The organism is Bacillota bacterium (assembly GCA_029961055.1).
GTDB lineage: Bacteria > Bacillota > Sulfobacillia > JAIMAT01 > JAIMAT01 > JAIMAT01.
This window is the reverse complement of sequence record JASBVM010000012.1, coordinates 1-57,671: the sequence shown is the minus strand read 5'-3', so window position 1 is coordinate 57,671 and position 57,671 is coordinate 1. Positions and strand designations below refer to the sequence as shown.

At 73.1% G+C, this 57,671-nt stretch carries 49 protein-coding genes, 1 tRNA gene and 1 riboswitch (1 of these 51 running past the window's edge); of the genes, 39 read left to right on the top strand and 11 right to left on the bottom strand.

From position 1 onward, the window contains the following. From QJR14_04910 to acs, 3 genes are all read left to right on the top strand, one after another. Positions 1-706, top strand: partial view of an SDR family oxidoreductase gene (locus tag QJR14_04910; GenBank protein ID MDI3316938.1) — the 3' portion only. It extends 113 nt beyond the left edge of the window; only the last 706 of its 819 coding nucleotides appear in the window; the start codon falls outside the window, past its left edge; the stop codon is at positions 704-706. Positions 707-888: 182 nt separating this feature from the next. Continuing rightward, the gene (locus QJR14_04905) at positions 889-1,518 is read left to right on the top strand and encodes an acetate uptake transporter (GenBank protein ID MDI3316937.1); all 630 of its coding nucleotides are present in this window, start codon (positions 889-891) and stop codon (positions 1,516-1,518) included. Between the two features lie 175 nt (positions 1,519-1,693). Continuing rightward, the gene (gene acs, locus QJR14_04900; protein MDI3316936.1) at positions 1,694-3,688 is read left to right on the top strand and encodes an acetate--CoA ligase; all 1,995 of its coding nucleotides are present in this window, start codon (positions 1,694-1,696) and stop codon (positions 3,686-3,688) included. A 108-nt stretch (positions 3,689-3,796) separates the two neighbouring features. On the opposite strand, the gene QJR14_04895 is transcribed toward acs, so the two are convergent. The 3 genes from QJR14_04895 to tlp form a co-directional block, all read right to left on the bottom strand. Then, positions 3,797-5,554: a S8 family peptidase gene (locus QJR14_04895; protein MDI3316935.1), complete on the bottom strand. Its 1,758-nt coding sequence runs from the start codon at positions 5,552-5,554 to the stop codon at positions 3,797-3,799. Positions 5,555-5,610: 56 nt separating this feature from the next. Further along, the gene (locus QJR14_04890) at positions 5,611-6,432 is read right to left on the bottom strand and encodes an endonuclease/exonuclease/phosphatase family protein (protein ID MDI3316934.1); all 822 of its coding nucleotides are present in this window, start codon (positions 6,430-6,432) and stop codon (positions 5,611-5,613) included. Positions 6,433-6,585: 153 nt separating this feature from the next. Continuing rightward, complete coding sequence (gene tlp / locus QJR14_04885; protein MDI3316933.1) at positions 6,586-6,840, bottom strand: small acid-soluble spore protein Tlp; 255 nt, start codon at positions 6,838-6,840, stop codon at positions 6,586-6,588. A 189-nt stretch (positions 6,841-7,029) separates the two neighbouring features. Between tlp and QJR14_04880 the strand changes: the two genes are divergently transcribed. From QJR14_04880 to QJR14_04815, 14 genes are all read left to right on the top strand, one after another. Beyond that, a complete protein-coding gene (locus tag QJR14_04880) occupies positions 7,030-8,172 on the top strand; it encodes an NAD(P)/FAD-dependent oxidoreductase (GenBank protein ID MDI3316932.1) in 1,143 nt (380 codons plus the stop codon). Between the two features lie 141 nt (positions 8,173-8,313). Next, positions 8,314-9,042, top strand: a complete 729-nt coding sequence (locus tag QJR14_04875) for an MBL fold metallo-hydrolase (GenBank protein MDI3316931.1) — start codon at positions 8,314-8,316, stop codon at positions 9,040-9,042. Between the two features lie 7 nt (positions 9,043-9,049). Next, the gene (locus QJR14_04870; GenBank protein ID MDI3316930.1) at positions 9,050-9,949 is read left to right on the top strand and encodes a DUF6282 family protein; all 900 of its coding nucleotides are present in this window, start codon (positions 9,050-9,052) and stop codon (positions 9,947-9,949) included. An 88-nt stretch (positions 9,950-10,037) separates the two neighbouring features. Next, positions 10,038-11,255 (top strand): MFS transporter, encoded by a 1,218-nt coding sequence (locus tag QJR14_04865; GenBank protein MDI3316929.1) that lies wholly within the window; start codon positions 10,038-10,040, stop codon positions 11,253-11,255. Positions 11,256-11,307: 52 nt separating this feature from the next. Further along, on the top strand, positions 11,308-12,762 hold the full coding sequence (locus tag QJR14_04860; protein MDI3316928.1) for an FAD-linked oxidase C-terminal domain-containing protein: 1,455 nt from the start codon (positions 11,308-11,310) through the stop codon (positions 12,760-12,762). 4 nt (positions 12,763-12,766) lie between these two features. After that, positions 12,767-13,531: a 5-oxoprolinase subunit PxpA gene (locus QJR14_04855; GenBank protein ID MDI3316927.1), complete on the top strand. Its 765-nt coding sequence runs from the start codon at positions 12,767-12,769 to the stop codon at positions 13,529-13,531. Continuing rightward, positions 13,528-15,321 carry a 5-oxoprolinase subunit PxpB gene (pxpB, locus tag QJR14_04850; GenBank protein MDI3316926.1) on the top strand — a complete coding sequence of 598 codons (1,794 nt, stop codon included), beginning with the start codon at positions 13,528-13,530 and terminating at the stop codon, positions 15,319-15,321. The genes QJR14_04855 and pxpB overlap by 4 nt, the downstream gene beginning before the upstream one ends. Before the next feature lie 125 nt (positions 15,322-15,446). After that, a riboswitch (TPP riboswitch) is annotated at positions 15,447-15,580 on the top strand. Positions 15,581-15,670: 90 nt separating this feature from the next. Further along, positions 15,671-16,474: an ATP-binding cassette domain-containing protein gene (locus QJR14_04845; protein ID MDI3316925.1), complete on the top strand. Its 804-nt coding sequence runs from the start codon at positions 15,671-15,673 to the stop codon at positions 16,472-16,474. A gap of 7 nt (positions 16,475-16,481) precedes the next feature. Next, positions 16,482-17,240: an ABC transporter permease gene (locus tag QJR14_04840; GenBank protein MDI3316924.1), complete on the top strand. Its 759-nt coding sequence runs from the start codon at positions 16,482-16,484 to the stop codon at positions 17,238-17,240. Further along, complete coding sequence (locus tag QJR14_04835; protein MDI3316923.1) at positions 17,240-18,277, top strand: ABC transporter substrate-binding protein; 1,038 nt, start codon at positions 17,240-17,242, stop codon at positions 18,275-18,277. The genes QJR14_04840 and QJR14_04835 overlap by 1 nt, the downstream gene beginning before the upstream one ends. 2 nt (positions 18,278-18,279) lie before the next feature. Further along, positions 18,280-18,471 (top strand): hypothetical protein, encoded by a 192-nt coding sequence (locus QJR14_04830; GenBank protein ID MDI3316922.1) that lies wholly within the window; start codon positions 18,280-18,282, stop codon positions 18,469-18,471. A gap of 110 nt (positions 18,472-18,581) precedes the next feature. Next, complete coding sequence (locus QJR14_04825; protein MDI3316921.1) at positions 18,582-19,808, top strand: zinc-binding dehydrogenase; 1,227 nt, start codon at positions 18,582-18,584, stop codon at positions 19,806-19,808. 136 nt (positions 19,809-19,944) lie between these two features. Further along, on the top strand, positions 19,945-20,988 hold the full coding sequence (locus tag QJR14_04820) for a class II aldolase/adducin family protein (protein ID MDI3316920.1): 1,044 nt from the start codon (positions 19,945-19,947) through the stop codon (positions 20,986-20,988). 188 nt (positions 20,989-21,176) lie between these two features. Next, a complete protein-coding gene (locus QJR14_04815; GenBank protein MDI3316919.1) occupies positions 21,177-22,061 on the top strand; it encodes a DUF1906 domain-containing protein in 885 nt (294 codons plus the stop codon). A gap of 43 nt (positions 22,062-22,104) precedes the next feature. Here the strand turns inward: QJR14_04815 and QJR14_04810 are convergent, their stop codons facing one another. Together QJR14_04810 and QJR14_04805 are read right to left on the bottom strand one after the other, a co-directional pair. Further along, a complete protein-coding gene (locus tag QJR14_04810; GenBank protein MDI3316918.1) occupies positions 22,105-23,298 on the bottom strand; it encodes an alkyl hydroperoxide reductase in 1,194 nt (397 codons plus the stop codon). Positions 23,299-23,325: 27 nt separating this feature from the next. Then, positions 23,326-23,490 (bottom strand): hypothetical protein, encoded by a 165-nt coding sequence (locus QJR14_04805; GenBank protein ID MDI3316917.1) that lies wholly within the window; start codon positions 23,488-23,490, stop codon positions 23,326-23,328. A 182-nt stretch (positions 23,491-23,672) separates the two neighbouring features. Here QJR14_04805 and QJR14_04800 point away from each other — a divergent pair, with 182 nt between their 5' ends. Genes QJR14_04800 through QJR14_04790 form a run of 3 tightly spaced genes read left to right on the top strand, consistent with a single transcriptional unit; the run spans position 23,673 to position 26,189 of the window. Beyond that, the gene (locus tag QJR14_04800; GenBank protein MDI3316916.1) at positions 23,673-24,818 is read left to right on the top strand and encodes a glycosyltransferase; all 1,146 of its coding nucleotides are present in this window, start codon (positions 23,673-23,675) and stop codon (positions 24,816-24,818) included. A gap of 28 nt (positions 24,819-24,846) precedes the next feature. Next, positions 24,847-25,647: a polysaccharide deacetylase family protein gene (locus QJR14_04795; GenBank protein MDI3316915.1), complete on the top strand. Its 801-nt coding sequence runs from the start codon at positions 24,847-24,849 to the stop codon at positions 25,645-25,647. Continuing rightward, entirely contained in the window at positions 25,644-26,189 is a 546-nt protein-coding gene (locus QJR14_04790; protein MDI3316914.1) for a divergent PAP2 family protein, read from the top strand. Before QJR14_04795 ends, QJR14_04790 begins: the two co-directional genes overlap by 4 nt. A 93-nt stretch (positions 26,190-26,282) precedes the next feature. On the opposite strand, the gene QJR14_04785 is transcribed toward QJR14_04790, so the two are convergent. After that, positions 26,283-27,170: a glycosidase gene (locus QJR14_04785; protein ID MDI3316913.1), complete on the bottom strand. Its 888-nt coding sequence runs from the start codon at positions 27,168-27,170 to the stop codon at positions 26,283-26,285. Positions 27,171-27,593: 423 nt separating this feature from the next. On the opposite strand from QJR14_04785, the gene QJR14_04780 reads away from it, so the two are divergent. The 3 genes from QJR14_04780 (at position 27,594) to QJR14_04770 (ending at position 29,688) form a co-directional block, all read left to right on the top strand. Further along, entirely contained in the window at positions 27,594-27,848 is a 255-nt protein-coding gene (locus tag QJR14_04780) for a MerR family transcriptional regulator (protein MDI3316912.1), read from the top strand. An 89-nt stretch (positions 27,849-27,937) separates the two neighbouring features. After that, positions 27,938-29,119, top strand: a complete 1,182-nt coding sequence (locus QJR14_04775) for an amidohydrolase (protein MDI3316911.1) — start codon at positions 27,938-27,940, stop codon at positions 29,117-29,119. Next, positions 29,116-29,688: a DUF402 domain-containing protein gene (locus tag QJR14_04770; protein MDI3316910.1), complete on the top strand. Its 573-nt coding sequence runs from the start codon at positions 29,116-29,118 to the stop codon at positions 29,686-29,688. Before QJR14_04775 ends, QJR14_04770 begins: the two co-directional genes overlap by 4 nt. A gap of 25 nt (positions 29,689-29,713) precedes the next feature. Here QJR14_04770 and QJR14_04765 read toward each other — a convergent pair whose 3' ends face one another. From QJR14_04765 to QJR14_04755, 3 genes are read right to left on the bottom strand one after another with little or no spacing between them, the layout of a single operon-like run. Continuing rightward, positions 29,714-32,023, bottom strand: coding sequence for a transglutaminaseTgpA domain-containing protein (locus QJR14_04765; GenBank protein MDI3316909.1), 2,310 nt, complete (start codon positions 32,021-32,023; stop codon positions 29,714-29,716). Beyond that, a complete protein-coding gene (locus QJR14_04760) occupies positions 32,001-33,275 on the bottom strand; it encodes a DUF58 domain-containing protein (GenBank protein ID MDI3316908.1) in 1,275 nt (424 codons plus the stop codon). The genes QJR14_04765 and QJR14_04760 overlap by 23 nt, the downstream gene beginning before the upstream one ends. 3 nt (positions 33,276-33,278) lie before the next feature. Further along, on the bottom strand, positions 33,279-34,247 hold the full coding sequence (locus QJR14_04755) for a MoxR family ATPase (GenBank protein MDI3316907.1): 969 nt from the start codon (positions 34,245-34,247) through the stop codon (positions 33,279-33,281). A 151-nt stretch (positions 34,248-34,398) separates the two neighbouring features. Between QJR14_04755 and murD the strand changes: the two genes are divergently transcribed. Further along, positions 34,399-35,868, top strand: coding sequence for a UDP-N-acetylmuramoyl-L-alanine--D-glutamate ligase (gene murD, locus QJR14_04750; protein MDI3316906.1), 1,470 nt, complete (start codon positions 34,399-34,401; stop codon positions 35,866-35,868). Between the two features lie 67 nt (positions 35,869-35,935). Next, a complete protein-coding gene (locus QJR14_04745) occupies positions 35,936-39,397 on the top strand; it encodes a DNA polymerase III subunit alpha (GenBank protein ID MDI3316905.1) in 3,462 nt (1,153 codons plus the stop codon). On the opposite strand, the gene QJR14_04740 is transcribed toward QJR14_04745, so the two are convergent. Further along, complete coding sequence (locus QJR14_04740; protein MDI3316904.1) at positions 39,386-39,871, bottom strand: NUDIX hydrolase; 486 nt, start codon at positions 39,869-39,871, stop codon at positions 39,386-39,388. The two genes, QJR14_04745 and QJR14_04740, sit on opposite strands and share 12 nt — an antisense overlap. 64 nt (positions 39,872-39,935) lie before the next feature. On the opposite strand from QJR14_04740, the gene QJR14_04735 reads away from it, so the two are divergent. The 10 genes from QJR14_04735 (at position 39,936) to QJR14_04690 (ending at position 52,583) form a co-directional block, all read left to right on the top strand. Further along, complete coding sequence (locus tag QJR14_04735; protein ID MDI3316903.1) at positions 39,936-41,138, top strand: MFS transporter; 1,203 nt, start codon at positions 39,936-39,938, stop codon at positions 41,136-41,138. 246 nt (positions 41,139-41,384) lie between these two features. Next, a complete protein-coding gene (locus QJR14_04730) occupies positions 41,385-42,890 on the top strand; it encodes an ATP-binding protein (GenBank protein ID MDI3316902.1) in 1,506 nt (501 codons plus the stop codon). Between the two features lie 73 nt (positions 42,891-42,963). Next, complete coding sequence (locus QJR14_04725) at positions 42,964-43,188, top strand: glutamate decarboxylase (GenBank protein MDI3316901.1); 225 nt, start codon at positions 42,964-42,966, stop codon at positions 43,186-43,188. A gap of 1 nt (position 43,189) precedes the next feature. Further along, positions 43,190-44,149 (top strand): 6-phosphofructokinase, encoded by a 960-nt coding sequence (gene pfkA / locus QJR14_04720; GenBank protein MDI3316900.1) that lies wholly within the window; start codon positions 43,190-43,192, stop codon positions 44,147-44,149. A 69-nt stretch (positions 44,150-44,218) separates the two neighbouring features. Next, positions 44,219-45,985: a pyruvate kinase gene (gene pyk / locus QJR14_04715; protein MDI3316899.1), complete on the top strand. Its 1,767-nt coding sequence runs from the start codon at positions 44,219-44,221 to the stop codon at positions 45,983-45,985. A gap of 99 nt (positions 45,986-46,084) precedes the next feature. Continuing rightward, positions 46,085-47,278: a pyridoxal phosphate-dependent aminotransferase gene (locus tag QJR14_04710; protein MDI3316898.1), complete on the top strand. Its 1,194-nt coding sequence runs from the start codon at positions 46,085-46,087 to the stop codon at positions 47,276-47,278. Between the two features lie 41 nt (positions 47,279-47,319). Then, positions 47,320-48,435 carry an Mrp/NBP35 family ATP-binding protein gene (locus QJR14_04705; GenBank protein ID MDI3316897.1) on the top strand — a complete coding sequence of 372 codons (1,116 nt, stop codon included), beginning with the start codon at positions 47,320-47,322 and terminating at the stop codon, positions 48,433-48,435. 296 nt (positions 48,436-48,731) lie between these two features. Beyond that, entirely contained in the window at positions 48,732-49,655 is a 924-nt protein-coding gene (locus tag QJR14_04700) for an ABC transporter permease (GenBank protein ID MDI3316896.1), read from the top strand. Between the two features lie 219 nt (positions 49,656-49,874). Then, complete coding sequence (locus QJR14_04695) at positions 49,875-51,587, top strand: ABC transporter substrate-binding protein (protein ID MDI3316895.1); 1,713 nt, start codon at positions 49,875-49,877, stop codon at positions 51,585-51,587. Between the two features lie 78 nt (positions 51,588-51,665). Then, a complete protein-coding gene (locus tag QJR14_04690) occupies positions 51,666-52,583 on the top strand; it encodes an ABC transporter permease (GenBank protein MDI3316894.1) in 918 nt (305 codons plus the stop codon). Positions 52,584-52,715: 132 nt separating this feature from the next. Here the strand turns inward: QJR14_04690 and QJR14_04685 are convergent. Further along, positions 52,716-52,802: transfer RNA gene (locus QJR14_04685), tRNA-Leu, on the bottom strand. A 125-nt stretch (positions 52,803-52,927) separates the two neighbouring features. Here QJR14_04685 and QJR14_04680 point away from each other — a divergent pair. From QJR14_04680 to QJR14_04665, 4 genes are all read left to right on the top strand, one after another. Further along, entirely contained in the window at positions 52,928-53,533 is a 606-nt protein-coding gene (locus QJR14_04680; protein MDI3316893.1) for a sigma-70 family RNA polymerase sigma factor, read from the top strand. Beyond that, positions 53,530-54,453, top strand: coding sequence for an anti-sigma factor (locus QJR14_04675; GenBank protein ID MDI3316892.1), 924 nt, complete (start codon positions 53,530-53,532; stop codon positions 54,451-54,453). The genes QJR14_04680 and QJR14_04675 overlap by 4 nt, the downstream gene beginning before the upstream one ends. A 76-nt stretch (positions 54,454-54,529) precedes the next feature. Then, positions 54,530-57,250: a DNA polymerase I gene (gene polA, locus QJR14_04670; protein MDI3316891.1), complete on the top strand. Its 2,721-nt coding sequence runs from the start codon at positions 54,530-54,532 to the stop codon at positions 57,248-57,250. A gap of 5 nt (positions 57,251-57,255) precedes the next feature. After that, a partial coding sequence (locus QJR14_04665) for a DNA-formamidopyrimidine glycosylase family protein (GenBank protein MDI3316890.1) occupies positions 57,256-57,671 on the top strand: 416 nt, incomplete at its 3' end.

Genomic DNA, 57,671 nt, shown 5'->3' with positions numbered 1-57,671 from the left:
CCGCAACCGCGAACGCCTGGACGGGGCGGCGGCGGAGCTGCGCCGGACGACCGGAGGCGAGGCGCTGGCGATGCCGCTGGACGTCCGCGACGCCGAGGCGGTGGAGCGGGTGGTGGAGGCGGCGGTGGAGCGGTTCGGGCGGCTGGACTTCCTGGTCAACAACGCCGCAGGGAACTTCGTGGTCCGGGCGGAGGAGCTCTCGCCGCGCGGCTGGGACGCCGTGGTCGGCATCGTCCTGGACGGGAGCTTCTACTGCTCGCGCGCCTTCGGCCGCCACGCCATCCGCCGCGGCGGAGGGGGCGCCATCCTCAACGTGGTGGCCAGCTACGCCTGGACGGGCGGTCCGGGCACGGTCCACTCGGCGGCGGCCAAGGCGGGCGTACTGGCCATGACGCGGACGCTGGCGGTGGAGTGGGCGCCCTTCGGCATCCGCGTCAACGCCATCGCGCCGGGGCCGGTGCCCACCGAGGGCGCCGCCTCGCACCTCTTCCCGGGGGAGAGCGACCTGCGGGCGCTGGAGGCGCAGGTGCCGCTGGGACGCCTGGGAACGCCGGAGGACGTGGCGCGGGCGGCTCGCTTCCTGTTGTCGGAGGAGGCGAGCTGGATCACCGGCGAGGTGCTGACCGTGGACGGCGGGCAGTGGCTGGGCAAGGGGATGTTCCGCGTGCCCGCCGGCGGCTCTCCCCACCAGGGGGTGGACCGATGAACGTCACCCCGGTCCCCGACGTGCGAACCCGGCGGTGACGCCGGCCCGGCCGAGACGCGCTCCTTCTCCGCCGAGCCCCGGGCACAGGACGAGAGACGCAAACTAACGACCATATATCAAATGACTCGACAAAGGATGGGTCGCGCAGACGACGAAAACCATGTGCACAAGGGGGGATGCACATGGCGGATGAGCGCGTCCAGGTGGTGAGCACGAGCGAGGCCATCGCCGACCCGGGTCCGCTGGGGCTGGCGGGCTTCGCCATGACCACGTTCATCCTCAGTGCGACCAACGCGGGACGGATCGGTTCGGGCACCGCCTTCCTCACCCTGGCCTTCTTCTACGGCGGTCTGGCGCAGCTCCTCGCCGGCATGTGGGAGTATCGGCGGCGGAACACCTTCGGGGCGACGGCCTTCTCCAGCTACGGCGCCTTCTGGATCGCCCTGGCCAGCATGGTGGCCCTGGAGCACGCCGGCTACGTCGAGATGAGCGGCGACGCCATGGGCTTCTGGCTCCTCGCCTGGACCGTCTTCACCTTCTATATGTGGATCGGCAGCTTTCGCCTCAACAACGCGCTCCTGGCCGTCTTCACGCTTCTCTTCGTCACCTTCCTCCTGCTGACGCTGGGCGCCTTCGGATCGGCCGGCCTCGGCGTCGCAGGCGGCTGGACCGGCATCGCCACCGCCCTGGTGGCCTGGTACGCTTCGGCCGCAGGGGTCATCAACGACGTGAGCGGCAGGGTCGTCCTTCCCGTCGGACCGAGGAACACGGGCGCGGCCGGCCCGGCGCGCGCCGCTGCGCGGGCGGGCTAGCCGCAAGGCGGCGCCCCTGGCGGGCGGGGCGGAGCCGCTCTTCGCCGCCCCGCCCGCAGGAGAGGAGGCGAGGACGGCGAACGGCGATGAAAAAGAGTTGCGCGGCGCGCCCGGCGACGGGAGGAAGCCCTGCGCGTCGTGGTTTCTCTGCACCGGTAAGAGGGAGGTGTAGTCGGTGGCGGTACCCGAGCGACCGGAACTGCCGGAGGGCCTGGACGCCCTCCTTCAGGAGAACCGGACCTTCGAGCCTTCGCCCGAGTTCAAGGAGAAGGCGCTCTGGAACGACCCTTCCATCTACGAGGAAGCGGACCGCGATCCGGAGGCTTTCTGGGCGCGGATGGCCCGGGAGCAGGTGACCTGGTTCAAGCCGTGGGAGAAGGTGCTGGAGTGGGATCCGCCCTTCGCCCGCTGGTTCGTGGGCGGCCAGCTCAACGTCAGCTACAACTGCCTCGACCGTCACGTCCGGAGCGGCCGGCGGAACAAGGCGGCCATTCTCTGGGAGGGCGAGCCGGGCGACACCAAGGTGATCACGTACGACCAGCTGCTCCGCCAGGTGGAGCGGGCGGCCAGTGGCCTGAAGGCGCTGGGCGTGCGCAAGGGCGACCGCGTCGCCATCTACATGGGCATGGTGCCGGAGCTGCCGGTGGCCATGCTCGCCTGCACCCGCATCGGCGCCGTCCACAGCGTGGTCTTCGGCGGGTTCAGCGCCCAGGCGCTGCGCGATCGGATCCTGGACTCCCAGGCGAAGGTGCTGATCACCCAGGACGCCGGCTGGCGACGCGGCAACCTGGTGCCGCTCAAGGCCAACGCCGACGAGGCGGTGCGGGAGACGCCCTCCATCGAGCACGTGGTGGTGGTGGAGCGGGTCGGCCCGGAGAAGGCGGCCTCCACCGGGGCTTCCTGGGTGGAGGGGCGCGACATCCGCTGGGACGAACTCCTCGCCCAGGCCGAGCCCCACTGCGAGCCGGAGCCCATGGAGTCGGAGGATCCCCTCTATATCCTCTACTCCAGCGGCACCACCGGGAAGCCCAAGGGGATCCTCCACACCACCGGCGGTTACCTGACCCAGGTGGCCACCACGCACAAGTACGTCTTCGACCTGCACGAAGAGGACGTTTACTGGTGCGCGGCGGACATCGGCTGGGTGACCGGCCACAGCTACATCGTCTACGGGCCGCTGGCCAACGGCGCCACCACGGTGATCTACGAGGGCGCCCCCGACTTCCCCGCCCGCGACCGCTGGTGGCAGATCGTGGAGAAGTACGGGGTGAACATCCTGTACACGGCGCCCACCTCCATCCGCACCTTCATGCGCTGGGGGACGGAGTGGCCGGCACGCCACGACCTCTCCAGCCTCCGGGTCCTGGGCAGCGTCGGCGAGCCCATCAACCCCGAGGCCTGGGTCTGGTACTACAAGTACATCGGCGGCGAGCGCTGCCCCGTCGTGGACACCTGGTGGCAGACGGAGACCGGCGCCATCCTGATCACGCCGCTGCCGGGGATCACCCGGCTGAAGCCCGGCTCCGCCAGCCGCCCCTTCCCGGGCATCCGGGCGGTGATCGTCAACGACCGCGGCGAGCCGGTGGCCCGGGGACAGGGCGGCTACCTCTGTCTCACCCACCCCTGGCCCGGCATGCTGCGGGGCCTCTACGGGGATCCGGAGCGGTACAGGCAGGTCTACTGGAGCCGCTTCCCGGGGCTCTACTTCACCGGCGACGGCGCCAAGTACGACGAGGACGGCTACTTCTGGCTCCTGGGCCGGGTCGACGACGTAGTCAACGTCTCCGGCCACCGCATCGGCACCTATGAGGTGGAGAGCGCGCTGGTCGACCATCCCGACGTGGCCGAGGCGGCGGTCATCGGGCGGAACGATCCGGTCAAGGGGCAGGCGATCTCCGCCTTCGTCACGCTGAAGGAGGGCGTGGAGGTCAGCCCGGCCAAGGTCGACGAGCTGAAGCAGCACGTGGTCAGGGTGATCGGGGCGCTCGCCCGCCCGGCCGAGATCTTCTTCACGGCCGAGCTGCCCAAGACGCGTTCGGGCAAGATCATGCGCCGGCTCCTGCGCGACATCGCCGAGGGGCGGGCGCTGGGCGACACGACCACCCTCGCCGACCCCGCCGTGGTGGAGCAGTTGAAGGCGCAGTACGAGGAGACGGAGAATCCTGCCTGAGCCCCCGATTCCGCCCTTTCACCGGGGGGAGGGGTGATCGGGGCAGGCGGCCCGGCCGGCAGTCAGCTTCGCCGCACCGGGCCGCCCCCTTCTGGGCCTGCGGTTCTTTCAGGCCGTCGCCCGCTGTTCCCCGGCGGTGCGGGAGGCGAAGAGCGCCTCCCCCGCCATCTCCCAGGCCCCCTCGAAGAGCTGCAGCGCCTCGGCCGCGGCACCGGGCGCATCCGCCGAGACGGCGGCGCCGAGCGCCGGCGGGATACCGCCGGCGGCCTCCTGCCGGACGGTCCCCGTCCCTCCGACCCAGAGCAGGAGCCGGCGGCCGTCGGCCACCGTCAGCACCGCCTGCGGCCAGCCGGGCAGGCTCCGTACCTGCGCGCCCCGCCGGGCCAGGAAGCGGGCCGCCTCGCCGCTGGAGCGGCCGGCCGCCAGCAGGAGGCGCAGCCGGAGGCCGCGCCGGAGTGCGGTGGCCAGCGCCTCCAGGAGATCGAGGTCCCCTGCCGCGGGCAGCGCGAGGTCGAGCGTGTGCCGGGCATCCTCCACCAGGCGGAGGAGCCGGGCCTGGGCCTCGCCCGGAGCCAGGACCTCCAGGCGTTCGCCGGTGGCGGCGGGGGCGGCGGCGGGGACGAGGGCGGCCAGCGCCTTGGGCACGTCGACGTAGCCGGCGCCGGCTGCCTCCGGCTGGTGGAAGCGGTCGTCGGCACCGGCCATCAACGCCCGCTTCACCTGGTCGGGGCTGGCTCCGGGCTGCCGCTGGAGGAGGAGGGCGGCGGCACCGGCGCAGATGGGCGTCGCCATCGAGGTGCCGGAGAGGCGGAAGTAGTCTCCGTCGACCCGGAAGTCGGGATGGGCCTGGTCGAGCGCCGATCCGGGCGCCCGCAGCGAGACGATGCCCACGCCCGGCGTCACCAGGTCAGGTTTCCGGCCCAGCTCCAGGGTCGGTCCCCGGCCGGAAAAGGAGGCGACGGCGTCATCCGCCTTGGCGGGGGTGCGCTTGTCGTCGGTGGCGCCGACGGTGATCAGGAGCGGGTCGATGCCGGGGGAGCTGATGGTGAAGGGCGCCGGGCCGTCGTTCCCGGCCGCCACGCAGACGACGAGGCCGGCCTGCCAGGCCTTCTCGAGCGCCTGGCAGAGGGGGTCGATCTGGTAGGGGATCCAGCCCGGCCCTCCCAGGGAGAGGGAGAGGACGCGGATGCCCAGGTGCTGCCGTTGCTCGAGACACCACTGGACGCCGGCGATGATGGTGGAGATGGAGCCGCTCCCCTGGGCGTCCAGCACCTTGACCGCGGCCAGCTGCGCCTCCGGGGCGCTTCCCCGGTAGCGGCCCTGGCTGGAGTGGCCGTTGCCCAGGGCGCAGCCGGCCACATGGGTGCCGTGGCCGTTGTCGTCGTAGGGCTCGGAGCGACCGTTGACCAGGTCGTGGAAGGCGACGATCCGATTGCCGGGCCGGGTCAGGTCGGGGTGGGGGTAGACGCCTGTGTCCAGGATGGCCACGGTGACGCCTCGGCCGGTCCAGCCCGACGTCCACGCAACCGGTGCGCCCACCGCCGGGACGGCCACGTCGAGGAGCGCGTGCACGCTCCGGTCGAGGTGGAGGCGGAGCACCGCGGGATGGGCGGCCAAGGCGGCCAGCGAACGGCGGGGCAAAGTGACCAGCAGCGCCTCCACCAGGGGCAGCTCGCCCACGATCGTGGCGCCGCAGCCGTCGATGTGGCGGCGCAGATCCCGCTCCGCGGCCTCGTCCAGCCCCGGCTGCCTCTGGACCAGGAGGCGGAGTTCGGACTCGGGTGCGGGCCCTTCCTGCAGCTGGCGGAGCAGGGCCGGATCGCACTTGTGCAGGTGCGGTGCCAGGTTTTCGTCGATACCGATCATCGGTTCGCCCCCTTTGAGGGGACCAAGCCCCCGCAGATCGCAGGTATCCTACTCGGTCAAGCTCCGGGGAGTGAAGGCGGAAGAGGTCGAACCGGGGCGGGCCCCTCGGGCGGCGCGTGGGCCGCCCCGGTGCCGGCGACGGCCTCCAGCTCTGCGAGCACGGGCAGGTGGTCGGAGGCGAGGGCGCTCTCGCCGCCCGGGTCGCGCCAGAGGCCCGCCCTGACCACCCTCCAGCCCCTGCCGACCAGGATGTGGTCGATGCGGTAGCGGGGCCGCTCCGAGGGGTAGGTGGCCTCGGCGCTCCCCGCGCAGCTGTCCGAGAGGCTGCCCCGCAGCGGCGACAGCTCTTCCGCCTCCAGGGAAGCGTTGAAGTCCCCCGCCAGGATGGCGAGAGGGCCGGCCTGCCGGATCCAGCCCGCGACCGCGAGGCTCTGGCGGGCCCGCTCGGCCGCATCGAGCCCGAGGTGGGTGACGGCCACGGGGATCGAAGTCTCACGGTCCGGCCGGAGCTGGGCGGCGAGGAGGAGCCTGGGCTCGGGCCGGCCCGCCAGGCCGAGGAGCGCCGGCGCCCGCCGCCAGGGAGGAAGGGTGCGAGCCGTGACCCGCCGCAGCGGATACCGGCTCAGGAGCGCGTTGCCGAAGGCGGCGCGGCCGCGGCGGAAGGCGGGGGCGAAGCGTCGCACGGGGAGCCCGGCCAGCCCGGCCAGGTACCGGGCCTGGTCGACGTCTCCCCGCTGCGGCCAGTAGCGGCTCACCTCGGTCAGGGCCGCCAGATCCGGCTCCGCCGAGCGCAGGACGCGGGCGATGCGCTCCAGGTCGAGGCGACCGTCGCGGCCGACGCCTGAATGGATGTTCCAGGTGAGCACGCGCAACGTCACGCGGGAGCCGACCTCGCTCGTCCCGGAGCGGTTCGGCCGGACCGGGACCGGTGGCAGAGAACGGGCGGAGAAGGGCAGCCCGCCCTTCTCCGCCAGCGTAGCACGTCGGGTCAGCGGTCGGCCCGCCCGGTCAGCGGGCGGTTCCGCGCGGGGTCAGTCCGGCCGGCGCGGCGAGACCGCGCCGGCCCCGCGCCGGTCGTCCACCTCGTCGCGGATCTCCTGCCGGAAGCCCTCGATGGCCTCGCGCCGCCGCTGGTTCTTCTCGCGGATCGCGTCCTCCTGCCCCTCCGGGAGGTCTCGGGCATGGGCCCGCATACGTTCCCGGGCCTCCCGCAGGTTCTCGAAGGTGTTCTCGATGTGCTGCCGCAACTTGGCGACGTTGTCCGAGCGATCATCCGGCTTGGGCAAGCGACCACCTCCCGGCGGTTAGCATGCCCGGTCGAGGATCTCCCGCACCCGGCGGACGGGAGCCTTCGCATGAAGAAGGCCATCCTCGAGGAGGATGGTGACGGCACGCGTGCGCGCTTCCGCAAGGAGGCGAGGGACGGGCCGGGCCCGCCAGCGGCTACCATGGAGTCCGGAGGCGGGCCCTGGGGAATGCACGACGTCGACCTGACCGTCGTCGGCGCGGGTGTCGTCGGCCTGGCGGTGGCGGCGCGCCTGGCCGCGCCCCGGCGGACGGTCTGGATCCTGGAGCGGAACCGGCGGGCGGGCGAGGAGACTTCCTCGCGCAACAGCCAGGTGATCCACTCCGGCCTCTACTACCGGCCGGGTTCGCTCAAGGCGGAGGCCTGCGTGGCCGGCAACCGGCTCCTCTACCCGCTCTGCGAGCGGCTCGGCGTTCCGCACCGGCGGACCGGCAAGCTGGTGGTCGCCTCGAGCGGGGAGGAGCTGCCGGCGCTCGGGCGGCTGGCGCGAAACGGCGAAGCCTGCGGCGTGGAGGGGATCCGCCTGCTCGAGGCCGGCGAAGTCCGCAGGGTGGAGCCGCACGTCCGCGCGCGGGCGGCGATCTGGGTCCCTTCCACCGGCATCCTCGACGCGGCCACGCTGGTCCGCGCCCTCGCGGCGGAGGCGCGCTCGCGCGGCGCGGAGCTGCTGCTCCAGACGCGGCTCGTCGCGGTGGAGCCGGCGCCGGAGGGTTTCCGGCTGACCGTCCGCGATCCCGACGGCGAACTCTTCCGGTACACCTCGCGCCTGGTGGTCAACGCCGCCGGGCTCGAGGCCGACCGGGTGGCGGCGCTGGCCGGGATCGAGCCGGAGGCGGCCGGCTACGGGCTCCGCTTCGCCAAGGGCGAGTACTTCAGCGTCCGCCCGGCCAAGGCCGGGCTGATCGGGCGCCCCGTCTACCCGCTGCCGGAGGCGGAGGTGGCCGGGCTCGGCATCCACGCCACACCGGACCTCGACGGCCGCCTTCGCCTCGGACCGGACCTCACCTGGCTCGACCCCGGCTGGCGGGAGCGCCCCGACTTCACGGTCGACCCCTCCAAGCGCCACGCCTTCTGGGAAGCGGCCCACCGCTACCTGCCGGAGCTGGAGCCGGACGACCTGGCCCCGGAGATGGCCGGCGTCCGCCCGAAGCTGCAAGGCCCGGGCGAGCCGCCGCGCGACTTCGTGGTCCGCCACGAGGCGGACCGGGGGCTGGCCGGTTGGGTCAACATGGTCGGCATCGAGTCGCCCGGGCTGACCGCCGCGCCGGCCCTGGCCGAGCGGGTGGCCGGGCTGCTGACCGACCTCCTCTGAACCGGCGAAGGACCGGCTTCGGGCGACGTTCCCGGACGCCGACCGGGCCGGGAGCGGGCTGAGGCGCAGGTGCGGGGGCGGTCGCAGACGAAAGGAAGCCCGACCTGCCGCGCGCTTCTCCGCGGCGGGCGCGGAGGGGAGGTGCTGGCCTCGGCCGTCATCCGGACTCTCCTCGACGGTTTCCCCGGTCGCAGCGAGCGCGGCTACCTCGGGTGGAGCTCCTGCCACCTGGTGGTCACCGGGCGCGGCCGGCGGATCCTCTTCGATACGTGCGGCATGAACGAGCGGGTGGAGCTGCTGCCGCGCCTCCGTGCCGCGGGCGCGGAGGCGGAGGAGGTGGACCTCGTCGTCCTCAGCCATCTCCACTTCGACCACGCGGCCAACTGGGACCTCCTCCCCCGCGCGGAGATCCTCGTCCACCGCAGGGAGCTGGCCTACGCCACCTCCGCCGAGGCGGACGTGGCCGTCCTCCGTGACCACGCCCGCGAGCTGGCGCGCCACCCCAGGCTCCGCCTGGTCGACGGGGAGGCCGAGCTCGGGGAGGGTCTCCGGCTCCTGGAGGTGCCGGGGCACACGCCCGGCAGCCTGGCGCTTCAGGTGGGGGGCGCCGTCCTCTGCGGCGACGCGCTGAAGAACCGCTGGGATCTGGCCGGCGGCGTCCCGGAGCCGGTCTGGGAGCCGCGCCAGGCGCGGAGGGCCATCGAACGGCTGGCGGCCTCGGCCGAGCGGCTCTACCCCGGCCACGACGCGCCGCTCCAGCGGCGCGGGGACGCCTGGGAGCCTTTGAGCAGGCCGCGCGTGCGGATCTTCCTGCCGGCCGGCGAGGTGCGGGAGCTCCGCGCGGACGGCGGGACCGGGGAGGAGGTGTGATCGCACCTTGCGGAGCGGGAATCCGGTCGCGCCGGACGAGGCGGTCGACCTCGCCCGGGGAAGCTTCGACTTCCACGTGCACGCCGCGCCCAGCCTCTTCCCGCGCGCGACCGACGATCTCCAGCTCGCCCGGGAGGCCCGGGCGGCGGGGATGGCCGGCTTCGTGCTCAAGGCGCACGAGGGGTCGACCGCCGAGCGGGCCGCCCTCCTGGAGGAGGCGGTGCCGGGGATCCGGGTGGTCGGCAGTCTGACGCTCAACCATTTTGTCGGCGGCTTCAACCCGGCGGCGGTCGAGGCGGCGCTGGCGCTGGGCGCCCGGGTGATCTGGATGCCCACGCTGCACGCGGCCCAGCACCTCCGTCACTACGGCGGAGCCGGCTACCGAGAACAGCCGAGCCGCGTGGAGCTCCGCCCACGGCCGCCGCTCTCCGTCCTGGACGAGAACGGCCGGACTCGTCCCGAGATGGTGGAGATCCTCCAGTTGATGGCCCAGGCCGGGGCCGTTCTCTGCACGGGCCACCTCGCACCCGCGGAGAGCCTCGTCCTGCTCCGTCTGGCCCGCGAGCTCGGGGTGGAGCGGCGGGTCTTCACGCACCCCGACCTGGCGGTCACGCGGGTGGGGTTGGAGGTGCAGCGGGAGCTGGTCCGAGAGGGCGTCTACGTCGAGAAGAGCCTCCTCACCACCCTGCCGGCCTGGGGCGGGCAGGGCGTGGAAGAGCTGGTCGGCTCCATCCGCCGGTTGGGGGTGGAGCGGGTTCTCCTCCAGAGCGATCTGGGACAGGCGGCCAACGGTTCGCCCGTGATCGGCTGGTTGCGCGGACTGGGAGCGTTGGTGGCGGCGGGCATGCGGGAGGGAGAGCTGCGACGCGTGGCGGGCGAGAACGCGCGCGAACTCTTGGCCCCGTAGCCGGGAAGCCTGGTGACCGCGGGAGTACGCCTCTTGGGAAGATCAAAGACGGGGGAGGCGCCACGACGTGTTCGACTGGATCCGCCAGATGGACCGCACCCAGCGGCGGGCACTCTTCGCCACCTTTGCCGGCTGGGGCCTGGATGGCATGGACGTCCAGATCTACTCGTTCGTCATTCCCACGCTGATAGCGCTCTGGGGCATCAGCCAGGGACAGGCCGGGATCCTGGGGACGGCGGCGCTGCTTCTCTCGGCTCTGGGCGGCTGGCTGGCGGGAATGCTGGCCGATCGTGTAGGACGCGTCCGCCTGCTTCAGATCACCGTGGCCTGGTACGCCTTCTTCACCTTCTTGAGCGGCTTCACCCACTCGTTCGAGCAGCTCCTGGTGACCCGCGGGCTGCAGGGGCTGGGCTTCGGGGGCGAGTGGGCGGCGGGCTCGGTCCTGATGGGCGAGCTGGCCGACCCGCGTTTCCGCGGCCGCGCCGTCGGCACCGTGCAGAGCGGTTGGGCGGTGGGGTGGGGCGTCGCCGTCCTCGCCTCCACCCTCTTGTTCTCGCTCCTGCCCGAGAACTGGGCGTGGCGCGCCATGTTCTGGCTGGGCCTCCTGCCCGCCCTTCTGGTGGTCTACATCCGCCGCCACGTCCGCGAACCGGAGGTCTTCCAGGCGACCCGGAGGAAGGTGGAGGCGGGCGCCCGCGCCTCCAGCGCCGAGATCTTCGGGGAAGGGCTCCTGCGGACGACGGTCCTGGCTTCCTTGATGACGACGGGCATCCAGGGCGGCTACTACGCCATCACCACCTGGCTTCCCACCTACCTGAAGAGCGTGCGGCACCTCTCGGTGCTCAACAGCGGCGCCTATCTGGCCGTGGTGATCCTGGGCTCCTTCGCCGGCTACATCACCGCCGCCTATCTGGCCGACCTGATCGGCCGGCGCCGGAAGATCCTTCTCTTCGCGGTCCTGTCGGCGGCGACGGTGGTAGCCTACGCCTATCTGCCCATCAGCGACCGCATGATGCTCGTCCTCGGCTTCCCGCTCGGCTTCTTCGCCTCGGGCATCTTCAGCGGGCTGGGCCCGTACCTGACCGAGCTCTACCCGACTCGGGTGCGCGGGGCGGGGCAGGGTTTCGCCTACAACTTCGGACGCGGCGTGGGAGCGCTCTTCCCGGGACTGGTCGGCTTCCTCAGCGCGCAGATGAGCCTGGGACCCGCCATCGCCCTCTTCGCCGTCATCGCCTACGCTCTGGTGGTGGGGATGCTGCTGCTCCTGCCGGAGACGGCGGGGAAGGAGCTGGTCGCCTACGACTGAACCGGCGGAGCCTGCGAGGGAGGCGGCCGCAGAGCCCCTCCCCGAAACGGTGGTGCGCGGGCTGGAGGAAGCGGTGGGACGGGGCAACCTGCTTCTCGGGCGCGGCGAGCGGGTGCTCTACGGCTACGACGCCACCGTGGTGCGCGGGGTCCCCCGCGCGGTGGCCCGACCGGCGACGACCGGGGAGGTGGCGGCCGTCCTCCGCCTCTGCCACCGCGAGCGGCTGCCCGTGATCCCCCGGGGAGCCGGGACGGGCCTCTCGGGCGGAGCCGTCCCCGTGCGGGGAGGCGTCGTCCTCGACCTGGGGCGGATGAACCGGATCCGGCGCATCGACCGCCAGGATCTCTACGCGGAGGTCGAGGCCGGCGTCAACACCCGCCGCTTTCAGGAAGCGGTGGAGGCGGAGGGCCTCTTCTTCCCCCCGGATCCCTCCAGCGCCGTCGCCTCCACCCTGGGCGGAAACCTGGCGGAGAACGCAGGCGGCCCGCGCGCCTTCAAGTACGGCGTCTTCCGCGACTACACCCTCGGCCTGACCGTGGTCCTGGCCGACGGGAGCATCCTGCGGACCGGGGGCCGCACCGTCAAGAACGTGAGCGGTTACGACCTGACCCGCCTCTTCGTCGGCTCGGAGGGGACGCTGGGGGTGATCACGGAGGCGATCCTGAAGCTGATCCCGCCACCGGAGGCCCGGCGGACGCTGATGGCCGGCTTCCTCCGCCTGGAGGAGGCGGCCGAGGCGGTGAGCGCCATCATCGCCGCGGGACTGCGACCGTCGGCGCTGGAGCTGATGGACGAGTCGTCGATCCGTGTGGTGGAGGAGTACCTCCACCTGGGTCTGCCCCTGGATGTGGAGGCGATCCTCCTGATCGAGGTGGACGGGCCCGCGGCGGTGGTGGAGGAGGAGGCCGGGGCGGTGGCCGATCTCTGCCGGCGGCAGGGGGCCAGCCTCCTCCGGCTGGCGCGGGAGGAGGCGGAGGCGGCGGAGCTGTGGCGGGCCAGGAAGGCGATCTCGCCGGCGGTGGCGCGGATCAAGCCGACCAAGATCTCGGAGGACGCCACCGTCCCCCGCAGCCGGATCCCCGAGATGGTCCGCCGCCTGAAGGAGATCGCCCGCCGCCATGCGGTCACCCTGGTCGTCTTCGGCCACGCCGGTGACGGCAACCTCCATCCCAACATCCTCTGCGACGCCCGCAACCCGGAGGAGATGGAGCGGGTCTGGCGGGCGGTGGCCGAGATCTTCCGCGTGACGCTGGAGCTGGGCGGGACCTTGAGCGGGGAGCACGGGATCGGCGTATTGAAGGCGCCCTTCCTGGGGTGGGAGCACGGGGAGGCGGGCCTGCGCGCCATGCGGGCGATCAAGGCGGCCCTCGACCCGCACGGCATCCTCAACCCGGGGAAGCTCTTCCCGGATCAGGCGCCGGGCTGGCCGGTCCCCATCCCCGACGCTCCCCGCAGGCCGGAGGCGCGCTCCCGGTCCGCCAGCGCGGGAAGGAGCCTGGGAGGGTGAGAGGATGAGCCTGCGCATCGACCTGAACGCCGACCTGGGCGAGAGCTTCGGCCCCTGGAAGATGGGGGAGGACGACGAGCTTCTCCGCCGGATCACCTCGGCCAACGTGGCCTGCGGCTTCCACGCCTCCGATCCGGTGACCATGGCCCGCACCGTCCGCGCCGCCGCACGCCTCGGCGTGGCGGTGGGAGCGCATCCGGGCTACCCGGACCTGGTCGGCTTCGGACGCCGCGACCTCGAGATGAGCCCGGAGGAGGTGGAGGCGAGCCTGCTCTACCAGATCGGCGCCCTGCGCGCCTTCTGCGAGGCCGAAGGCGTGCCGCTCCACCACGTCAAGCCGCACGGGGCCATGTACAACCGGGCCGCGCGCGACCCCCGGCTGGCGGAGGCCATCGCCCGCGCCGTCCGCCGCCTCGACCCGAGCCTGATCCTCTACGCCCAGCCCGGCGGCGAGCTGGCGCGGGCCGGCCGCGAGGCGGGGCTGCGGGTGGCCCTGGAGGCCTTCGCCGACCGGGGCTACTTGCCCGACGGGCGCCTCCAGCCCCGCGCCCAGCCCGGAGCCGTCCTCCACGACCCGGACGAGGTGGCCTCCCGTGCCCTGCGCATCGTACGCGACGGCCGCGTGACCGCCGTCAGCGGCGAGGAGGTCGAGCTCCAAGCGGAGACGCTCTGCGTCCACGGTGACAACCCCGAGGCCGTCCGCCTGGTGGACGCGCTCCGCCAACGGCTGGAGGCGGCGGGCGTGGAGATCGCCCCGGTCGGCGCTTGAGCCGGAGGCAGGGCTCCCGGCCCGGGCCGGGGAGCCGGCCGGCCTACCGCCTCCGCCCGGCCGGCGAGCGGGCCGTCTACATCGACCCGCTGGACGCCGGCGGCCGGCCGCTGCCGCCGGCTCCGGAGACGGCGGACCGCCTGGCCGCCTGGGCGGAGACGCTCCACCCGCTGCCGGAGGGGATCGAGGCGGTCCTGCGCGGTTATGCCACGCTCTACGTCGAATTCGACCCGGAGCGCTGGGCTGAGCCGGGGCTCGTCCGCTGGCTCGACGAGGTGCTGGCGGCCGCCGGCCCTGCCGGGGGGACGACGACGGGCGGGCCGCCCGCGCGTGTCGTCGAGCTGCCGGTGCTCTACGGGGGCGACGCCGGCCCCGACCTGGAGGAAGTGGCCCGGGCGAAGCGCCTGGCACCGGAAGAGGTGATCCGGCTGCACAGCTCCCGCCCCTACCGTGCGCTGGCGCTCGGCTTCAGCCCGGGCTTCGCCTACCTGGGCGAGTTGCCCGCGGAGCTGGAGGTGGACCGGCTGGCGGTGCCGCGCCGGCGGGTGCCGGCGGGCTCGGTGGCCATCGCGGGTCGGCAGACGGCCGTCTATCCCTCCGCCACGCCGGGAGGCTGGCGGCTGATCGGCCGCTGCCCGCTCCCCCTCCTCCTTCCCGGCCAGGACCCGCCGGTCCTCATCCGCCTCGGCGACGAGGTCCGCTTCCGGCCTGTGGACGAGGCGGAGTTCCGGCGACTGGAGGCGGAGGCCGGGGCGAGCTCCGCCCGGGCCGGGTCGGGTGGCGCCTGGGCGGAGGCGGGGGAGGGGGCCGTCGCCGGGGAGGCGGTGATGGAGGTGGTCCGTCCGGGCTTCCTGACCACGGTGCAGGACCTGGGCCGGCAGGCCTGGCGGGGGTACGGCTTCGTCCAGGCGGGGGCGCTGGACCGGACGGCCCTGATGGTGGCCAACGCGCTGGTGGGCAACCCGCCCGGCGCGGCGGCGCTGGAGGTGACGGTGGCCGGGCCGGTCCTGCGCTTCCTCCGGCCGGTGCGGGTCGCTCTGGCGGGGGCGGACCTGGACGCGCGCCTGGACGGGCGGCCGGTCCGGCCAGGCGAGCGGGTGGAGGCGGAGGCCGGGCAGATCCTCCGCTTCGGGGCGCGGCGCCGCGGGGCGCGCGCCTATCTGGCCGTGGCCGGTGGCCTGGACCTCCCCGTCCTGGGCGGGAGCCGCTCCACCGATCTGGTGGCCGGTCTGGGCGGCCTGCAAGGCCGGCCGCTCCGGGCGGGCGACCGCCTGGGTGCCGGGAAGCGGGCGGAGGAGCCTCCTCCCGGCGAGCGCCTGCTTCCTCTCCTGCCCCCGCTGCCCGAACCCGGCGCAGCCCTGGAGGTCCGGGTCACCCTGGGACCGGACGACGACCTCTTCGAGGAAGAGGCGCTGGCGCGCCTCTTCCGGCAAGGCTGGCGGGTGGCACGGGAGTCGAACCGCACGGGGATGCGGCTGGAGGGGGAGCCGCTCGCCTTCCGGGCGGAGGCGCGTTCGGGGAGGGCGGGGCGCGCCTTCTCCGAGCCGGTGGCGCTGGGGGCGGTCCAGGTTCCTCCGTCGGGGGAGCCCATCCTCCTTCTGGCCGACCGGCCCACCATCGGCGGCTACGCGCGGGTGGCGACGGTGGTCGACGCCGACGTCGACCGGCTGGCGCAGCTGGTGCCGGGCGACCTGGTCCACCTCGTCCCCGTCTCGCGGGAGGCCGCGCGCGAGGCCGACCGCCGCCGGCAGGCCGAACTGCGACGGCGGCTGGCGCTTCCCCCGGCCTGAACCCCGCCTGACCCGCGACGGGTGGTTCATGGCCCGGCGGCCCGGCGCGGTTCGCGCCCGGCCAGCCCGGTCGCCTTGACGGCGGTTCCTGGCCGGGCTAGAGTCGAGCCAACAGGAACACCATAGAGGACCACTGGGGGCGCCCTGGGCCCCTGGTCCGCCGGCGACGGCGGGCCGGCCCCGGGCTGAGACGGCGAAGGCCGACCCCTCGAACCTGATCTGGGTCATACCAGCGGAGGGAAAGTGGTCACGCGCAAGGGGTGGTTCTCCGCCGCCGGCGCGTTGCGACCGTCCTCCGGGACGGTTTTTTCGTGGTCCTCGCGGGCACCCTGGCGGGAGGCGAGCGAGGATGAGCGGTGGCCGGGCGGAAGAGACCGCCCTTCGGTTCGACGGCGTCACCGCCGTCTACAGGCCCCTGCCCGTGGCGCGAAGGCGCCGGGCGGAGGTTGCCGTCCTCCAGGATCTCTCCTTCACGGTCCGGGCGGGCTCCTTCACCGCCCTGGTCGGCCCCAGCGGCTCCGGCAAGAGCACTGTTCTGAAGCTGGCGGCAGGCATCCTGCGGCCCCGTACGGGAAGGATCGAGGTCTGCGGAGGCCCGCCCGGCGCCCGCCCGGGGGAGCCGCTCCGGGCGAGCTACATGCCCCAGCGCGATTCGCTCCTGCCCTGGCGGACGCTTCTGGAGAACGCGGTGCTGCCGCTGGAGCTCCGCGGCACGAGCGGTCCGGAGCTGGAGGCGGCGCGCCGGCGGGCGCGGGAGCTCCTGCCGGTCTTCGGCCTGGAGGGGAAGGGGGAGGCCTATCCCGCCCAGCTCTCCGGGGGCGAGCGGCAGCGGGCCGCCTTCCTCCGCACCGTGCTGGCGGGCGGACGGCTCCTCCTCCTGGACGAACCCTTCGGGGCGCTGGACGCGCTCACCCGCCGCCAGCTCCAGCTCTGGCTGGCCGGCCTGCGCGAGAGGCTGGAGGCGACGCTCCTGCTGGTCACGCACGACGTCCGGGAGGCCGCCTTTCTCGCCGACGAGGTGCTGGTGGTGACCGGCACGCCCATCCGGGCGCTCCAGCGCGTCCCGGTGGGCGACACCACGCTGGCCGAGCGCAGGGTGCTGGAGCTGCTGGGGCTGGGGGAGAGCGCCCGGGCGGAGGTGGGGGGAGGATGAGGGGAGGATGAGGGGAGGCTTCCTGGCGCTCCTGCTGCTGGTCGCCTGGCAGGCGGGGGTCGAGTGGATGCGGCCGCCCCGCTTCATCCTGCCCGCGCCCAGCGACGTGGCGGCGGCGCTCTGGCGGGAGAGGGCGACGCTCCTGGCCAACGCAACCGTGACGCTGGAGGAGATCGCCCTGGCCATCACGCTCTCGGCCATGGTGGGCGTCGGCCTGGCGGTGCTGATGCGGATGAGCCCCCGCCTGGCGGAGGGCGCCTATCCCTGGCTGGTCGCCTCGCAGATGTTCCCCACCGTGGCCGTCGCGCCCATCCTGGTCCTCTGGCTGGGCTACACGCTGGCACCCAAGGTGCTCCTGGCCGTCCTCTGGAGCTTCTTCCCGCTGGTGGTCAGCACCTACGACGGCCTGGGGAGGGTGGACGCCGACGCGGAGGAGCTCTTCGCCGCCTGGGGGGCGCGGCGCTGGCAGCGTTTCCGGGCGCTGGAGTGGCCCTCGGCCCTCCCCGCCGTCTTCTCCGGGCTGAAGCTGGCCGTCGCCTTCAGCGTGAGCGGTGCGGTGGTGGGGGAGTGGCTGGGCGCCCAGGCGGGGCTGGGTTACCTGATCCAGCGCTACTCCTCACAGCTCGACGCTTCCGCGGTCTTCGCCGCCGTCTTCCTCCTGGCCCTCCTGGGCATCGCCCTCTTCGCCCTCACCGGCTGGGCGGAACGGCGCCTCCTCTGGTGGATGCGTATCTCCGAGAACGGTTTCGGGAGTGAGGAAGCATGATGCGACGGATCCGGCATCCGTTGGGGCTGGTCGCGCTTCTCGCCGGCCTGGCCCTCCTGGCCGGCGCCTGCGGCGGCGCGGGTGGCTCCGCCGGCCCGCAGGGGAAGGCGGGCGGCCCCAGCCGGCAGGCGCCGCGCACGGTCACGCTGCTCCTCGACTGGCAGCCCAACGTGGACCACGCCTGGCTCTACGCCGCGCTCGACCGGGGCTACTTCCGGAAAGAGGGGCTGGACGTCAAGGTGGAGGTGCCCTCCCAGACCACCGATCCGCTCAAGCTGGTGGGCTCGGGACGGGTCACCCTGGGCATCGGGTACCCCAAGGACGTGCTCCTGGCGCGGGAGCGGGGGATTCCCGTCGTCTCCGTGGCGGCGGTGGTCCAGCATCCGCTCAACACGCTCATCGCCCTCCGCTCCAGCGGCATCCGTTCGCTGGAGGACCTGCGCGGCAAGCGGATCGGGACCGCGGGCACGCCCAGCGACCAGGCGATCATGGAGACGCTGGCCGAACGGCTGGGGGTGCCGCCGAGCCAGATCCGGTCGATCAACGTCGGCTTCGACCTGATCCCCGCGCTGACCACGCACCGGGTGGACGCCATCGAGGGCGGCTACACCACGGTGGAGGCGCTGGAGTTGCCGCGCAACGGCTATCCCGTCACCGTCTTCCCCGTCCGGGAGCTGGGCGTGCCGGACTACTACGAGCTCGTCCTGGTCACCAACGAGTCGACGCTCCAGCGCGACCGGAGCCTGATCGAGGCCTTCTGGCGGGCGGCGCAGCAGGGCGAGGCCTGGGTGGCCGCCCACCCCGACGAGGCCGTGGAGGTCCTGGCGCGCCATGCCTCCGGCCTCGACCGCGGCCTCGCCCGGGCCGGGCTGAGGGTGCTGCTGCCGGAGCTGCGCGATCCGGGCCAGCCTTACGGGAAGCAGACGGAGGCCAAGTGGGCCACGCTGGCGAACTGGATGCTCCGGCACCACCTGCTGAAGCAGCCGGTGGACGCCACCCGGGTCTTCGTGGACGTGGCGGGTGAGGTGGGTCGCTGATCATGGACGAGAAGCCGCGTCCCTCGAGCCGGCGGGCCGCGCGCCGCGCGCCCGCCCGCCGCCCGGCCGCGGGCGGGCGAACGGCCGGGCGGCCGGAGCAGGGCAGGTTCGACTGGCGCCGGCTCTTTTTGAGCCTCATCATGGGACTGGTCGTGCTCGGGCTGGTCGCCTACTACGCCCTGCCCTTCCTGTGAACCGCGCTGGCCCGCTGCCGGGCCGCGCGCCGCGGCGGCCCCGTGGCGGAGGGCGCGATTCGCCTGCCTGGTCTTAGTACCAGGTGCTAATATGGGGTCATGCGGCGGAGGTGGAGAGCCTGAAGGCGGTGGCGTTCGACCCGGCGATCCCGCGCTACCTGTGGACGCGGGCCTGGGGAGGGCTGCGTCGCTCCGGCTACTGGGGGCGCTGGTCGCCCCTGCAGCTGCGCGAGCTTCCCGTCCCGGAGCCGCGAGGCCCGGGCTGGGCGAGGATCCGGACGCTTCTGGCCGGCATCTGCGGCAGCGACCTGAACCTGGTGGCGCTCCGGGACAGCCCCGTCGCCTCCGTCTACAGCTCCTTCCCCTTCGTGGTGGGGCACGAAGGGGTCGGCCGCATCGACGAAGCCGGCCCCCAGGTCCCCTTCCCCCGCGGCCAGCGGGTGGTGGTCGACCCGCTCCTGGGCTGCGAGACGCGCGGCATCGATCCGCCCTGCCCGGCCTGTGCCCGCGGCGAGATCAGCCAGTGCGAACGGATGGCCCAGGGCGATCTGGCCCCGGGGCTGCTGATCGGTGCCTGTCGGGACACGGGGGGCACCTGGGGGGAGTACTTCCTCGCGCACCGTTCGCAGATCTTCCCCGTCCCCGAGCAAGTGAACGACGAGGCGGCGGCGCTGGCGGAGCCCTTCGCCGTCGCGCTCCACGCGGTGCTCCGGAACCGCCCCCGGCCGGGCGAGCGGGTGCTGGTGATCGGCGCCGGCGTCATCGGGCTCCTGGTGGTGGCGGCGCTGAAGGCCCTGGGGGAGCCGGCGCCCGTCACCGTTCTCGCCCGGCATCCGTTCCAGGCGGAGCTGGCGCGGGAGCTGGGCGCCGACCGGGTCCTGGTCGGCCGGGGCGCCGGCCAGCGGGAGCAGCTGGCGCGCGAGCTGGGCGTCCGGTTGCTCCGCCCCATCCTGGGCGCGCCGGTGCCCGAGTCGGGCGCCGACCTGGTCTACGAGTGCGTGGGCCGGGACGACTCCATCGACGAGGCGCTCCGCTTCACCCGGCCGGGCGGGCGCGTGGTGCTGGTCGGGCTGGCGGGCGTGACGCGGAGGGTCGACTGGACCTTCGTCTGGATGCGCGAGCTGACCGTCCGGGGCACCTTCGCCTACGCCACCGAGGAAGTGGGCGGCGAGCGGACGCGCACCTTCCAGCTGGCGCTGGAGTTGCTCGCCCGCGGCGGCCTGCCCCTGGAACGGCTGGTGACGCACCGCTTCCCGCTCACCCAGGTGCGGGCGGCGCTGGAGACGGCCATGTCCAAGGCGGCTCGCCAGGCGCTCAAGGTGTTGCTCGTCCCCTGACCCGACCGGAGATTCGCTCCTGAGAGACGCCCAGCCAAGGAGGCTGAAGCCGATGGACTGGAACGACCTGCTGAGAAGGAAGCGAGCGGAGGGCCCCAGGGACTTCACGGTGGTGGGCCGGGCGGAGAGCCCGCTGATGCGTCACTTCGTGGAAGGGCTGGCTCGCGCCTTCCGCGAGCGGGGTTACGCCCAGGTGGAGCCGTACCCGGGAGTCCACCTCGTCTTCAACCTGATCGACGCGGCCGAGGCGCGCCCCTACCACCGCCACGCGCAGGCCACCTACGTGGTCTCGATCGCGGAGGCGCCCGCGCCGCCCGAGGACGTCCTGCTGGCGGCCTACCCGCTGATGATCCGCTCGCTCTCCAACCTCTTCCTGTACGTGGTGCCGGAGGGGGAGGAGGTCCGGACCTACTTCCTCACGCTGGAGCGGGGCTACTACCCCATCCGCGCCTCCTTCGAGGAGCCGGAGCGCTACTTCGAGGAGCTCTACCAGCGACTGGAGCCGCTCGCCTCCAGCCACCTGGTGATCCAGAACGTCTTCGATCCTGACCTGCCCGAGTCGCTCTGGAACGGCGACGAGCACATGGAGGAGATGCGCCGCGCCAGCCGTCAGCTGGGCGAGCTGAACCTCAACCCGGCCCCCTTCCCCATCGAGAAGCTGCTGCCGGAGAGCGACTTCCGCCACGTCCAGCGGCTCTACCAGATCGGCGGGCTGAGCTACGGCAACCTGAGCGTGCGGCGCAGCGAGGACGACTTCTGGATGAGCGCCAGCGGGGTGGACAAGACCAACATCCGCCAGGTGGGCCGCGACGCCCTTCTGGTCAAGGGCTACCAGGAAGAGGACGACGCCATCCACCTCGCCGTGCCGCCGACGGTCACGCCGCGCCGCGTCTCCGTCGACGCCATCGAGCACTGGATGGTCTACCAGCAGAACCCCGAGGTGGGCGCGATCCTCCACGTCCACGCCTGGATTCCCGGCATCGACGCCACCGAGATCAACTACCCCTGCGGCACGCTGGAGATCGCCCAGGCGGTGGCGGAGAAGGTCCGGACGGCGCCGGATCCTCGCCACGCCATCGTCGGCCTGAAGAACCACGGCATGACCATCACGGGGGAGAGCCTGGACGAGATCTTCGAGCGGATCGAGGGGAAGGTCGTCCGGCAGGTGCCCATGCTCTGACCCCCGGGGGTCGGCGGCGCCCGCTCCCCAGGCGGGCGGTCCGCCCCGCCCGGGGCGGAGCGCCGCCCGCGCTTCTCCGCGGCCCACCGGCGGCGGACGGCCGCCTCCCTGCCGTCGGCATCGGCTCGGCCACGAACCTGGAGCCCCACGTCGACGGCCTCCGTCGGGTCCGGATCGGCGGGGCGCCGCTGGGCTTCGTGGCCCGCTATGACAGCGTCAACGTCCCCGCCAAGAACCGGACGCGCCGCGAGGCCCGGGCGTTCTCCGCCGTCGGCCTCTGGATCGTCACCGTCTGGGAGAACGGATCCCCCACCTCGCGCAGCTCCTTCACCTTCTCCCGCGGCTGCGCGGACGTGCGCGACGCCTTCTCCCTGGCGGCGGACGAGGTCGGCCAGCCCGACGGCTCGCCGATCTACTTCGCGGTGGACTACGACGCCCTCACCCGGGCGGATCGGTTGGCCGTGGGCGACGACTTCCGCGGCCTTCACGAAGGCGCCGCCGCCTGGCGCGCCCGACGGCAGGCCCGCGGCTGGTCGGCCCCCTCCTACCCCGTCGGCGTCTACGGGGGCTGGTACGTCCTCCAGTGGCTCTGGGAGGAGCGGCTGGCCGACCGCTTCTGGCAGGCGACGGCACCCGCCTGGAGCCGGGCCGGAACGCCTCGCGCCGGCCGGGGGACAACCTCTGGCAACGCTTCCCGTACACGACCTGCGGCCTCCTCGTCGACGTGGACAGATCCTGGGGGAACGGGGGCGGATGGCGGTACACTGTGGCCAAGGCGGCGGCCGCTTGAAGCGGGGGTGGCGGGGGCCGCCCGGGAGGTCGGGAGGATGCCGCACATGACGCTGGCGGCCTGGCAGGCGTTCAGTGTCTGGTACCTGGCCAGCGCCGCCGTGATGGTCTTCGGGGTCTTCGCCGCCATCGTGATCCGCGGGAGCCGCCGGCAGGGACCCCAGCTGGAGCTGATCCGCGGCAGCGCGCCGTCACCGGTCGTCGCGGCGCCGGTCCGGCGGAGAGGGCCGAGAAAGCGCCGGAACGGGCATTCGCAGGCGGAGCCGCCGTTGCGGAACGGCTAGCGGCGACGTTCCGGCAGGCGTTCGACGGCCCTTCCGGGGCCGTTCAGGGAAGATCGGGCGACCACCGTCGGATCTCCGTCTCCTCGGGGTGGAGGAGGCGGATGGCGTGGTCGTTGGTGTCGCAGACGAAGATCCGGTCCGAGCCGGGGTCCCAGGCCAGGCCGCCCGGCTCGTGGAAGCCGCCGGCCAGCGTGACCACCCGGCGGCCGCCGGGGTCGAGCCGCTTCACCTTGCCGTTGTAAGTGTCCGCGATGTAGAGGCGGCGCCTCCGCCGGTCCCAGGCCAGGTCGAGAGGGTGCTGGAGGCGGACTTCCTCGCCGGCGCCGTCCCGGTCGCCGAAGTCGAAGAGACCGGTCCCCACCAGCGTCCTCACGCTGCCCGCGGCCAGGTCGACCTCGCGGACGGCGCTGGCCTCGCTGTCGGCGACCCAGAGCCGGCCCGAGGCGCAGGCGAGCGCGCTGGGCTGGGCGAACGAAGCCATCTGCCGCTGCCCGTCGCGGAGTCCCTCCCATCCCGTCCCCGCCCAGGGCCGCGGCTCCTCGCCGGGGCCGGCCCGCCAGAGCTGGTGCGCGCCGGCCATGGCGATCCAGAGGTACCGCCCGTCGGAGGCGAGATCCCAGGGCTGACGCAGGTCGCCCGCCCACGCTTCGGGCCGGCCCCGGCCCCCGGGGACGCGCCAGATCCGGCCGGCCGGCGGGTCGGCCACCCAGAGCGTCCCGTCGACCCAGGCCATGCCCTGCGGCGAGAGCATGCCCTCGATCCGCTCCAGCAGCCGGCCGGCCCGGTCGAAGACCAGGACGCGGCCGTGACCGGAGTCGGAGATCCAGACGCGATCGCCGGCGATCCGCACCTTGCCGGGAAAGGCGAGACCGCGGGGGCCGGCCGGCGGCTCCCCGGCCGGGGGATCCGAGCCGCCGCCGGGGCGGAGCAGCCCCTCGGCCCGGAAGCGGTCGAGGAGTCCGGCCACCACCCGCTCCATCTCCGCGGGCGCGAACTCGCCCTCGTGCCGGCCGATCAGGCGGCCCGCCGGATCGACGAAGATCAGGGTCGGCCAGGCCCGGACGGCGTAGCTCTCCCAGACCGAGAAGGCGGCGTCGTTGGCGACGGGGTGGCGGATGCCCAGCCGCTGCGCCGCCGCCCGGATCGCCTCCGTCTCCCGCTCGGCGGTGAACTTGCCGGAGTGGATCCCCAGCACGACGAGGCCGCGGGGACCGAACCGTTCTTCCAGGCGCCGCAACTGCGGCACCACGTTCTGGCAGTTGATTCAGCCATACGTCCAGAAGTGGAGGAGCACCAGGCGCCCGCGCAGGTCGGCCAGGCGGACGGGACGGGAGCCGGTCCACTCCATCTCGGGTGGGAACTCCGGCGCGTGCAGCAACCCTTTCCTCCTCCCTTCCTGGAACTCGGCCACCGGCGACCTCTTCCGCAAGGCCAGCCGCCTCGCCCGAGAGTCGCCTCTGAGCGATCCTTTCGGGCGGCGCCACCGGCCGTCCTCCCGGAGCGGACCGCGATCCGCACCCCGTGCTCTCGTGTCCCAGGCCCGGGCGGGCGCGGTATGATCGGGGCGTGAACGCGCCCATTCCGTCGCAGAGAGGCGGCCCGGAGCGGCCGGTGGACATCCTCCTGCTCGACGCCACCTGGGGGGCGGGCCACCGCCAGGCGGCGCGGGCGATCCGGGAGGCGCTGCTCCAGGCGGATCCGGGACTGCGCATCGAGCAGATCGACGGCATGGAGATGGTCGGCCACCTCTTCAACCGGGGGGTGGGCGACATCTACATCGCCATGCTCCGTCACGCGCCCTGGTCCTACGGGGTCTTCTACCACAGGACGGGCTTCCTGCGCGACGACTCCCCCTGGCAGAAGTTTTTGAACCGCCTGGGCTGGACGCACCTGCTGGCCATCGTGCGCAGCCGACGGCCGCGGGTGGTCGTCTGCACCTTCCCGGTGCCGGCGGGCGTCCTGGTCCACCTCCGCCACCGCGGCCTGGTCGACGTGCCGGTGGTCACCGTGATCACCGATTACACGGTCCACAGCCAGTGGGTCCATCCCGGCACCAACCTCTACTGCGTGGGCAGCGAGGAGGTGAGGGAGAGCCTCCTCGCCCGCGGCGAGCCGGAGGAAGTGATCCGCGTCACGGGCATCCCCGTCCGCGACGGCTTCCGCCCGCACACCCCCGAGGAGCAGGCCCGGGCCCGGCAGCGGTTGAGGCTGAGACCGGACCGGCCCACCTTCCTGGTCACCGGCGGGGCGTTCGGCGCCTTGGCGGCGGTGGCCGGGGTGGCGGAGCGCCTGCTCCGGCTGGATCCCGAGCTCCAGCTCTTGCTGGTGGCCGGGCGGGACCGGAACCTGCGGAGAAGACTGAGAACGCTGGTCGAGGAGACTCCCGGCGCCCGCCGCCGGGCGCGCGTCTTCGGGTATACCGACGCCATGCCGCGGTTGATGGCCGCATCGGACGTGGTGGTGACCAAGGCGGGAGGGTTGACCACCGCCGAGGCGCTGGCCGCCGGCGTGCCGCCGTTGATCTACCGGCCGATCCCCGGCCAGGAGGAGGCCAACGCCAGGTGGCTCCTGAGCCGGAAGGCCGGCCTGGTGGTCCGCCAGCCGGAGGAGCTGGAGGCGGCGGTGCGCGGGCTGCTGGCCGAGCCGGAGCGGCTGGCCGCCCTGCGGGAGGCCGCCCGGGCGGCCGGGCGACCGGAGGCGGCGCGCCGGGTGGCGGCGGAGGTGCTGCGCATGGCGGAGCCGTCGCCCCGCCGGTAGCCCTTCCTGGTGAGGAGTGGAGAGGAGATTGGCCGGAGCGGGGTTTGGCCGCTGGGGCGAGAGGTTGCTGGTGACGGCCGGGGCGGCCTGGCTGGCGGCCGGCGGGCTGCCGGAGCTGCTGGGGCATTACCTCCACGCCGGGGTGACGGCCCGCGGTCCTGTCGCCGGCCGGGCGCGCGCGGCGCTCACCTTCGACGACGGGCCCGACCCGGCGAGCACGCCGCGCTTCCTGGAGGCGCTGGCGCGCTTGGAGGTGCCGGCCACCTTCTTCATGGTCGGGCGGCGCGCGGTCCGGGAACCGGCCCTGGTCCGCGAGGCGGTGGCCGCGGGGCACGAGCTGGGCAACCACACCTGGTCGCACCGCCACGCCTGGAGCCTGGGGCCCGCGGCGACGCTGCGCGAGATCAGGGACGCGGCGGCTCTCCTGGAGGACGTGAGCGGCCGCCCGGTCCGGTACCTGCGCCCGCCGTGGGGGGCCTTCAACTGGGCGGTCTGGCTGGGAGCGGCGGAGACCGGTGCGCGCCTCGTCCTCTGGAGCGCCGTGGGCGACGACTGGAAGGCCTCCGCCACGCCCGCCTCCATCGTCCGCCGCGTCGAGCAGGGGCTTCGGCCCGGGGTGATCGTCCTCCTCCACGACGCGGGCGGGGCCGAGGGAGCGCCGGAGCGGACGCTGGCCGCGCTGCCCGAGCTGGTGGACCGGATCCGGGCGGCCGGGATGGAGCTGGTCCCGCTGGCACGGCTGCTCGGGCCGGAGGCACCGGGGGCGGCGGAGGGAGCGCCTCCTGGGGCGCCGGCGCCGGGCGGGGCGAGCGGAGGAAGCCGAGGGTGATCCACCATCTCCTCCACCTGATCGGGCTCGATCCCATCCTGGTGGTCGCCCTCCTCAGCATGGCCGTCGCCCAGCTCTGGAAGGGGGGCGCGGAGAGCCTGCAGGCCCGGCGCCTGCTCTGGCGCCGCTTCGTGGAGCCGGGAGGCATGCCCAGCTCGCACGCGGCCCTGGTCAGCGGGCTGGTGGTGGGTGTCGGCCTCTCCACCGGTTGGACGTCCGGCCAGGCGTCGGTGGCCATCGTCGTCGCCCTGCTGGCCATGTGGGACGCGGTGACGGTCCGGCGCGCCGTGGGCGAGCAGGCGCGGGTCCTGAACGCGCTGCTCGACCGCTTGGAGCTTGCGGGGCCGAAGGAGAGGGCGGGCGAGGAGGAGGCGGTGCTCCCCCTGGCGGCGGGGGCGGCCCGTGAGGCCGGCTCGGAGCTGGCTCTCCTGCGGGAGCGGGAGAGGCGGGAGCTGAACGAGCTGCGCGGGCACACCCCGCTCCAGGTGCTCGTCGGCGCGCTGATCGGAACGGTCATCGCCCTGATCGTCTTCAACGTCTAGCCCGTCGGAACCGGGCGCCCTCGGGCGGAGAAGGGCGGGGATGGCCGGCTGTCCCCTCCGACCTCCCCGCCCCCTGTTTCCATCGGCCGCCGTTCAGGCGGCGCGCCGCTTCTCGAAGCGAACCTGGGACTTGGCGACCTGCGCCGCGCCGACATACGTGTCGGCCGCGCCGTAGAAGACCAGGAAGCGGTCCGGCAGGTCGACCGCCCCGCAGGCGAAGACCACGTTGGGGATCCAGCCGTTCCGCTCCCAGTCGGTTTCAGGCTCCAGGATCGGCTCCTCCAGCCGGTCGAGGACGCGCCAGGGCTCTTCCGCGTCCAGGAGCGCCGCCCCCAGCCGGTAGGTGTTGTGGGCGTCGACACCGTGGTAGATCAGCAGCCAGCCGTCCTCCACGCGCAGGGGTGCCGGGCCGATGCCGATGCGCGCCGAGTCCCAGTAACCGGGGCGCGGCAGGAGGATCTCGCGGTGGTCCTCCCAGTGGACCAGGTCGGTCGACTCCGCCAGCCAGATGGAGGGCGGCCGCCGGTGGAAGAGGAAGTAGCGGCCGGCGATCCTGGCCGGCAGGAGAGCCCCGTCCTTGTTGGGCTCGTCCAGGAGGATGCGCCTCTCGCCCCAGTGGATCAGGTCCCGCGAGGTGGCCAGGGTGATGCGGAAGTCGGTGGGCTCGCGGCCGCCGAAGGCCGTGTACACCATGTGGAAGCGGCCGCCGATCCGGGAGAGGCGGGGATCCTCGACCCCGCGCGCTTCCTGGGGGCCGAGACCGCGCATGACCGGATCCGACCGGCGCTCGAAGTGGATTCCGTCCGGGCTTTCCGCGTAGCCGATGGCGGAGACGTACGGATGGGAGTAGTCCGCGCCGAACGGTTGATCCGATGCACGGTAGAGCAAGACGATGCGATTTCGCCAGAGCGTGGCCGCTGCGTTGAAGACCGCCGCTCGTTCCCAGGGGTGTGTTTCCACCGGTCGGAGGACCGGTTCCATCGTCAGTCGCTCGAGGCGGAAAGCCATGGTAGCCGCCCAACGCTCCCTTCATCGGGTTCGGAATCGTATGGATGTCCCGCTCGCAGGCGGGTCCGCCGGGTCATGACCCCTTCGATCAGGATCCTCGTCCGCACTCCCTCGGGAGCCACCACCCGCCTTCACGCCCGGCACCACGGCTGCGGCGCCATGGGGGCCGCTAGCGATCTATGCCCGAGAAGCCCTGACCGCCCCCGGGATGCGGGGATCTCCAGAAACGGTTTTCACTCTCGGTCCGCGGTCAAATTCGCCGGCTAGTCTAACAAAGGTCGCCCGCAGGCGGGAAGTCCCCAAGACTGGGTCGTGGCACCCCCGCGGAGGGGGCGGAATAGCCTGCCTGCGAGACGCCGAGCGTTCCGGCTCACGGGAAGACGGGAGAGGGAACGTATGGAGAGAACCCCCGACCGGGATCGACCGCTCTACCCCATGTCCGTCGCCGCCGAGCTGACCGGGCTGACCCCTCGCCAGATCCGCTATTACGACCAGCGCGGCCTGGTCTCGCCCCACCGGACCCGTGGCGGCCACCGGCTCTTCTCCGGCCGGGACCTTGAGCGCCTCCTGACCATCAAGCGCTATCTCCGCGAGGGTTACAGGCTGCGCGAGATCCGGCGCATCCTGGAAGCGCCGGAGGGGGGGAGGTGACTTCGGGCGGTCCCACCCTTCGACCGGGCAGGAAGCCGGTCCTCCGGGACGGAACGTCCCCCACGAGAGGGGGCGATCCGGTGGAACCACTGGGCGAGGAAGAGATCGCACAGGCGGCGGAGGCGATGCGGGAGGAGCTGGTGGCCTGGAGGCGCCACCTCCATCGTCATCCGGAGCTGAGCTTCCAGGAGGAGGAGACCGCCGGCTGGGTGGCCGAACGGCTGCGCAGTTTCGGCCTCGAGCCGCGCCGGCCCTGGGGCACGGCCGTGGTGGCCGACCTGGACGGCGGGCGGGGGGGAAGGACGGTCGCCATCCGCGCCGACATGGACGCGCTCCCGGTGGAGGAGGCGACCGGCCTGGAGTTCGCCAGCGAGCGACCGGGCGTCATGCACGCCTGCGGCCACGACGGCCACACCGCCATCCTCCTGGGGGTGGCGCGCCTTCTCGCCACGACGCGGGCGCGCTGGCCGGGGCGGGTCCGCTTCCTCTTCCAGCCGGCCGAGGAGAAGATCCCCGGCGGGGCGCTGGGGCTGATCGAGCACGGGGCGCTGGACGGCGTGGATGCGGTCGTCGGCCTCCACCTCTGGTCCAACCTCCCGGTGGGCAAGGCCGGGCTGAACGAGGGCGCCCTGATGGCCAACGCCGACGACTTCCGCATCGTGGTCCACGGGCGCGGCGGACACGGGTCGGCGCCCCACCAGGCGGTGGACGCGCTCTGGGTGGGCGCCCAGATCGTCACCGGGCTGCAGGGGATGATGGGCCGTGCCGTCGACCCGCTCCAGCCGGCTGTGCTGACAGTGGGCACCTTCCACGCCGGCTTCAACTTCAACGTGATCGCACCGGCGGCGGAGATGACCGGGACCGTCCGGACCTTCGACGAGGTCACCCGGGAAGAGGTGATCCGCCGCATGCGCGCGCTGGTCGAGCACCTCTGCGCGGCAGCCGGGGCGAGCTACGACTTCGAGTACAACCGGGGGTACCCGGCCCTGACCAACCACCCGCAGGAGGCGCGGGTGCTGGCCGAGGCGGCCCGGAGCGTGCTCGGCGCCGAGAACGTGGACAGCCGGTACCCGCCCAACATGGGCGGCGAGGACTTCGCCTACTACCTCCAGAGGCGGCCGGGCGCCTTCCTCCTTCTGGGTGCCGGTCCGAGGGAGGGCGCCGGCGCTCCCCACCACAGCCCGCAGTTCACCATCGACGAGGAGGCGCTGCCGCTGGGCGTCCGCATCCTGAGCGGCGCCGCCCTCCGCCTCCTGGAGGCGAGGGATTGAACCCGGGGACGCCTCCGGGGGCCGGGCACCCCGGCGCCCGGGAAGAGCTGGCGGCCGTCACCGCCTTCAAGTTCGACGGCCGCCTCCACCGGCGCTGGCAGGCGGCGCCGGTCCTGGCCGAGGAAGGCAGCCTGACGGTCCTCTGGCTGCCCGCGGGGACGAAGGTGGAGGAGGCCGACGGTCGCCTCTGGGAGGACGATGTCCCCGTCGTCCACTACCTGTGGCGGGATCGCTGGTACGACGTCTTTGTCCTGCTGCAGGAACGGGGGCTCCGGTACTACTGCAACCTGACCACGCCGGTGGAGTGGGAGGAGGCCTCCCCGGGCGGGAGCCGGCACGGCCGGACCACCGACCTGGACGTGGACGTCCTGCTCGGCGAGGACGGGCGCCTCCAGATCCTCGACCTGCACGAGTTCGAGCTCCACCGGCGCCAGTGGTCCTACCCGGAGCGCCTGGTGCGGGAGGTGGAGCGGGGCCTCGCCGAGCTGCTCGACCGCATCCGCGACCGCCAGGAAGCGTTCTCGCCCGAGGCGCCCGCCCTCTGGCGGCGGTGGCTCGGTTCCGCCTGAGCGGCGGCAGACCCGGCCCGCCCGCCTACCAGCTGAGCCAGCGCCGCCAGGCGTGCCGCCAGCGCCCTCCCAGCTCCGCCCAGCGCCGGTTCAGCTCCTGCCACGCGCGATGGGCCGACACGGCCTCGGAGGGCGCCGGCGGCTCAGGGGCGAAGAGCGCCCGCTCGTAGAGGACGGCCAGCCGTTCCAGGGGCGGGACGACGACCGGGTAGACGCGGCCCACCCGGGCCGCGTACTCCGTGGGTGTCTCGCCCCGGCGCCGCGGCACCCCGTAGAGCCGGCCCAGTCGCTCCGCCAGGCGGAAGAGGCGGGCCATCTGGGCCCGGCCGCCGGCCACGGGCGCCATCTCGCGCCACCAGCCCCGCCCCGTCCAGAAAGCTGCCAGGAGCGCGCCCAGGAGGGCGAACCACGGCCAGCGGGGAGCCCCCTGGGCGGTGCCTGCGGCGGCTCCGGAGCCGCCGGTCTCCCCGCTCTGCGGCTGCCGGAGGGGAGGCCGGGAAGGCTGGCCGCCCGGACCGGCGTCGGGCGCCGGCGCCAGGGTTCCCGCACCGGTGGAGGCCGTTTCGGTCGCGCCCGGAGTCGGATCGAAGGGCACCCAGCCGCGCCCGGGGATCCAAGCCTCCACCCAGGCGTGGGCGTCGGCGTTCCGCACCTCCAGCTGCCGGCCGCCGTCGGGCAGCAGCCGCCCCCCGGCCAGGTCGACCCGGAAGCCGGTCACCCAGCGCGCCGGGATGCCCAGCGTGCGGAGCATGACGGCCATGGCCGAGGAGTAGTAGGTGCAGTATCCCTGCCGCTCCTCGAAGAGGAAGAAGTCCACGAAGTCCCGGCCCGGTGGAGGCGCGGAGGCGTCCAGGGTGTAGGGATAGCTGCTCTTCAGGAAGCGCTCCAGCGCCCGCGCCTTCTCCAGCGGCGTCGACGAGCCGGCGGTCACCCGCTGGGCCAGCTCCCTCACCCGGGCGGGGACCTCCGCGGGCAGCTGGAGGCCGTTCCCCTGGTCGGGCGGTGGAACCGGCCCGGCCAGGGAAGAGGGTGCATACCCGGGCCCACCCACGGGGATCAGCCGCGCCACCAGCTCGTAGCCCTGCTGCAGCGCGCCCGTCGCAGCGTAGAGGTTGCCGAGGCCGTCCGAGCGGATCTCCGCCGGCACGGAGAGCTGGACGGGCTGCAGCGGGTAGAAGACCACGGGCAGGCTCCCCAGCGGTTCCACCTCGAGCCGCACCCTGGGCGCCGAGGGGGGGATCGCCCCCGCCGGCTGCGGCGGCCGGGAGCGGGTCGGCTCCCCGCTCGGGGAGAGCTTCCACCCCAGGCCCGTGTAGACGTCGTCGGCCATCCCCCGCAGGTAGAGCGTGCCGGCGGCGGGGGCACCGTAGAGGCGGAGCCGCATCACCGGCGTCGGGTCGAGCAGGACCGGTCCCCCCAGCCGGTCGTTCGCCTGCGCGAAGCCCGTGCTGGAAAGGTCGAAGCCGCCCGGCGGGAGCGAACCCACGGGCACGCCGGCCCCGCGGAGCCGCTCGAGGCTGGGCATCAGCTGGGCGAACCGCTGGCCCAGCGAGCCGAGGCTGGCGGGCGGGATGGCGGTCGGCAGCGCGGCCACCAGGGCGAGCAGGGCCACGGCCGCCAGCACGCCCAGCGTCAGCTGGCGGGCCGGGGTGGCGGAGTAGGCCACGGGCGCTCGGGTGGCGTCGGCCGCCGCCGGCGAGCTTGCGCGCGGCGCGTGGGCCACCGCCTCCCGGGCGGCCAGCCAGGCCAGACCCAGGGCCATGGCCGGCCAGAGGATGGAGTAGGCGGGATCCCAGTACCAGAGCCACTGCACCAGAAGGACGGCGGCTCCCAGCCCGAGGAGCCAGACGCCGCGCCCCGAGGCCGCCCGCTCCCGGTGGGCGAGGATGCCGGCCAGCAGGCCGCCCAGCGTCATCAGCCCGTAGGCGACGCCGGGAGGCGTGGGCAGTGGATGCCCGCTCCAGGCGGCGCCCAGCAGCTGACCCAGGAGGAGCAGCTGGCTCCGCAGCTGCCACCAGAGCAGGGGGGCGTAGCGGGCGGAGAGACCCAGGGCCAACACCACGGCGACCACCAGCGCCGTAGCCAGCCACCGCCAGCGCGCCATGGCCCAGGCCGCCAGGGAGACTGGCACCGCCACCTCCAGGAAGCGAGCGGGCTCCACGGGCACGTGGAGGAAGGGGCCGAAGCTCCAGACCAGCAGCCCCAGGTAGGCGTGAAAGAGGAGCATCTCCAGGGCGCGCCAGGCGTACCAGGCGCCACCGCCTCTCGAGGCCGGTGCCCCGATGACCTCCTCCTCCCCGGGCAGGGAGGGGTCAGCGAAGGACGGCGCGCGCATCCGCCTCACCCCCCAGCTGGGCGTCCAACTCCGCGACCGACGCGGCGGCATAGGCATGGACACCCGCCTCGGTCAACCGGCGGAGGACCTCTCCCGCGGCCTCCGGGCCGCCGCGCGGCCGCTCTTCGCCCGCCCGGCCGCCGGCCCTCCCGCCGGCCCGCGGCTTGACCAGGACGACCAGGACGCCGAAGCCGTCCTGCTGGAGACTCTGCAGGGCGGCGGCGGTGGAGGCCTCGAGGTGGGGGGAGCAGACGATCAGCGCCGTCTGGGCCGCCAGCCGGTGGCCCAGGCCGGCCAGCGCCTCCTCGAGCCCGCCGTCGGCCAGAGAAGCGGAGGCGAGCGCCTCCAGGAGGAAGCCCATCTGGTTCTCCCCCGTCCGCGGGGGGATCCAGAGGGGGGAGGGGCCTCCCACCCAGGCGCCCACGGCGACGTTTCGCCGCAGGTAGAGCCGGCCGGAAGCGGCGGCCAGCTCGCAGGCGGCGTCCAGGAGGTCCGGCGAGACCTCGCCGGCGGCCGCCGCCTCGTAGGACTTCCGGTCGGTGTCCACCACCAGCACCGCCTGCCCCGAGGCGGTGGGGTCGAACTGCTTCGTGTAGAGCGAACCTCGCCGGGCACTCGCCTTCCAGTGGATCCAGCGGGTCGCGTCGCCCGGTTGCGCCGGGCGGGCGCCGGCGAGGCTACCGGGGTCCGGCAGGATCCGCCTGCGCGTCTCCACCTGGCCGAAGGGGTCCCGCAGGGGAAGCGGCAGGCGACCCAGGGGCAGGACCCGGGGATAGACCGTCACCGTCTCCTGCCCCTCCACCCGCCAGCGTTTCTCGAAGAGCCCGAAGGGATCGCGGACGCGGGCCTCCAGCGGGCCCAGTGCGTAGCGGCCCCGCCGGAGCGGGCGCGTCCGGAGCCGGTAGGTGGCGGAGGCGGAGACGGGCATCGACAGGAGAAGCGGTTCGCTCAGCAGGCCGATGGGCGCCTCGGAGACGTCCTCCAGCGCAAGGTGGGGCACAGGCAGCCAGCCGGCGTTCTCCACCGCGAGCGACACCTCCAGCTGCTCGCCGGCGGTGCTCCGGAGACGGCCGCGCTGCAGTTCGATCTCCACGTGGCGGGCTGCATAGGCCGTCCACCCCCCGGAGAGCAAAAGGAGGGCGGTGAAGAGGAAGAAGATCGACCAGGGCAGCCGCCCGCCCATCAGGAGCGCGGCCACTCCGAGGACGGCCCAGAGCAGCGGGATCCAGGGATCGTTCAGCCGCAGGCGCACCCCTCATCCCCCCCGCCTCACCCGCACCTGGTCGGGCAGGGGCGTCCGGTTGAGGATGTCACGCACGACGCTCTCGGGTGTCACCTGCTCCCAACGCGCCTCCGGCCGCAGGATCAAGCGGTGGGCGAGGGCCGGTTCGGCCAGGGCCTTCACGTCCTCGGGCAGGACGTAGTCCCGGCCGGAGACGGCGGCCCGCGCCCGGGCCAGCGCTGCCAGGGTGACGGCGGCGCGCGGGCTGGCCCCGAGCTGCACCTCGGGGTGGGTCCGGGTGGCCGTGATGAGGTCGATCAGGTAGGCGCGGAGCGCCGGGTCCACGTAGACCCCGCGCACGCGCTCCTGGGCCGCCAGCACTTCCTCCGGCGTGGCCACCTGCTGGAGCGTCCTGAGCGGCTCGTCGCCGCGCATCCGGTCCAGCAGCTGCATCTCCTCCTCGGGCGCGGGGTAACCGATGCGCAGGCGGAGGCCGAACCGGTCCAGCTGGGCCTCGGGCAACGGGTAGGTGCCCTCGAAGTCGACGGGGTTCTCGGTGGCCAGCACCAGGAAGGGGCGGGGGAGGGGGCGGGTCACGCCGTCGGCACTCACCTGCCGTTCCTCCATGCACTCCAGCAGGCTCGACTGCGTCTTGGGCGAGGCGCGATTGATCTCGTCGGCCAGGAGGACCTGGTGGAAGACGGGCCCCGGTTCGAAGCGGAACTCGCCCCGGTGCGGGTCCCAGACCGAGGTGCCGGTCACGTCGGAAGGGAGGAGGTCGGGGGTGAACTGGAGGCGCGCGAAGCTGGCCCCCAGCGAGACGGCCAGGGCCTTGACCAGCATGGTCTTGCCGGTTCCCGGCACGTCCTCGATCAGGACATGGCGGTCCGCCAGCAGCGCCACCAGCAGCAGCTCGACGGCCCGCCGCTTGCCGAGGATGACCCGTTCGACGTTCCCGGTCACCCGCGCGGCCAGGTCGCGTACCTCGGGAATCTCGGGCATAGGATTCTCCCTTGCATCGGAATGCGGAATCATCGTATCACGAAACTTGCGCCGCCACGGCCGGCCCCGCCGGCCGGCCCGCCCGCCCGCAGCCGGAGAGGGCTCCAGGGCGTCGCCCGGGCAGTCGCGCGGCGAGGAAGAGGGATCCGCGATGTGCATGGACCAGGCTGGACCGGCGCATCCCGGGGAGCCGGACGGTGCGGAGACACGCCGGGGCGAACGGGTGGCCATCATCGGCCTCGGCCGCTCCAACCGGCCGCTGGTCCGCTGGTTCCTGGCGCGAGGGGCGCGGGTCGCGGTCTTCGACCGGAAGACCGGGGAGGAGCTGGGCGAGAGCCTCCACGAGCTGGACGGGCTGGAGGTGGAGAGGAGGCTCGGTCCCGGCTACCTGGACGAGGGGCTGGCCGGCTTCGACCGGCTGGTGCTGGCGCCGGGGATGCGGATCGACCTTCCCGCGGTGGAGGAGGCGAGGCGGCGGGGCGCCCGGATCGACGGGGAGATCGCCATCCTCCTCCGCGAGCTGGCCCGCCGACGGGCGTGCGTGGTCGGGATCACCGGCACCTCCGGGAAGACCACCACCACCACCCTGACCGGGCAGATCTTCCGGAGGGCCGGGCGCCGGACCTGGGTGGGCGGGAACATCGGCGACCCGCTGATCGACCGGGTGGAGAAGATCGGCGCCGGGGACGTGGTGGTCCTGGAGCTCTCCAGCTTCCAGCTGCGCCTGGTGGACCGGAGCCCGCAGGTGGCGGCGATCCTGAACATCCGGCCCAACCACCTGGACATCCATCCTTCCCTGGAGGAGTACACCGAGAGCAAGCGGCGGATCGTCCGCTTCCAGACAGCCGGCGACGTGGCCGTGCTCAACGCGGAGGACCCGGCCTGCCGCGCCAGCGAGGCGCCCGGGCGGCGCTTCTGGTTCGCGCTCGAGCGCGGCTCGCTGCCGGAGGAGGGCGAGGGGGCCGCGTGGAGCGAGCGCGGCCGCCTCCGGCTGCGCTGGCTCGGCCGGGAGGAGGAGCTGGGCCCGGAGAGCGAGATCCCCCTCCGCGGCCGGCACAACGTGGCCAACGTGCTGGCCGCCGCCGCCATGGCCCGCTCGCTGGGGGTGGAGCCCGGCGTCGTCTGGGCGACCGTCCGCGCCTTCCATCCGGTGGAACACAGGCTGGAGCTGTGCGGCCACGTGGGCGGCGCCACCTGGGTGAACGACTCCATCGCCACTGCCCCGGACCGGACGGTGGCCGGTCTTGACGCCTTCACGCAGCCCGTCGTCCTCATCGCCGGAGGCTACGACAAGCACCTCTCCTACCGGCCGCTGGCCGAGCGGATGTTGACCGGCCTCCGCGCCGCCATCCTCCTGGGCCAGACGGCGCCCGTCATCGCCCGGGAGCTGGAGATGGTCAGCGCCGAGCGCGGGGTGGCGCCGCCGCCGGTGGAGCGGGTGGGCTCGCTGGAGGAGGCGGTGGAGGCCGCCCGCCGCCGGGCCCGGCCCGGCGACGTGGTCCTGCTCTCGCCGGCCAGCGCCAGCTACGACATGTTCCGCGACTATGAGGAGCGCGGGCGGCGCTTCAAGCAGCTGGTGGCCGAGATGGAGAAGGAGGAGCGCGAAGGCGGCAAGCGGTAAGCTCAGGGAGGGTGGCCGGGCGCGGATCCGCCGGCCGCTCCGGGCTGAGGCGGGAGGAGGCGCGAGGGTGACCGGCTTCGTCCATCTGCACATGCACTCCGAGTACAGCCTCCTGGACGGGATGATCCGCGTCCAGGAGCTGGCTCGGGCGGCGCGGGAGATGGGCATGCCCGCGGTCGCCCTGACCGACCACGGCGTCCTCTACGGTGCCGTCGACTTCTACAAGGCCTGCCAACAGGAGGGGGTCCGGCCCATCCTGGGCTGCGAGCTCTACGTGGCCCCCGGGAGCCGTTTCGAGCGCAGCCCCGGTCCCCACGGCGAGCCTTACTACCACCTGACGCTGCTCGCCGAGGACGACCGCGGCTGGCGGAACCTGATGGCGCTGGTCAGCCTGGCCTCGCTGGAGGGCACCTACCGGCGGCCGCGGGTGGACCGCGAGCTGCTGGAGCGGTACCACGAGGGCCTGATCGCGCTGAGCGGCTGCCTGAGCGGCGAGCTCTCCGCGCGGCTGCTGCGCGGCGACGTCCAGGGCGCCCGGGAGGCCGCCCGCTTCTACCGCGATCTCTTCGGCCCCGAGAGCTTCTTCGTCGAGCTGCAGGACCACGGGCTGGCCGCCCAGCAGCAGCTCCTCCCCCGGCTGGCGGAACTGGCGAGGGAGCTGGGGGTGGGCGTGGTCGCCACCAACGACGCCCACTATCCGCGCAGGGAGGATGCGCCCGCCCACGAGGTGCTCCTCTGCATCCAGACGGCCACCACCGTCGAAGACCCCGGGCGGATGCGCTTCGACTCCGACCAGTTCTACATCAAGAGCCCCGAGGAGATGGCCGAGCGCTTCGCCTGGTGCCCGGAGGCGCTGGAGAACACGCTCCGCATCGCCGAGCGCTGCCGGGTGGAGCTGCCCTTCGGGCGGATGGAGCTGCCGGACTACCCGCTCCCGCCCGGCCACGACGCCGCCAGCTACCTCCGCCAGCTCTGCGAGGAGCGGCTTCCGGTCCGCTACCCGGAGGCCGCGCGCCGCGTCGCCGGGGGCGACGTCCGCCGGCGGTTGGAGCATGAGCTGGCGGTGATCGGGCGGATGGGGTACGCCGGCTACTTCCTGATCGTCTGGGACTTCATCGACTGGGCGCGGCGGCAGGGGATCGCCGTGGGTCCGGGCCGCGGCTCGGCCGCAGGAAGCCTGGTGGCCTACCTCCTGGGCATCACCGACGTCGATCCGCTCCGCCACCGGCTGGTCTTCGAGCGCTTCCTCAACCCCGAGCGCGTCTCCATGCCCGACATCGACATCGACATCGAGGACCGGCGGCGAGGCGAGGTGATCGACTACGTCGTGCGCAAGTACGGTGCCGACCGGGTGGGCCAGATCATCACCTTCGGGCGGATGCTCGCCCGCGCCGTGGTCCGCGACGTCGGCCGCGCCCTCGGCTTCCCCTATGCCGAGGTGGACCGGATGGCGCGCATGGTGCCCGAGCGGCCGGGCGTCACGCTGGAGGAGGCGCTGACCGGCAACCCCGAGCTGGCCGCCGCCTACGCCTCCTCGGAGCGCGTGCGCACCCTGTTCGACGTGGCTCGCCGCCTGGAGGGGCTCGCCCGCCACGCCTCGGTCCATGCCGCCGGCGTCGTCATCTCGCCCGTGCCGCTGATGGAGCGGGTGCCGCTCCAGGCGATGCAGCACAACGGCGAGACCACCGTGGTCACCCAGTTCCCCATGGGGACGCTGGAGGAGCTGGGGCTGCTCAAGTTCGACTTCCTGGGGCTGCGGACGCTCACCGTCATCGAGGAGGCCAACCGGCTGATCGCGCGCCGGCGGGGGGCGCCGGTCGACTTCCACGACCTGCCGGAGGACGACGCGGAGACGCTGGAGATGCTCGGCCGGGGCGAGACGACGGGCATCTTCCAGCTGGAGTCGCCGGGCATGCGGGAGATGCTCCGGGAGCTGAAGCCCTCCCGGCTGGAGGACATCATCGCCGCCGTCGCCCTCTACCGGCCCGGACCGATGGAGAACATCCCCGAGTTCGTCCGCGCCAAGCACGAGGGCGGCGTCCGCTACCCGCACCCCCTGCTGGAGCCGATCCTGCGCGACACGTACGGGATCCTCGTCTACCAGGAGCAGGTCATGGAGGTGGCCTCGGCGATGGCCGGCTTCAGCCTGGGCCAGGCCGACCTCCTCCGGCGCGCCGTGGGCAAGAAGAAACGGGAGGAGCTGGACGCCCAGCGCGAGGCGTTCATCCGGGGCTGCCTGCGCAACGGGCACCCCCGCGAGCTCGCGGAGGAGCTGTACGACCTGATCCTCCGCTTCGCCAACTACGGCTTCAACCGCGCCCACGCCGCCGCCTACGGCATCCTCGCCTACCGCACCGCCTGGCTGAAGTGCCACGAGCCGGTCGCCTTCCTGGCGGCGCTGATCGCCAGCGTCCAGGACGCCAGCGACAAGGTGGCCGAGTACATCCGCGAGGCGAGGCGCCTCGGCATCGAGGTGCGGGCGCCCCACGTCAACCACTCCGGCGTCCAGACCGAGCCGGAGGGCCAGGCGCTTCGCCTCGGCCTGGCGGCGGTCAAGAACGTGGGCGTGGCGGCCGCGGAGGCGGTGGTCCAGGCGCGCGAGGCGGGGGGCCCCTTCGCCAGCCTGACCGACCTGGCGGAGCGGACGGGCACGGCGGTGCTCAACCGGCGGGCGCTGGAGAGCCTGGTCAAGGCGGGCGCGCTCGACGGGCTCGGCGCCAACCGGGCCACGCTGGCGGATTCGCTGGACACGGCGCTGGCGGCTGCCCAGGGCGAGGAAGCCCGGCGCCAGAGCGGCCAGCTCTCCTTCTTCGGGGAGACGTCCGCCTCCGCCCGCCTCGCCTCCGTGGAGCCCGCCGCCGGGGCGGCGCGGCCCGAGTGGCCTCCGCTGCGGCTCCTCGCCTACGAGAAGGAGGCGCTGGGCTTCTACCTGAGCGAGCACCCGCTGACCCGGCTGGAGCGGCGGCTGGCCGCCCTGGGGGTGACGCCGCTGGAGCGGCTGGGCGAGCGGCAGCCGGACGAGACCGTGCGGGTGGCGGGGTCGCTGGTGGAGCTGCGGCGGCGGAGCACGCGGAACGGGGAGCCGATGGGCTTCCTCACCCTGGACGACGGGAGCGGGGAGGCGGAGGTCCTCCTCTTTCCGCGCCTCCTGGCCCAGGCGGGGCCGCTCCTGGCGGGAGAGGCGCCGCTCCTCCTGGTGGAGGGGCGCTACTCGCCCCGGGACGACCGCCCGGAACGGCCGACGGTGGTGGCGACGCGCCTCGAACGCCTGGAGGAGGCGGATGCCTCCCCCCAGGCGCCCGCCCCTGTCCTCTACCTCCGTCTCGGGCGGCTCCTGGCGCCCGAGGAGGACCGCTGGCTCGGCCGGGAGCTCCGCCGCCGGCCGGGTCGCTCACCGGTCCTGCTGGACGAGGGCGACGGCCGGCGCTGGCGGAAGCTGGCGATCCGGGTGGAGGCGGACGAGGAGCTGCTGCGGCTTCTCCGCGAACGCTTCGGTCCCGGGGCGGCCCGCCTGGGTTCAGCCGGATAGGCCGTGGCAGCGGAGATGCGCGGCGGCCAGGAGCGTCTTGCCGTCGTGGATGCGCCCGGCCTCCACGGCGTCGAGGAACTCTTCCACGGTGAGCGCCTCCACCTCCAGCTCCTCGCCGGGGTCCAGGCTCCGTTCACCGTCCCGGAGATCCCGCGCCACGAAGAGGTGGATCTCCTCGTTGGAGTAGCCCGGCGCCGGCCAGAACCAGAAGAGCTCCTGCAGGCGGCCGGCGCGGAAGCCGGTCTCCTCCTCCAGCTCCCGGCGGGCGCAGGCCTCCACCTCCTCGCCGGGCTCGGCCTTGCCCGCGGGCAGCTCCAGGATCCAGCTGTCCAGGGCGGCGCGGTACTGCCGCTCCAGGAGGATGCGGCCGTCGGGCAGGACCGGGATGATACAGGCCACTTTGGGGGAGTCGACGAACCAGTGCGTCACCTCGCGGCCGCGCACCGTGAAGCGGCGCTCACCGATGGGTAGCATGCCCTCCTCCTTCCAGGAAGCGCTTCGACGGTACCTTCCCCTTTCGGAGCGCTCCCGGAGCTTCTTGCTCTTCCTCTTTTTCGTCCAGCTGGGCCAGGGGATGCAACAGGTGACCACCAACCTCTGGCTGCTGGCGATGGGCTATCCGGCCTCCTGGCTGGGGAGGCTGCTGGCGGTGGGCGCGGTGGCGGGCCTGGCGGGCTCGCTCCCCCTGGGCTGGCTGGGAAGGCGCTGGGGCGCGGAGCGCGTCTTCCTCCTCAGCGGCGGCCTGGCCGGTCTGACCGGGGCCGCGGCGCTGCTCTGGCCGAGGCCGCAGCCGCTGCTGGCGGCCGCCGTGGCGGCGGGCCTCGCAGGCGCTGCGCTGGCGGTGTTGACCAACCCGCTGATGGCGGAGCTGGAGCCTCCCGGCCGCGCCAGCCTCCTCTTCTCCAGCGCCTACGCGCTGAGCGAGGTGGCCCTGGTTCTCGGCTCCCTCCTGGGTGGTGGCCTGCCGGCGCTGGTGGGCGGGTCACACGCCCCCGCGGGATTGCGGAACGCACTCCTGGTCACGCTTCTGGTCTCGGGCGCGGCGCTCTTTCCCCTGTTGCGACTCGGCCGAATCCAGGGAGGGGAGGGGAGAGAGGGGGCCGAGCCGGGGGAGTCCGCACGGCCCGCTCCTTCCCGGCTGGACGGTCGGCCCGGGCTCCGCACCCTGGCGGTGGCGGCGCTGCTGGTCCTGGTCGAGGCGCTGACGGGGGCTGGGGCGGGGCTGGTCGTCCCCTACCTGAACGTCTTCCTGGTCCGCCGGTTCGGCGCCGGCACGGGGGAGGTGGGGACCGTCTTCGCCCTGGGCTCGGTGGCGACGGCGCTCCTGGCCTTGCTGGCGGGCCGGTTGGCGGGGCGGGGGCGGAGGAGAGCGGCCTGGGTGGGGATCGGGTTCGAGCTGCTCTCCCTGCCCCTCCTCCTGGCCGCCCCGCGGACGGGGTCGCTGGCCGCCGCAGGGGTGGTGCTGGTCCTCCGCTCGGGCCTGATGAACGCGGCCGAGCCCCTGCGCAGCCAGTTCGCCATGGCCTCGGTGCGGGGAGCCGGGCGGACCTGGCTGTCGGCGCTCCAGAACCTCGCCTGGCAGGCCGCCTGGGCGGCGGCCACGGCCTGGGCGGGGAGCTGGGTGGACCGCGGCGCCTTCCAGCTCCTCTTCCAGTGGACGGCGCTGGCCTACTTGCTGGCGGCGGGCACCTGGTCCCTCCTGGCCCTCGGGACGGCGCCGGAGCGGGGCGGCGCCCCCTGAGCCCCGGAAGCCGCCGGCGAGGGAGGCCCGCCGGGGCGGGTGGCGGGACGGAGGCGGCGACCCTCGCGCCGGGCGCGAGGTCGCCTGCCGGGCATCTACGGAGGGATTGGTTGGCATACAGGGGAAAAGACGAATACGCCAACGGCCCCGCCGCGAGGCGAACCGGGAGCGGCCAGGCGGTCTCGGAGGGCGTCGGGGGCGTCTGTCGAGCGGAGCTTCTCACGCTGGCGAAGGAAGGTGCGCGGAATGGACGGCGAAGGCCGCATCCGCCTGCTGCCCAATCTCTACCTGCATAACGACCTGGTCCTGCGACGCGACGCCATCGACCTGCTCCAGGAGCCCGTGGTCGCCTTCGACGCCACCGGGGCGCCGGTCTACGCCAACCCGAGCGCCCGGCGGTGGCTCGACCTCGAGCCCGAGGGGCCCGAGTCCGGCGAGCTCTTCAGCCGGGTGGGCGGCCACCTGGGTGGGGCGGTCCAGGCGGCGCTGGGGGGCCGGAGCAGCCGGCTGACGGTGCGCGGCGGCCTTCACGGCCAGGTGCTCCCGCTGGTCAGCTTCGACGGACCCGTAGCCGGCGCGGTGCTGGTGGTGGAGGCACCCTCCTCGGCGGAGGCGGCCGAGCGCCAGATCAGCCTCCTGCGCGCGCTCCTGGACGAGCTGGCCCGCGGGCGCACCGGCGCCTGCGTCCTGGACGCCAGCGGCCGGTTGGTCTGGGTGAGCGACCGGCTGGCCTCGCTCTGCCTCCGGCCCGGCCGGGAGCTGCTGGGGAAGAGCGTCGCGGAGATCTTTCCCGGCCTTCCCCCGGAGTTGCGCGTCGACGAGGAGGTGCTCCTGGCCCGCGGGCGGGTGGAGCGTCGCCTCAACCTGGACCCGTGGCTGCCGAGCCGGCCCGGACCCATGAACGTCCATGCCCGCGCCGTGCTGGACGGGGGGGAGCTGCTGGGCGCCCTCATCCGGGTCGACCCGCTCCGGCAGGGCGAGGCGGAGGAGGCGGCGATCCCGCACGCGCAGCAGGCTGCGGCGGCCGCCGCCCACGAGATCCGGAACGCGCTCTCGGCCATCCGCGGCTACCTGCAGCTGATCGACCGCTCCGCCAGCGAAAAGCAGCAGGACTTCCTGCGGCTGGTGCTGCACGAGATGGATCGGGTGAGTGACCTGACCAGCTATCTGATCGCCCTGGAGCGGCCGCTCTCACCCAGCGAGCAGGCGACCGAGCCGCTTCAGCGCTGCCTGGAGGAGAGCGTCCGCGAGATGGAGGTGCAGGCGCGGGCGCACGGCGTGGAGCTCCTTTACGAGAAGCCGGAGGAGCCGGTGGTGGCGCGCCACAGCTGCGACAGCATGCGCCAGGTGATCCTCAATCTGGTCGGGAACGCGCTGGAGGCGGTGGGCACCGGCGGGCACGTCAGGGTGTCGGTCCGCCAGGAGGAACGCTGGGCGGTGGTGGAGGTGGCCGACGACGGTCCCGGGATCCCCGCCGACCGGTTGGAGAGGATCTTCGACCCCTTCTTCACCACCAAGCCCAGCGGGACCGGCCTGGGCCTCTCCATCTGCCGGCGGCTGGTCCTGGCCCAGGGCGGCCGGCTCGACGTGGAGAGCCGGGAGGGCGAGGGCGCACGTTTCTTCGTCCGACTCCCGCTGGCCCGCCGCGGCGGGGAGGAGTCGGCGGCATCCCGGGAGGAGCAGCCCTCGCCGGGATCGGCCGGGGCGCAGGGGCCGGGGGAAGCGGTGGACAAGCCCGGCGCACCGGAGTGAGGCGGGATCCAGGCAGGAATGAGCCGGGTCGGAGCGAAGCCTGGCGCGAGCCTCCGCCGGGGAGGGAGGGCGCGTGTGGCAGGTCCTGTACGTCGCGCCCACACGAGAGATGGCCGATCGGGTCGTGCGCGGGCTGGCCGAGCGGGGCTTCCTCGCCCGGGTGCGGGCCGGTGGGGGGCGCGGTGACCTCTCGCTGTGGGAGATCCTTCTTCCGGACGTAGAGATGGAGGAAGCGCAGACGGCCCTGGCCGAGGTGCTGGCCAGGGCCGGGTCTGGCGAGGCGGACGGGGGGGCATGAGGTGCAGCGGATCGCGGTCCTGACCAGCGGTGGCGACGCTCCGGGCATGAATGCGGCCATCCGCGCGGTGGTCCGGAAGGCCATCTACGAGGGGCTGGAGGTCCTGGGCGTCGAACACGGCTACGCGGGCCTGGTCCGGGGTGAGCTCCGGCCCATGGACCGGCGCTCGGTGGCGGACATCATCCACCGCGGCGGTACCATCCTCTACACGGCCCGCTCGGAGGCCTTCAAGAGCCCCGAAGGTCAGGCCGAGGCGGTGGCCCAGCTCCGCCGCCACCAGGTCGAGGCTCTGGTCGTCATCGGCGGGGACGGCTCCTTCCGCGGGGCGATGGCCCTGGAGGAGCACGGTGTCTGGACGGTGGGCGTCCCCGGCACCATCGACAACGACCTGGCCGGCACCGACGCCACCATCGGCTTCGACACCTCGGTCAACACCGCCATCCAGGCCATCGACCGCATCCGCGACACGGCGACGGCGCACGAGCGGACCTTCGTGGTCGAGGTGATGGGCCGGAACTCGGGCTTCATCGCGCTGATGGCGGGGCTGGCGGACGGCGCCGAGTCCATCGTGGTGCCGGAGGAGCCCATGACCATGGAGACGATCTGCGAGCGGGTCCAGTCGGCCTACCGCTCGGGCAAGCGGCACAGCATCATCGTGGTGGCCGAGGGAGCCGCCCGCGGCTTCGAGGTGGCGCAGAAGATCCAGGAGAGGACGGGGCTCGACACGCGCGTCACCGTCCTCGGGCATATCCAGCGCGGAGGGGCGCCGACGGCCATGGACCGGCTGCTCGCCTCGCGCCTGGGAGCGGCGGCGGTGGACGCCCTCCTGCAGGGAAGGCACGGCGTGATGGCCGGGCTGGTCCACGGCGAGGTGCGGCTCACCTCGTACGAGCAGGTGGTGTCGGCGAGGAAGGATATCGACCGCGAGACCTACCGGCTCGCGGCCATCCTGGCCATCTGAAGCGACGGGCGGCGGGCGGCCGGGAGGCCCGCCGCACGCCGGCTTCGGGGCCTGGAAGGGGGCGGCGGGTTGCGCAGAACCAAAGTGGTGGCCACCATCGGTCCCGCCAGCGAATCGGAGGAAGCGCTGCGCGCCCTGATGGAGGCGGGTATGGACGTGGCCCGCCTCAACCTCTCCCACGGGGGCGGCCAGCAGCTGCGCGAGCGGAGCGAGCGGATCCGCCGGATCGCGGAGCGACTGGGTCGCCACATCGGCCTCATGTTCGACACCCGGGGACCGGAGGTGCGGATCGGCCGCTTCCCCGGCGGGAGCGTGGAACTGGCGCCGGGGGATCGCTTCCTGCTGGTGCCGGAGCCGGTGGAAGGCAGCCGCGAGCGGGTCGGCATCAGCTATCCCGGCCTCGCTCGCGACCTGGAGCCGGGGGCGACGCTGCTCCTGGACGACGGCAACCTGGTCTTCCGGGTGCGGGAGATCCGCCGCGACGGTGCCATCGACTGCGAGGTGGTGGTGGGAGGACGGCTGCTCGGCGGCAAGAAGTGCCTGGCGCCGGGGACCCGGCTCTCGCTGCCGCCGCTCCTGCCGGAGGACGAGGCCGACCTCCGCCTCGGCCTGGAGCTGGGGATCGAGTTCGTGGCGGCCAGCTTCATCCAGACGGCGGACGACGTGCTCGCGGTGCGCCGCTTCCTGGAGGAGAACGCCTCCCCGGCCGCCCGGCTGCCGGAGATCATCACCAAGATCGAGACCCGTCACGGTGTCGACCGCTTCGAGGAGATCCTGGAGGTCTCCGACGGGATCATGGTGGCGCGGGGCGACCTGGGGCTGGAGATGCCCACCGAGGACGTCCCCTTCATCCAGAAGCGGATCATCGCCCTGGCCAACCGGGCGGGGAAGCCGGTGATCACGGCCACCCAGATGCTGGAATCCATGGTCGAGCACGCCTCGCCCACGCGGGCCGAGGCGGCCGACGTGGCCAACGCCGTGATGGACGGGACCGACGCGGTCATGCTCAGCGCCGAGAGCGCCACCGGCGCCCACCCGGTGGAGGCGGTGCGGATGATGGCGCGGATCGCCGAGCGCGCCGACGCCGAGCTGGTCGCCCGCCGCCAGGGAGCGCAGCCGCCTTCCTCCCCCGCCACCGTCACCGACGCCATCAGCCGCGCCTCGGTGGCGACCGCGGCGGCGCTGGGCGCCGCGGCGATCATCACGCCGACCCAGTCCGGGCGGACGGCCCGCGTGGTGGCGGCCCAGAGACCCGCCGCCCCCATCCTGGCCGTCACCCCGGAGTCGGGGACCGCCCGCCGCCTCAGCCTGGTCTGGGGCGTGGAACCGCTCGTGCTGGCCCGCCAGCGTTCCAGCGACGAGGTGATCGAGAGGGCGGTGGCGGCGGCGCTGGAATCGGGGCGGGTGGCGAACGGCGACGTGGTCGTCATCACCGCCGGCTTCCCCGTCGGCGTCTCCGGGACCACCAACACGCTCAAGGTCCACACGGTGGCGGCCGTCCTCGGGCGCGGCCAGGGGATCGGCAAGGAGGCCGCCAGCGGTCCGGTCTGCCTGGTGGAGGACGCCACCGCGGCCGCCTCCGCCTTCCGCGACGGCGACGTCCTGGTGGTGCCCCGCATCGACCCGGAGATGGTGGTCTACGCCCAGCGGGCGGCGGCGCTCGTGGTCCGCGAGGGCGGCCTCAGCTCCCCCAGCGCCATCGTCGCCCTCAACCTCGGCCGACCCGCCATCGTCGGCTACCAGCCGGAGAGCGCGGAGGAGCTCCGGCCCGGCGAGACGGTGACCGTCGACCCGGTGCACGGGTTGCTGTACCGGGGCCGCGTTCATAGAATCTGACCATCAGGAAGAGCTTTCCGAATCCCGTCACCTCGGTTCGGCACCGGAAGCGACGTCGAGGTCGAGAGGCGGAGCCCGTTTCGGGAAGGAGCGATGGCGTTGGCTCTTGCGGAGCGGACGGAGGGGCTGGCCGCCTCGCCCACCATGGCCATGGACGCGCGCGCCAAGGCGCTCGTCCGCCAGGGCGTGGACGTGATCAGCTTCAGCGTGGGAGAACCCGACTTCGACACGCCGGAGGTGATCAAGGAAGCCGCGCTGGCGGCGATGCGACGGGGCCAGACGAAGTACACCGCGGTGCAGGGGCTTCCGGAGCTGCGGGAAGCGGTGGCCGCCAACCTGGCCGAGGAGCTTGGGCTGGACGTGGATCCCGCCCGGATCGTCGTCTCCAACGGGGCGAAGCAGAGCATCTTCAACGTGCTCTTCGCCCTGGCGGGGCCGGGCGACGAGGTGGTCGTGCCCGCTCCCTACTGGGTCTCCTATCCCGAGCAGATCCGGTTGGCTGGCGCGACGCCCGTCATCGTCCCCACCCGGGTGGAGGAGGGCTTCCATCTGGACCTGGAGGCGCTGGAGGCCGCCATCGGCCCCCGCACCCGGGCCATCCTGCTCAACTCGCCCTCCAACCCCAGCGGCGCGGTCCTCGGCCGGGGCGAGCTGGAGGCGGTGGCCGAGCTGGCCCTGCGGCACGGGCTCTGGATCATCTCCGACGAGATCTACCGCCACCTGGTCTTCGGCGTCGAGCACGTGAGCGTCGCGCAGCTGGGGCCCGAGGTCCGCGCCCGCACCGTCCTCATCGACGGGGTCTCCAAGGCCTACGCCATGACCGGCTGGCGGATCGGCTGGGCCGTGGCCGAGGACCGCGCCCTGGTCGAGGCGATGACCGCCATCCAGTCGCATCTCACCTCGGCGCCCTCCACCATCTCCCAGTGGGCGGCGGTGGCCGCGCTGCGCCAGGCGGGCGAGGCGGCGCGCGCCATGGTGGAGGAGTTCGACCGCAGGCGGAGGCGGGTGGTGGAGCTGATCCGCCGGACGCCCGGTTTCGAGCTTCCTCGGGAGCCGGAGGGCGCCTTCTACGCCTTCCCCTCCATCCGCCCCCTGCTGGGCCGCGCGGTGGCGGGCCGCCAGGTGAACGACGGCGACGATCTGGCGGAGCTCCTGCTGGAGGAGGCCCACGTGGCGGTGGTGCCCGGCGCGGGCTTCGGGTTGCCCGAGTACCTCCGCCTCAGCTACGCCACCTCCCTGGAGCGGATCGAGGAGGGCTTCCGTCGGCTCGCCTCCGCCCTCCGTGTATCATGAGAGGGTGGACGACGAGCGGGGCCGAGGTGGGGGTGTGGTGATTGGCGACCAAGGAAGAGGTCCTGAACGTCCTCGGTGACGTGATCGACCCCGAGCTGGGCCGGAGCATCACCGATCTCGATATGGTCCGCGAGGTGCGCATCGACGGCGGCCGCGTCACGGTGGACGTGGCCCTGACGGTGGCCGGTTGCCCGCTGCAGGGGCGCATCGACGAGGAAGTCCGCCGGCGGGTGGGCGCGCTTTCCGGCGTGGAGCAGGTGGACGTCCACCTCTCGGTGATGGACGAGCAGGAGCGGCAGAGGCTCTCGCAGCGGCTGCGCGGCCAGGAGCCGGGGCACACGTCGTCGGTGACGCGGCCGGGGTCGCGCACCGTGGTCATCGGCGTGGCCAGCGGCAAGGGCGGCGTGGGCAAGTCGACCGTGACGGCCAACCTGGCCGTCGCCCTGCGGAGGCGGGGGAAGAGGGTCGGCCTGCTGGACGCCGACATCTACGGCTTCTCCATCCCGCGCATGCTGGGCATCGCCACCCGGCCCGTGGCCATCGGCAACGCCATCGCCCCGGTGGAGGCCTACGGCATGCAGGTGATGTCCATGGGCTTCTTCCTCGAAGAGGATGCGGCGGTGATCTGGCGGGGCCCGATGCTGGCCGGCGCCCTGGACCAGTTCCTCAACGACGTGCTCTGGGCCGACCTGGACTACCTGGTGGTCGACCTGCCGCCCGGGACCGGTGACGTGCCCATGAGCCTGGCCCAGCGGCTGCCCCAGTCCAAGATCCTCCTGGTGACCACGCCCCAGGAAGCCTCCGTCCACGTCGCTTCCCGGGCGGCCTTCATGGCCACGAAGATGAACCAGGAGATGCTGGGTGTCGTCGAGAACATGGCCTTCCTCGTCTGCCCGCACTGCGGCGAACGCATCGACGTCTTCGGCAGCGGCGGCGCCGACGCCCTGGCCCAGGCGATCGGCCAGCCGGTCCTGGCGCGGATCCCGCTGGCGCCCGCCATCCGCGAGGGCGGCGACGAGGGACGTCCGGTGGCGGCGGCCGACGAGGAGTCACCGCTCCGTCAAGCCTTCGACGAGTTGGCGAAGGTGGTGGTCGAGCGGACCGCCCAGGCCTCGCCCGCGCGGCGGCAGATCGTCGGCCCGCGTATCGGCTTCTGAAGGGCTGCGCCTCGATCTTCCCCGAGCAGGCTCCCCACGGACCCGATCGGTGGCGGTCGGGTCCGGTTTTTTCTATAGCATTCAGCCATGATCCAGTCGTTCTGGAGCGCCATGCCACAGGGTGAGGCTCCGGCAGACCGCACCCCGGCCGGTGGCACACTCCGGGCGGCCCGGGACCGGAGCGGCGAAAGCTTGGAAATGGCCGGCTGCGGGCATCGGGAAGCAGGGATTGGCCCGGGGCGCGCGTAATCTGTTTTGACCATTGCGGGAGGTCCGTCACGGACAGGAGGGAAGCCGTGTCCGCTCTTCTCGAATTCCCTGACATGCAGACGACGCTGCAGCCGCCTTCCGGTCCGTCGCCGTGGCGACAGCTGGTGCGGCACTTCTTCCGGAACGGCCCGGCGGTCTTCGGGCTCGTCCTCGTCGTGCTGCTCTCCGTGGTCGCCATCTTCGCGCCGCAGATCGCCCCGCTCAGCCCCTACCAGACCTACCCGGACGGAACCACCGCCCAGGGGCTGCCCCTGGCACCGACCTGGAATTGGGGCCACTTCTTCCTCGGCACCGACCCCAGTGGCCGGGATGTGCTCAGCCAGCTGATCTGGGGAGCGCGGGTCTCCATGGAGGTCGGCTTCATGGCCACGCTCATCGCCGTGGCCATCGGCCTCGTGGTCGGCCTGGTGGCCGGTTACGCGGGCGGGCAGGTCGACAACGTGCTGATGCGCATCACCGACATCGTGCTCGCCTTCCCCTTCCTCCTGTTCGTCATCCTCCTCCGCTCGGTGGTCTCCAACCCCTCGGTGGCCACGGTCTACACGGTCATCGGGGTCCTGGGCTGGGCACCCACCGCCCGGATCACGCGGGGGCAGGTGCTGGCGGCCAAGAACCAGGAGTACGTGGAGGCGGCGCGGGCGCTGGGGGCCGGAACCTGGCGGATCCTCGGGCGCCACCTGCTTCCCAACGTCGTGGGCACCGTCATTGTCTACGGCACGCTCCAGGTGGCCCAGAACATCCTGACGGAGTCGGCCCTCTCCTTTCTGGGCATCGGCGTTCCCGACCCGACCATCAGCTGGGGCAAGATGATCACCCTGGGCCTCAACTTCTACCAGACGGCCCCCTGGCTGATCATCTGGCCCGGCCTGGCGCTGGCGCTCGGCAGCCTGGGGTTCAACCTCCTGGGCGACGGGCTGAGCGACGCGCTCAACCCGCGTGCTGAAGAATGAGGCCGGTCGAGGTGGCGACGCTGAGGCACGGGCGCCGTCTCCGCACTGGCATGGCGGCCACCGAAAGGAGGTGGGCGGTGAGCAGCGAGGGCGGCTCACCCTGCCGGAGATCCGGGTGAAACCCCGCAGGCACTCCAGCTGCGCCAGGAAGTGGAAGAATCCGGTCACCCGGTGGGTCAGGGACCGGAGCGATTTTTTGATGAAGGAGGATGGGCCTTCGTGCGCAAGAAGGTTCGCTGGGCAACGACGCTTTCGACCGCGCTGGTCGCACTTGCGCTGGTCCTGTCCAGTTGCGGGGGCAAGCCGGCCGCCACGCAGACGGGCAACAGGGGGGCGACGACCGCCCAGCACAAGAACGGCCAGACGCTCGTGACCGCCTTCACGAGCAACATCGAGACCCTCGATCCGGCCAAGTGGACCGACATGACCTCGATGTACCCGATGCTGATGATCTATGACACGCTGGTCAGCTACGATCCGGCGAAGGAGTCCGAGCTCGTGCCGGACGCGGCCACCTGGGACGTGACGCCGGACGGTCTCAAGTACACCTTCCACATCAAGCCCGGCATCAAGTTCTCCAACGGGGATCCCCTCGACGCCTACGCCGTCAAATACAGCCTCGACCGGGTCACGTCGAAGAATCCCATCGGAGGGGGCGCGGCGCCCTACGGCTTCGCCTACTCGGCGATCAAGGGCTACAAGGAGTGGAACGCCTCGGGCCAGAAGGCCTCCCCGGACGGCAAGGGCGGCTTGCCGGGCGTCAAGGTGATCGACGCCCAGACGCTGGAGATCGATCTCTCCCAGCCCCAGGCCTTCTTCCTGAACACGCTGGCGCTGATGTCCGCGGCGATCGTCGACCCCAAGGTCGCCGAGCAGTACGGCAAGGACTACTCGCAGCACGCCGTGGGCAGCGGTCCGTTCAAGCTCGACTCCTGGCAGCCGGGCGTGCAGATGACGCTGGTTCCCAACCCGAATTACTGGGGTGAGCACAAGGCGAAGATCGAGAAGCTGGTCTTCAAGGAGAACGTCCCCGACAACCTCCAGCTCCTCCAGTTCCGCCAGGGCGACCTCGACTTCGTCAACGGGCCGCTGACGTCCGCCATCTACGCCCAGGTCCTCCAGGATCCGAACCTGAAGAAGCAGTACTTCAAGGGGCGCGAGAACGCCATCTACTACCTGGCCTTCAACACGACCAAGCCGCCCTTCAACAACCCGCTGGTCCGCCAGGCGATCAACTACGCCCTCGACAAGCAACAGATCATCCAGAACATCACCAACGGGCGCGGGCAGGTGATGAGCCAGCCGCTGCCGCCCGCGATCCCCGGCTACGACCCGTCGATCCAGCCGTACCCTTACGATCCGGCCAAGGCCAAGCAGCTCCTCCAGCAGGCAGGCGTCAAGCTGCCGCTGGAGGTGACCATGATCTATCCGAGCAATACCCAGGACCACATCCGGACCGCGCAGATGGTCCAGGAGCAGCTGAAGCAGGTCGGAATCGACGTCAAGCTGCAAGGGTTCAGCCAGGTGGGGAGCTATTGGCCGTACGAGGACGATCCGACCAAGCCGTGGAACATCGCCTGGACCGACTGGTTCCAGGACTACCCCGACGCGCAGGACTTCCTCTACAACCTGCTGGCCAAGGACGCCTTCAACTCGACCAACGTGGGCAACTGGACGGACCCCACCTTCGAGCAGCTGGTGACCAAGGCCGATTCGCTCCCGTCGAGCCAGCAGGACGAGCGCGTCAAGCTCTATCAGCAGGCCGAGAAGATCGCCCACGACCAGGCGGCCTGGGCCTTCCTCTACTACGGCTGGAACGACGCGCTGATCCAGCCCTGGCTCCAGCCCGATCCGCACGACCCGGCCAACCTGGGCATCTACGTGCACCCGGTCTCGACGACACGCTTCAACCTGATCTCGATCGCGAAGTGAACGGGTGAGAGCCTGGAGAGGAGCCCGGCCCGACGAGGGCCGGCTCCTCTTCCGGCGACCGGTGGTGGGGGCGATCGCGTGGTCCAATACATCCTGAAGCGGCTCATCTGGACGGTGGTGACGATCGCGGCGATCATCGCCATCACCTTCCTGGTCACCTACGCCATCCCATCCGATCCGGCCCGCGTGATCGCCGGTCCGCATGCGACGCCGGAGACGCTCGCGTCCATCCGGCAGGCGCTCGGCCTGGACAAGCCGCTCCTGCTCCGCCTGGCGCTCTACTTCGTCCAGGTGTTCCACGGGGATCTGGGTTACGACTGGATCATGCAGCAGCCGGTCCTGACGATGATCCTCCAGGCGCTGCCGCCGACGGTCTTCCTGGCCCTGGCGGCCGTGGCGGCCGAGCTCCTCATCGCGATCCCGATCGGCGTCATCTCCGCCGTGAAGCGGAACAGCTGGATCGACCAGGTGGCGCGCACGGCGAGCCTGGTGGGGGTGGCGCTTCCTGTCTACTGGGTCGGGTCGCTGCTGCTTCTCTACCTGGGATACTACGCCGGCCTCTTCCCGCTGGGTGGCTACTCGACGCTCGGGGTGGTCCTCCCGGCGCTCTCGGTGGGCTTGACGGGCGCCGCCGTCTATGTCCGCATCCTCCGCTCCAGCATGCTGGAGGTGATGCGGCTGGACTACGTGCGCACGGCGAGGGCGAAGGGGCTGGCCGAGCGGATCGTCATCTGGAGGCACATCTTCCGGAACGCGTTGATCCCCGTCGTCACCTACCTCGGCATGGACCTGGGCTACCTGCTGGGCGGCCTGGTGGTGACCGAGTACGTCTTCAACTGGCCCGGCCTCGGCCTTCTCCTCAACCACGCCATCGGCAACGTCGACGGCGCCCTGATCATGGGGCTGACCATGTTCAGCGCCTCGGCCATCGTGGTGATGAACCTGGTGGTGGACGTCGTCTACGCCTTCCTGGATCCGCGTATCTCGTACGCCTGAAGCGAGGGGCGGAGCGGTCCCCCGAACCGCGGCCGGGCGCATGAGGGAAGGAGCCGAGAAAGAGCGCCCCCGGGATCGATTCCCGGGGGTCCGTCGTCTACCCGGGCGGAGCCGACTCCAATGTGGGAAGAGTGGTGCCGGAGGTGGGACTCGAACCCACACCCCCTCGCGGGGACCCGATTTTGAGTCGGGCTCGTCTGCCGGTTCCGACACTCCGGCCCAAGCGGCGCGATGCACCGGTACGATAACATAGGACCAGGAGCGCATCAACGAAGCCGTACCGGTGCCCAGGGGCGCGGCCCCCGTCCCGGCTGGTGTGTCGACGTACGGTGCTGGAGGGCCCGATGCCGGAGATCGACGGACTCGAACGAGCCCTTCTCGAGCGGGCGCAGGCGGGGGACGTGGCCGCCTTCGAGGAGCTGGTCCGGCCCGAGCTGCGCCGCGTCTACGGCGCCGCGGTCCGCCTCGTCGGCCGCCAGGAGGCGGAGGATGTGGTGCAGGAGGCGGTCCTGCACGCCTTCCGCGCCCTGGGCGCCTTCCGCGGCGGCTCCCGCTTCGGCAGCTGGCTCTATCGCATCGCGATCAACCTCTGCCTCGACCATGGGCGTCGGAACCGCCGCCGCGAACACCACGAGGAAGCGCGGGAGCCGGCGAGGATTCCCGAGCCGGCGACGGGGACCGCGGCCTGTGACCCGGAGGAGGCGCTGCTGGCGGCGGAGCGCCACGAGGCGGTGGAGGCCGCGCTCGCCGCGCTTCCCGAGGAGTACCGGGCGGCGCTCCTCCTGCGCGACGTGGAGGGTCTGAGCTACGAGGAAGTGGCCGAGATGACCGGGATACCGCTGGGCACCGTCAAGTCCCGGGTCTTCCGGGGACGCCGGGCGCTCCGCGAGAAGCTGGCGGAGGCGGGGCTGCTTCCTTCGGTGCGGCGCCGGCAGGGGGTGGCGGAATGAACTGCCGCCGGTGCCGCGCGCTCCTGCCCGCCTATCTGGACGGCGAGCTGCCCGAAGGCGTGCGCCTGCGGGTGCGGGCGCACCTCGAGCTCTGTCCGGCCTGCCGGGAGGAAGCCGACGAGCTGACGGCCGTGACCGGCATGCTGGCCGCGCTGCCCGATCCGCCGCTGCCCGCGGGGCTGGAGCAGCGCCTCCACCTCCGCCTGGTGGAGGCGGCGGGTTCCGGCGCCGGCGCGGCCGGAGCGTCCCCGGCGCCGGGCGCGCCCGGCCTGCGGCGCCGGCGCTTCGGCTGGCCTCTGGCGGCCGGGGTGGCCGCGGCGGCCGCGCTGGCGGTGGCGGTGGGCGTGGCCGGGGGCGGGCTGCGACCGGGCGGCCCGCGGCAGCCCGGGGTGGCGGTGGAGATGAGCCGCGGGCAGGGCGGGCAGGGGCCGACCACCGGGGCGGCCGGAACGGCCGGCAGGGCCCCCGCCGGCGCGCCGGAGGGCGGGGCGACGGCGGGCGCCCGCGGGCTCGCCGCGCCGGCCACCCAGAGCGGAGGCCGGCAGGGCCAGGAGGCTCGGAACCGGCTGTCGCTGGCCCCGGCGGAGGAGGCGGCGGCCACCTTCGAGCTGCGCGTAGGCGACCCGCGCCTCGTGGCCGGCCTGGTGGCGGAGCGGCTGGCCCAGCTGGGCAGCGTGCGGCGGGACGCGGTCTTCCCCGGCCAGAGCGTCAGCGTGGAGGTGGAGTACGCCTCGCCGGTCTCCGCCGCGGCGGTGGCGAAGACGCTGGAGAGCACGGCGGAGGCGAACGGCGGCAGCGTCGTCCGTCAGGCGCCCCCGGCCTTCTCGGCCCCGGGCGGGACCTCGGAGAAGAAGGGCGCGGCGGTCTCGTCGGTCGAGCGCGTCACCGTCGTGGTGGAGGGCGGGGAAGGCAACCCCTAGGAAGCCGCCGGCGACGGGACGGGCGGGGGCGCCGGGCGAGAGGTCGGCGACCGAGCGGAGGGGAAGAGGGGAGAGGGTGACGGGAGCGTCGACCATCGCTCTTTTGGACGGGCACAGCCTGGCTCACCGGGCTTTCTACGCGCTGCCGCCGCTCAGCACCACGGCCGGCCAGCCGACCAACGCCATCACGGGCTTCCTCAACATGCTGCTGCGTCTGGAACAGGATCAGCGGCCGGAGTACCTGGCCGTGGTCTTCGACCGGCGCGCGCCCACCTTCCGCCACGAGGCGTACGAGGAGTACAAGGCGCAACGGCAGCCGATGCAGGAAGAGCTGGCCAGCCAGATCCCGCTGCTCCACCGGGTCCTGGAGGCGCTCCGCATCCCCATCTACGAGCTGGACGGTTACGAGGGCGACGACCTGCTGGGGAGCCTCGCCCGGCAGGCGGCGGAGCAGGGCCTCCGCGCGCTGATCGTCACCGGCGACCGCGACGCGCTCCAGCTGGTGGACGAGCAGACCGACGTGCTGGTGACGGTCAAGGGGATCACCGAGACGCGCCTCTTCAACCTGGCCGCGGTCCGGGAGGAGTACGGGCTGGAGCCCCGGCAGCTGGCGGAGGTGAAGGGCCTGGCCGGCGACGCCTCCGACAACATCCCCGGCGTGCCCGGCGTCGGCGAGAAGACGGCGCTCAAGCTGATCCAGCAGTTCGGCTCCATCGACGAGCTCTACCGCCACCTCGACCAGGTGGCGGGGAAGAAGCTCCGGGAGCGCCTGGCGGAACACGAGGAGCAGGCGCGGATGAGCCGGCAGCTGGGCCTCATCGACCGCGAGGCGCCGGTGACGCTGGACCTGGAGGCCTGCCGGCGCCGCCCCCCGGACGCGGCGGCGGCCTGGCCGCTCTTCGAGGAGCTGGAGCTGCGCACGCTGGCCCGTCGCTTCGGCCTGGCGCCTGAGACGGCGAACGGGGCGCAGGCGGAGGCCCCGGCCCGGGCGGGTCCACAGGCGAGCGTGAGCGCGCCGCCCCTGCGCTGGGTGCGCGAAGAGGTGGGGGAGGAGGCCGACCGCTTCCTGCGCCGGATGCAGGCGAGGCCGGGCACCGTGGCGGCCGCCTTCCGGCCGGACCGGCCCGGCCTGCCGGCGCCCACCCTGGTCGCGGTCTGCGACGGGGAGGAAGCCTGGCTCTTCCCGGTGGAGCGCTCCCCGGAGCGCGGCCGCCTCGGCTTCCCGGCGCCGCTGGCGCGCTGGTTGGCCGACCCGCGGGCCGCCAAGGCCGGGTACCGGCTGAAACCGCTTCTGCGAGCCGCCTGGGCGGCGGGGCTGGAGCCGGCGGGCCCCGTCCGGGACGCCGAGGTGGGCGCCTATCTGCTGGACCCCTCGCGCAGCCGGTACCCGCTGGACGAGCTGGTGCGCCGCTGGGCTGGCGTGGAGCTGCCGCCGGAGGGACCGGCCGCCGGGGAGGAGCAGGTGACGGAGCAGGCCACCGGGATGCGGCTCGCCCTCGAGGCGCTGGCCGTGGAACGGTTGCTGTCGCCCATGGAGGCGGAGCTGGAGGGGATGGGGCTCGGTCCCCTCTACCGCGAGGTGGAGATGCCGCTGGAGCCGGTCCTGGCGGAGATGGAGGCGACCGGGGTCCGGGTGGACCCGGCCACGCTGCGCGAGCTGGGCGAGGAGTTCCGGGGCCGGATCGCCGAGCTGGAGCGCCGGATCTACGAGATGGCCGGCGAGCGGTTCAACATCAACTCCACCCAGCAGCTCGGCCAGATCCTCTTCGAGAAGCTGGGCCTCCCGCGGGGACGCCGGACCAAGACCGGCTGGTCCACCGACGCGGAGGTGCTGGAGTCGCTGGCGGCGGCCCATCCCATCGCCTCCACGGTACTGGAGTACCGCCAGCTGACGAAGCTCTACGGCACCTACGTGGAGGGGCTGGGACCGGTGATCGATCCGGTGGACGGCCGCGTCCACGCCGCCTTCCACCAGACGGTGACGGCGACGGGGCGCCTCTCCAGCGCCGACCCGAACCTGCAGAACATCCCCGTGCGCGAGGAGCCGGGCCGGAAGCTGCGCAAGGCCTTCACCGCGCCGCCGGGCCGGATCCTGGTCTCCGGCGACTACTCCCAGATCGAGCTGCGGGTGCTCGCCCACATCGCGGGGGACGAGCGGCTCCAGGCCGCCTTCCTCTCCGGCGCCGACATCCACCGGGCCACCGCCGCCCAGGTCTTCGGTCTGAAGCCGGAGGAGGTCACCCACGAGCAGCGCTCGCGCGCCAAGGCGGTCAACTTCGGGATCGTCTACGGCATCTCCGACTACGGCCTCTCCCAGCAGCTGGGCATCTCCCGGGAGGAGGCGGCCGCCTTCATCCGCACCTACCTGGACCGCTTCCCCGGTGTCCGCCGCTACATGGAGGAGGTGGTGGCGCGCGCCCGGGAGGAAGGCTTCGTGCGCACGCTCTCCGGCCGCATCCGCTACCTCCCCGACCTCCGCTCCCGCGTCTACGCGCGGCGGCAGGCGGCCGAGCGGACGGCGCTGAACACGCCCATCCAGGGGACGGCGGCCGACATCCTGAAGATCGCCATGGTCCGCCTCCGCCGCGCCCTGGGCGAGAGCGGGCTCGACGCCCGCCTGGTCCTGACCGTCCACGACGAGCTGATCCTGGAGGGGCGGAGCGAGGACCGGGAGGCGATGGCCCGCCTTCTCCGCGACTCCATGGAGGGCGCCATGAAGCTGGCGGTGCCGCTGGTGGTCGACGTCAAGGCCGGCCCCAACTGGTACGACCTGGTGCCGCTGGACGCGGAGGCGTAGGCCTCTTGCCCGAACTGCCCGAGGTGGAGACGATCCGCCGGACGCTGGCGGCGCGCCTGGTCGGCAGGGAGATCGCCCGGATCGAGGTCCGGCACCCGCACTTCCTGGTCGGGGTGGAGGCGGGGGCGTTCGCCCGGCTCTACACGGGAGCGCGGGTGGAGGCGCTGGACCGGCGGGGCAAGTACCTGCTCGTCCGCTTCGCCGGGGAGCGGCCCGGCTGGCTCCTCCACCTGCGCATGACCGGCCGCCTCATCTTCCGGGCGGACGAGCCCGACCCCGCGGGCGACCTCGCCGATCCGCACCTTCACATGCTCGCCGGGCTGGCGGGCGGCGGGCGGCTCTGCTTCCGCGACGTGAGGAAGTTCGCGCGCCTCTACCTGCTCTCCCGGGAGGCGGAGGAGCGGGCCGGCCGGGAGCCCGG

Coding starts and splice junctions, on each gene's coding strand:
- QJR14_04830 (MDI3316922.1), top strand. CDS start 18,280: ATGGACGAGAAGCCGCGTCCCTCGAGCCGGCGGGCCGCGCGCCGCGCG.
- QJR14_04755 (MDI3316907.1), bottom strand. CDS start 34,247: ATGCCCGAGATTCCCGAGGTACGCGACCTGGCCGCGCGGGTGACCGGG.
- QJR14_04675 (MDI3316892.1), top strand. CDS start 53,530: ATGAACTGCCGCCGGTGCCGCGCGCTCCTGCCCGCCTATCTGGACGGC.
- QJR14_04865 (MDI3316929.1), top strand. CDS start 10,038: ATGGACCGCACCCAGCGGCGGGCACTCTTCGCCACCTTTGCCGGCTGG.
- QJR14_04765 (MDI3316909.1), bottom strand. CDS start 32,023: ATGCGCGCGCCGTCCTTCGCTGACCCCTCCCTGCCCGGGGAGGAGGAG.
- QJR14_04845 (MDI3316925.1), top strand. CDS start 15,671: ATGAGCGGTGGCCGGGCGGAAGAGACCGCCCTTCGGTTCGACGGCGTC.
- murD (MDI3316906.1), top strand. CDS start 34,399: ATGTGCATGGACCAGGCTGGACCGGCGCATCCCGGGGAGCCGGACGGT.
- QJR14_04780 (MDI3316912.1), top strand. CDS start 27,594: ATGGAGAGAACCCCCGACCGGGATCGACCGCTCTACCCCATGTCCGTC.
- QJR14_04855 (MDI3316927.1), top strand. CDS start 12,767: ATGAGCCTGCGCATCGACCTGAACGCCGACCTGGGCGAGAGCTTCGGC.
- QJR14_04840 (MDI3316924.1), top strand. CDS start 16,482: ATGAGGGGAGGCTTCCTGGCGCTCCTGCTGCTGGTCGCCTGGCAGGCG.
- QJR14_04730 (MDI3316902.1), top strand. CDS start 41,385: ATGGACGGCGAAGGCCGCATCCGCCTGCTGCCCAATCTCTACCTGCAT.
- QJR14_04740 (MDI3316904.1), bottom strand. CDS start 39,871: ATGCTACCCATCGGTGAGCGCCGCTTCACGGTGCGCGGCCGCGAGGTG.
- QJR14_04835 (MDI3316923.1), top strand. CDS start 17,240: ATGCGACGGATCCGGCATCCGTTGGGGCTGGTCGCGCTTCTCGCCGGC.
- QJR14_04905 (MDI3316937.1), top strand. CDS start 889: ATGGCGGATGAGCGCGTCCAGGTGGTGAGCACGAGCGAGGCCATCGCC.
- QJR14_04820 (MDI3316920.1), top strand. CDS start 19,945: ATGCGTCACTTCGTGGAAGGGCTGGCTCGCGCCTTCCGCGAGCGGGGT.
- QJR14_04680 (MDI3316893.1), top strand. CDS start 52,928: ATGCCGGAGATCGACGGACTCGAACGAGCCCTTCTCGAGCGGGCGCAG.
- QJR14_04785 (MDI3316913.1), bottom strand. CDS start 27,170: ATGGAACCGGTCCTCCGACCGGTGGAAACACACCCCTGGGAACGAGCG.
- QJR14_04895 (MDI3316935.1), bottom strand. CDS start 5,554: ATGATCGGTATCGACGAAAACCTGGCACCGCACCTGCACAAGTGCGAT.
- QJR14_04880 (MDI3316932.1), top strand. CDS start 7,030: ATGCACGACGTCGACCTGACCGTCGTCGGCGCGGGTGTCGTCGGCCTG.